Consider the following 57,671-nt stretch of genomic DNA (forward strand, 5'->3'; position numbering starts at 1 on the left):
TCGCACGGCAATGGTAAAAAGGTAATCTTACTATTAGAAGAGTTTAGCCTTTTGACAAGGTTGGCTACTTCTAAAATTGTATATTCTGTGGGGTTTCCTAAATTTATAATTTGACCTGTCGCCTGTTCAGATTTCATTGTTAAAAGAAGTGCAGAGACCATATCATCAACGTAGCAAAACGACCTCGTCTGGCTACCATCACCATAAACAGTAATATCTTCTCCTGAGATTGCTTGAGTTACAAAATTTGAAATCACTCTTCCATCATCATTCCGAAGTCCTGCTGAATAAGTATTAAAAAGACGTACAACTTTAGCCTGAATTTGATAGCGCTGAAAATATTCATAGCAATAGACCTCGCCTAAACGTTTTGATTCATCATAACAAGCCCTTGGTCCCCATGTATTTACGTTACCTCGATATGTCTCTGGCTGAGGATGTATTTCAGGATCTCCATATGCTTCGCTTGTACTTGTGTATAAAAATGAAGCTTTTTCTCTATATGCCAAATCAAGCATATTTTTTGTACCTATAGTGTTAGCGGCAATTGTTTCGAAAGGAGCTTCCTGATAGAATTTCGGGGAAGCCGGGGAAGCGAGATGAAAAATTTCCTCAATGGCAAAAAGTTCATCTAACTCTAATACCATTGGATCGGTAACATCGAATTTAAGAAAAGTATAATTTTCATGCCGAAGGAGCTCCATCACATTCTCTTCATGGCCTGTGGAAAAGTTATCAATTCCGATTACTTTATTTCCCCTGTCAATTAATTCTTGAGCTAGATGGGAACCCAGAAATCCCGCTGCTCCTGTTATAACTATCTTTTTCAATTTTCAGCCACCCTTTCATTAATAGAAAGTAAGATATCTGCCTGCAGCCATGTCTTAAAGAGGAATAAATATTCTTCCTGTATTTGTCACCACACCTTTTTGGAACACTCGTTTTAGATGAAATATACTAATCATTTCAAATACTGCGTTTATCAAGTGATTAGATTTAATGAAAAACTACTTCAGTTTTCAACTTTGTTCATAACCCTTCTGTATATAATTCTCAATAGAGAACGATGGGGTGCAATTATTTATATTTCGTGCAGGATGACTTCACCAATTTATTAATATCAATTTCTAAAGCTTCAGCAATTTTCAATACTATTCTCAGGCTAGGATTATTGACCTTACCTCGTTCCAATAGACTAAGATAAGCCTTTGAGACCCCTGATTTCCTCGAAAGAGAAGACAATGAAATTTGCCGATCCATACGTAATTTTTTTATCTTTTTCCAGTTCGCTAAATGACTCCCTTGATTGCTCATGCCATCGTCCTTCATCCTAAAATATCCATTCATAAATTTTTCAATGTCACATCAACATGAATTCCAAATGAGGTTCCGGCAGCTTTCACTTTTATATTCATTAATGGTAGTTCCTTCGTTATCTTTAGTTGTCTACCAAATAACTCCTTCAGACATGCTTTTAATGTACTTATTACGATGGTTAATGTCCTCCTCGTTGTAGTCCTTTGAGACTTGGATTACTCATTCTATAAAAATTGAATTAGCTCATTCTAATCTTCTAGCACCCGCTAAAAATCCACAACTGCACCAAATGTCTCATATTTCTTACTTTTTCTATCCCTAGTGGTTCCATAATAATGGGGCAGGACTCTCAATCTAATTTTCAGCTGATTTTTTGGTTATTCTTATTGTTAAATAGTGGCTTGTTCGACCATATCATAGATTCTTCCATACGTGTTTCTTCGGTCAAACCGTTCTTCGGCAAGACTTCTTGCGTTATTACCCATCTCTTTGCATAACATGCGGTCGTTATAAAGTTTCTTAATTAACTCTGCCAGCTGTTTATAATCACCTGGATTGTAATTAAATCCTATTTGGTATTCTTTAACTAATTGAACGAATTCTTTATTTAAACTGCTGTTCAGAACAGGGAGTCCGGCTGAAACAAAGTCAGCAATTTTATACGTAATGCTCTGCTGTGCTCCTTTTACAAGTGCATTGGCAGCAACTTCTGAGTTAGCAAGCAACGGCACAACCTCTTCATAAGTCATTTGACCTGTGAAATGAACTGGTGCATTTAACTTATTTGCTAATTCTTTAAACTTGTCTAATAAAGGACCAGCACCCGCAACTTTAAAAACAATATTATCTATCCCCTCATTCTTTAGGAGTGCCACACTTTTAATAACTGTATCAAGGTCATGACTATGTCCTACCATACCAACATACGTAATCCAGAATTCTTCAGGATCTTTTTTAATGCTTTGCTGCTTACATTGATCAAAGTAACCAAGATCAGTACCTAGATAAATGGGGGCATAATCTTTAGCCTTTTTATTTGCCATCTCTACTCGATTAACATAACTTTGTGAAAGACCAATCACATAATCAGCCATATTATAGATAGTGTTTGCATAAATGGTAAGAGGATATAGAACTGTATCAACCAACCTGTCTGGAAGTGTTACCACGCTCTTTATGGATTCAGGCCATGTATCAATCACATCGATCATAAATGGAATTCCATGTTTTTTAGCGTGCTTTCCCACAACACTTGTTGTATCCATCGGGGGATAGGTACAATACAAGACATCAGGATCTTTTTCAAGATTTTCTAAATACCCTTTTAATTGTTTGGATAGAAAGTTATGGCTCCTAATGCGATCAAAACCAATATTTTTTTTATAACCCGTTTCGTCAAGTAGAACGATGTCGTAAGGCAATTCTGCTGATAAGGCAGCAATTTTCTTTTTATCTCGAAAGTCCTTATCATAATGAAGAAAGTTGCTTGTAACCAAGGTGACATTATGCCCTCGATTTGCAAGATTTTCTGCTATATAAGGCGAACGGTGAAACCCCTTTTCTCCCGGGAGTACAGTATAGGGTGTAATAAGATAAACATTCTTTACTTGTGTCATGTCTTTGAGCCTCCAATTTTTTAAACAGTTATACTAAAACCGTCCTGTTTACCTTTTCATTCTCATCTTCTTGTACTGGATTTGTAATAGAAAGAAGTAATTCTCTTAATCCCTCCCCGTTCACACTGCTCAACTCATGAATATTATTCAAAATTTCTTCTGTATGAACTTCTATTGAACTTCCAACATATATTTTAGGGTGAATTTGTTCGTTCTGAATTTCATATTCGTTCAGTAACTCTTCATATAGTTTTTCTCCTGGTCGTATTCCTGTAAATTGGATCTCTATTTCATTTTCAGTTAACCCTGATAATTTAATAAGATTTTTAGCAAGGTCTAATATCTTGACAGGTTTGCCCATATCAAGCACGAAAATTTCTCCTCCTGTAGCCAGGGCAGCAGCCTGCAGAACAAGTTTGGATGCTTCAGGAATAGTCATAAAGTATCGTTGCATTTCAGGATGGGTAACGGTTACAGGACCGCCTTTTTTAACTTGTTCCTTAAATAGCGGAATAACACTTCCCCTGCTTCCGAGAACGTTACCAAACCGTACCGCGACAAAACGGGTAATGCTTTCATTGTTAAGTTCTTGTATAACCATTTCTGCTACTCTCTTAGTTGCCCCCATTACACTTGTAGGATTTACTGCCTTATCTGTTGAAATCATGACAAACGTCTCCACACCTGCAGATGAAGCAGCTTCAGCAACATTTTTAGTTCCAAAAATATTATTGTGCACTGCTTCAGCAGGATTTTTTTCCATAAGGGGAACATGTTTATGGGCTGCCGCATGAAACACCACCCCTGGGTTATAAATGTTCATAATTGAAAACATGCGATCCCTGTCTTTAATATCAGCAATCTCAGTTATTAGCTTAATGTCACCTTCGGCTAACGACTTTAGTTCTTTTTCTATTGAATAAATACTATTTTCACCATGACCAAGTAGTACAATGGTAGAAGGACTGAACTGAATTACCTGTCTACAAATCTCTGAACCTATAGATCCACCCGCTCCTGTTATCAGCACGACGCGGTTTGTAACCATACTTTCAATCGATTGAATGTCTAGGTTAATGGGCTTCCTCCCTAATAAATCATCTACTTCTACATCCTGAATATCATTAACCGACACCTTACCGGTCACAAGATCTTCAATCATAGGCAGCATTTGTGTCTTAACATTCGTTTTCTTGCATTCTCCATAAATCCGATTAAGTTCAATTTTATTTAGAGATGGGATTGCAATAATAATAGACTCTATCTTGTGTTGAACCACTATTTGCTGCAGAGAGTCTATTCCCCCTACCACAGGAATACACAATATATCCAAATACTGCTTTTGTTTGTCATCGTCGACAAAAGCAACCGGTTTTAAGTCACATTCACTGCTCTGATTGAGCTGTCTCGCTAATAATGTCCCAGCTGAACCAGCTCCGATAATCAATGTCCGTTTATCTCTTAACCTTTTCTTCTCTTTCTGTTTATCCCTGAGAATTCTCCAAGAGAATCTGGAGCCACTTATAAGGAAAAATTGCATCATCCAAATGAAGACAAAAAGCCTTAGGTATATTTCCTGAATCATAATGAATTGAAGCAATGCTGCTGTCAGAACAGAATAAGTCACTGCCTTCACTATAAGAATCATTTCTCCTGTACTGGCGAATTCCCACGCTCTTTTATACAAATTATATTTATGAGCAAAGATGTAATGGCTAATAACAAGTGCAGATGCAACGACTAATAGTGAGGTAGTAAAGACCTGGGATATAGGAAAAACCAAAAGTAGCGTCGAGTAAAATGAACATAGGACAATTAAGGAATCCAACAGAGATAAGGAGTAAAATCTCTTTTGAATACTCACCATAACCATTCTCCTTTCAAAATTAAACCATCCCATTCTTAATAGAGAACGATTTCTTATATTTACACGACCAATGGATTTGTCGAGCACTCTTTCTGCTTAAGAATAACCTTCTTAATTGTATTAATAACATGGTACTGTTCTTCCTTTGTCATATTTGTACCGGAGGGAAGACATAACCCGTTCTCGAATAATCTCTCAGCTACACTGCTTCCTTCGTGCACTTGAAAAATTGGAGCTTCATTAAACAAAGGCTGAAGGTGGAGAGGTTTCCACACTCGTCGGGCTTCTATATTTTCTTTCTCTAGAGCTTCAATCAATTTCAACGGTGTTGTTGAGGTTTTTGCTTGGTCAATCATTAGGGTCGTCAGCCACCGATTATGCCTACTATCTCTGTATTCTTTCATAAACGTAATCCCGTCCAAGCTCCCGAGCTCTTCTTCGTATCGAAAAAATATCTCTCGTTTCTTCTCTACTCGTTCCTCAATCGCCTGAAGTTGAGCAATGCCTATTCCAGCAAGGATATTGCTCAATTTGTAATTAAAACCCATCTCACTGTGCTGATAATGTGCTGCTTTATCCCGGGCTTGTGTAGATAAAAACCTGGCTTGTTCAATATCTTCTTTATTATTTGTGACAAGCATGCCACCACCAGAAGTTGTGATGATTTTGTTTCCATTAAATGAAAAGATCCCGAAGTCGCCAAAGCTTCCACTTTTTTTCCCTCTATACTCCGCACCAAGTGATTCAGCGGCATCTTCTATAATGGGGACTCCAAACTCATGACAAACCCTTATAATTTCGTCCATTTTCGCTGTTTGTCCATATAGATTTACAACTATCACAGCCTTTGGTAACGGGCCATCTTTCGCAGCATTTTGAAGTGCTTTTTCAAGTGAAACTGGACACATGTTCCATGTTTCAAATTCGGCATCAATAAAAACTGGCGTTGCCCCTTCATACAAGATTGGATTTGCACTCGCTACAAAAGTAAGGGTTGAACAAAAAATAACATCACCTTTTTTAACATTAAGCAAGCGCAGAGCCAAATGAATAGCAGCTGTTCCAGAACTCACTGCCAATGCATTATTTACCTTCACATAGTCTGCAAGATTGGCTTCAAATTGATCCACATTCGGTCCTAAAGGAGCAATCCAATTCGACGAGAAAGCTTTATTTATATATTCCTGTTCATTGCCCGTCATATGTGGCGGAGATAGATATATTCTTTTATTTAAGGATTTCAATTTTCTACCCTCCATTTAGAATAACAAGATATTTCATTCAGACTTGACCAGCTTTTTTCTTTCAACGTCCAAATCAGACAGGACTTCCCGTTGAACCTCTATCATCCCATCCCTTAGAAGAACTTTCTGGATAGTTTGCATTAATATATATAGGTCCATTCTTATAGACATTGTTTCTACATATTTAATATCAAGAGCCAATCTCTTTTCCCATCCCAAACAATTTCTTCCAGACACCTGCGCAAGACCTGTAATTCCAGGTCTCACCAAATGACGTTTATTTTCTTCTGGTGTATAGTAAGGCAAGTATTTTACGAGTAACGGTCTCGGTCCCACTAGACTCATATCTCCCTTTAATACATTCCATAGCTGAGGCAATTCATCCAGACTAGACATTCGAATGAATTTCCCAAATGCGGTAATGCGTTTGTCATCTGGCAAGTCATTCCCATCTCCATCCTTTGCGTTTCTCATAGATCGGAATTTATAAACGATGAAAGTCTCACAATGTTGTCCTACTCTTTTTTGTTTAAAAATGACCGGAGAACCAAGCGTTAACTTTACCAATAGCCCCACCGTTGCAATTAGTGGAGATAAAATAATGATGGTTGCCAAAGCTGCGAACAAGTCGCTAAGCCTCTTCATTTATACCCCTCCTCACATACACTTTAAATATTCACTTAAGGTACGATCAATCATTTTATTGTCGGAGAATTCATTCTCTACCTTTCTCCGCGCTGCTTGAACAATCTTTTTTGTCTTCTCACTATCAGAATGCATAGACATAATTTGGGAGCTAAAATCGTCTACAGAATGGTCAGTGATTAAAAAGCCGGTTTCCCCGTCTAAAATGGCTTCTTTAATACCTCCTCTGTTAATTGAAATGACAGGAGTACCAACAGCCATTGCTTCTAAAATCACCATTGGGAAAACTTCCAAGTGAGAAGTAAGTAGCAGCAGATCCATTCCTTTAATAAAGGACTCAGGCTGGTCAACGTTTCCTAACATGCTCACTTTGTGAGTAAGACCTAGTGTGGAAATCATATTTGAAATCCTGTCACTTTCCGGACCATCTCCAGCAATGTGAAACTTGACTGATGGAATTTCTTTAAGCTTATTTGCAATCTCAATGAAAAGTTGGTGATTTTTTTCTTCAGATAACCGGGCGAGAATTCCAATGTTAAACTGATCTTCCGTTTCTTTTTCATAGAAATGAAATTGCTTTAAGTCCACCCCGTTATAAATAACCTCAATTTTTTGCTGCTTCACTCCCAAAGAAACGAGTCTATCCTTTTCGAATTGACTCACTGCGATGATTCGATCGACGTATTTGTTCATTAAAAATGAAAATAAAGATGCTTTTGAGTCTAGAAGAGTAAGACTGTGTTTGGTATATACGATTTTTATATTCTTTCTTATCGTCTTTTTAATGAAAATAGCTATTAATGCCATCTTTAAACTGTTTGCATGAATAAGGTCTATTTTTTGTTTTACCACGATCCTTGTGATTTTCAATAAATTATTGAGATGGTTTTTCCGACTTATCTGCGCATAATTTCCTTTGCGCTTCAGCTTGTTAAACATTTCACCAGGTGCTGCTGCTGTATAAACCTGCAACTTTGGATGTTTCAGAGAATTCTCTAGTTTACAAAAGTAACTCTCAGCTCCCCCAGTTAATAATTTATCTGTCAGCATCAGAACCTTCATAATAACGAATCCCTTCCTTTCTTCTGAGAAATAATAGCAGGATGATTCAGATAAAATGGGTTAGATTGATGAGCCTTACCCAAATTCTTAATATCGATTTGTTTTTGCTCTATACGTAAAAAGGCAGATAGTATGGCTAGATATAGAAAGAACATATCATTAATTACAAAAGATAAAGAGAGCATCTGCAGCACAAATCCAATAAAAGTTAAATATAGAAAAGGTTCTTTCCTGTAGATAGCAACTTCGAACATTTGGAAGATTAACACCAACATAAATGTACAAAAGAAAATGATTCCTACTAGCCCTGATTCAGATAAAATATCAAGAAACGTGTTATGAACATATAGATCGTCTCCATAGAACCAGTTGTTGTAATCGCGATAATTAAAAGCACCTATTCCGTAAAATGTATTTGAGGAAAAAAAATCTAACGCCCGTCCCCATAACTCGAACCTTCCGCTACCTCCATCCCTACCAAAATCATCAATCCTTGATTCTAAAATTCCCATAAAGTCAAAATTCAGCTGAACGATCATGATATAAGAAAGGATAAAAAATGAGGCAATCATTCCCAAAACCATTTTTAACTGGACTAATGGGCGATTCATGAAGAAGTAAACAATAAAGATCAAACCCATCGCAAGTAACCCACCTCTTGAAAAAGTTAATAGAGTGGTTGTAATACAGAGCAATAGCCCTATCTTATTCACCCAGGATTTTGTGTGACATAAGAAATAAGTAAAAAAAATAGTATTATAAAAAATAAAGATATTAGGGTCCTGTACAGCTCCTATCAAGCGGGGATAATCCCTGTCAAACATCACTCCGTAAGAGATAATGCCATCACCACTCATAACAAAATCATTCTTTTTCAGACCAATGACATACAGGACAAGGCTTATGAGGTTGAAAGTGATCCCTGCATAGCCCAGAGATTCTTTAATCATGGTGTGCTTAGCTTTAGCAACAATGTCTTTTATAACGATATAACAGGATAAATACAATATAACTCCAAGCAATATCCTAAGACTTGAAATGGCGTAAAGAGAAAAGGCCCCTGAATACAGGTAGACAAAATAAAAGCAAAACATACATACTTCGAAAATTTGGAATTTCCAAAACCTAAAAGAGGAGAGATGAAACATGAGATATACTATGCAAAATATCATATAAGGCTTCAAAGCAAATCCTAAATAAACATTATATTTCCCCAGTGTCACGAGAAGAAAAAGAAAAAACAACAAAGTCCCTGATACCACGTTTTTTTCCTTCGCCTTATTATCCATGTTCCACCCCCTTAGATTTTAAATTCTTACGAGAAGGTAATTTCTTAACATAATTTAATAGTTTTCTGTTTAGTGGTCGGTCAAGTGCTACCATTATTAAAAGAAGGAGGTACCCTACAAATGTCGATAGACTCGGCAAATCTGAAAAAAGCCAGTTTAGGAATATGAAACAAGCTATAAAATAGGTAAGATAAGGGAACACGGCTTGCTGTAAGAGAGTCAGCCTTTGAGGTGTACAAACTAAATATCCGATAAAAAAAACCATCTCGAGCATAAGTCCTGCAAAAGCTGCGCCTATAATGCCGTATGAGTTACTTAAGGTGAAATAGAAAATAACACCAGACAATAGTGCAATCATTTCAACCCTTGTACGCCTGACCTGCATCGATTGAGTGGTCAAACCGTCCGCAAGAGAGATGTTGATCATCTGAAGAGCCAGCATCAGTGATAATATTTTTAATGGTTCAACTGCTTCTGCCCAGCTTCCACCAAATAGCAGGCGTATGATAAAATCAGACAAGAAAAATAAAGGAATTGCGATAGACATACCCATAAGTGCCATGATCTTCACTAACATTACATTATGATTCATGTGTTCTTTAAACTTGTTGTTATTAAAACATCGGTACATGACTGGAAAATACGCCCCTGCCACAACAAATGGAATTTGTTGTAATGCTTGAGGGATTCGATACGCTACAGCAAACAAACCTACCTCCCTTAAAGATACTGTTTGTTCGAGCACGATTGGTCCTAACTGCGGTGTCAAGACAAATAATAATCCAGCTATCGTAAATGGCCATAACTCTTTAAATAAACCCTTATGAAATTTGCTCTTATACTTAAAGTCCATATTTTTTCTTACCAGCAACAGAGCTAAGACCCCACCGGCTAAATAGGATACTCCGTATAGAAAGCTTATCTTAATAGGACTTATAGAGAGCGACATACCAATTAAAACGGCTATAACTAGGCAGATAGAGGTCGTAATGCGTATCAGTCCCGAATACTGCATTTTTTCTATTACCTGAAAGTAAGCGGTACCTATACTCTGCAAGGTTAAACCTGTGACCATGGGAATTAGTAAGTAGTAGGAAGTTTGTATCAGTTCCAACTGCTTTGGATAGAACGTGTGAATTAAAATAAATCCCAGAAATAGCGTTCCAATTAGAAAAGCAATCCTAAGTTTTAGATAGGACATAATTACAATTGGAATACTGTTTTTTTTAATTGAACTTTCCCTAACCACGATGCGACTCAGACCCGCATCTGTAAAGTAACCCATAATCATTGAGAATGCTAAAACCACGCTGAACAATCCGTAATAATAAGATTCTAAATAAGATGCAAGAGCGATTAATGCAACAGCATTTAATACACTTGCTAACACTGTACTGCAAAACAAATGAAGGATGTTTTTTCCGATCGAATTGCCTTTAATTGCTTTCATCTTACGTTCCACCTTATTTGCAGCTGTTTCTACGTTTTTTGGTAAATGACTCCCGCTACGTATTTTCCAAGTTTCATATAGTGTTCTGCAAGCTTTGTTATATCCTTCTTTTTGTCCTTCCTCTCTTTCACGAGAAAAATCACACCCTCACACGCTTTTGTAACAAAAGAAGGAGGATTTGACACCTGAGCAGAAGGCGCTTGAAAGAGCACAATATCATAAACCTTTTTCCACTTTAACAGTTCCTTTTCATAATTAGGCTCTAAACGTCTACCAATCACATCCTTTTTTGACCCTGCAGGAAGGAATGTGAAGCCTTCTATCATTGTTTCTTTATACATCTGCTGTGAAGGTCCATCAATTAGTAAATCCGAAAATCCATATAAAGAGTTGGTTCTGAACCATTCATGTAAAGAAGGATTTTCAAAGTTAGTATCCACCAGAAGCACCTTTTTCCCTCTGTTTGCGAGAAGACTCGCCAGTTTACAAGTTATTATTGCCCGGCTATCCTCTTTACCAGCATATGAGACCATCAGCATGACAGGCTCCTTAGCAATGCCTTCCTCAATTCTCATACAAAGAATGTCCATCTGCTCATCCAACTGATTTCCCCGTTTTTGTTTAGTTAGACTGCGCACTGATGTTTCCTCCATTTTCTTTTATTGGCTCACTTTTTCCACTCTGCCTTTTTACCTTTCTCAGATACTTCTTTTCATTAATTGTTATTTCACCTAAGACGGATAAACCTAAATCTGACTCTATCTCATGATAATTTCGTACTGTATCGTCAAAGTATTCTCGAAGCATGGCAAGTCCAATGCCTACAAGTAATCCAACTGCAAAACCTATTGCCAAATTGACTTGGATGCTTCCAACTTTTTCAAAGTCACTTTCAGCTTTGTTTAATACTTCGACGTCATTTACATTTAACAATTCATTCACCTGACGTACCGTAGTCTTTGCTATTGTTGTTGCAATAAGTGAGGCTTTTTCAGAATCCTCATTTCTAACAGAGATATTGATTATTTGAGAGTTTTGATTATTTTTAATTGCTATACTTTTGAGTAATTCTTCTTTATCAATTTCCATTGTCTGTTGAACCTGATCTAAGACAACCGAACTATTTATTAAATCCATAGTAGATGCCAGCATTCTGTTAACCCTTTGAGTATCTGCGACCGTCTCTTCATTTTTCAAAGAACCAATTAAAAGATATTCATTTGCTTCATAAGTAGGTTTTATAAAGAAAAGTGTAGCTACAGCCGATATTCCAAACATAATAACAGCAGTCAGCAAAATAGTTGCAAATCGATTTTTCATAACCAATATAAAGCTTTTTATATCCATAATTTCATCTCCCACACCCTCCGTTTCAGGAAATGTTATCCTTAAGTACTTTAAGTGTATTTAATAATATAGCAACAACAAAATTTCATTCCTACCTATCACTGTTCATTATAAAGAACGAGAGGGTAGATATGACTAATTATTACTTTTGTACCTTTGTTACTGACCTTGCAGGCGTACCTACAGCAGTATTATAATCAGATAAATCATTTATTACTGTTGATCCAGCACCTGCTACACACCATTTACCTACAGTTATACCAGGTACAATAACGGATCCTGCCCCGATTAGAGAGCCTTCTCCAACTTCAACATTTCCAGTAAGCGTTACGCCTGGTGCTACATGTACGAAACTTTCAATGCGGTTGTCATGCTCTACTATAGCTCCTGTGTTAATTATTGCGTGGTCTCCAACTGAGGTATCCGTGTTGACTACTGCTTTAGCCATAATGACAGTACCATTTCCAATACGTGCACTTGGACTGAGATTTGCGGTCTTATCGACGAGTGACAAGTAACGGTCTTTTGGCAACCTAAGTTTTGCCTCTATCCGCTTCCTTAACTTGTTATCTCCTATTGCAATTATAAAGTAACACCCCTTATTATCTATGAAGGATGAGATTGAGCTAAGTGGTCCTTTTATGATGCCCTTTACTTCTACTGTTTCTTGAAATCTATCATCTAAAATAGCTGAGATGGTCAAATCTGAGTAAGATGTAATAAGATCTTGAATTACCTTGCTATGTCCTCCATTACCGATGACAACAACTTTTCTCATTATTCTTCCACCTTTATAAAAGCATCCTTCTAAATTAATTCAACTCTTTTCTCTTGATAATCTTCAATAGTCTCTCCCAACCCAATGTCAAACCCAAAACTGGGGATCCATTGAAGGTTTTTTTGTGCCTTTTGATTGGATAAAAGACTATGTTGAATGTCTCCTTCTTTCTTTTTGAGCATTTTTGGAGAGATCTTTCTGTTACCTACATCTTCTAATGAATCTATTAAATCAATAATAGAGGTTCTTACGTTTGTCCCTATGTTAAATATATCTCTGTCTCCTTGATTTAAAGAGGCGATGTTAGCTTTCGCCACGTCTTTCACATATACAAAATCCCTTGTTTGCAAACCATCTCCAAAAACGGAAAGTGGTTTTTGATTCAAAAATTTCTCAATGAATATTGCTATAACTCCCGCTTCACCGTTAATATCCTGTCTTGGTCCAAAGACATTGGCATACCTTAAAATAGTATAATTTAATCCATATAGCTTTGAATATAATTGGATACACTTCTCTGCATGCAGCTTTGAAAGACCATAAAATGAAATGGGGTTAACTGTATGTTCTTCATTGATTGGTAAAAACTGCGGTTCTCCATATACTGCAGCAGATGACGCAAACACAAATTTCTTTACGTCATACTTTATGCAAGCATCTAACAAATTTAGTGTCCCCAAAATATTTTCATCAGCATCGTATAAAGGATTTTCTATCGACTTTGTTACCGATACCTGGGCCGCTTGATGAATAACAAAATCAGGCTTTTCCTCGCGAAAAATAGAATCCAGATCTCCTTTAATATCAGCTTGATAGAACACTACACCTTCTGGGATATTCTCTCTACAACCAGAAAGAAGGTTATCTATTATGACAGGTTCATAGTTTCCCTTCAGTAACTCCTCAACAATATGGGATCCAATAAACCCAGCTCCTCCAGTTACCAATACCTTCAACTGTGTCCACCCTTCCTTTTTTAGTGCTTAGGAGCGCCCTTTCGTTCATTATAAAGAACAAACAGGCGCAGTCTTTACCAATGCTATCTTTTCAGGTCACTACTTATAATAATGGTTTTCCAGTAAGGATCTTAGAGAGAACATTAATCAATATATTGATATTCTTTAGTACTTCGGACTTAGTTAAATCTAAATTGATGTTTGACTTAAGAAGACAGAAATTTCTCTTGGATATAATTTCATTTTAGGAAGAAATGTATCTCTAATTCTTAAGTAGGGATGATAGACTTTTTTTACTATTCCACCCTTGTCCCAAATATCTCACTATTGTTTTCAACGCTTCACGATTTCCTTATTGATCCACCTATTTTTATTCGTTTCATAGATTTCCTCCATTATTTTCCTTACATTATACTTCTGTTTCCAGTCTGGAAAATGATTTTTAAATTTGTCCAAGTCACTTATATACCAAATGTGATCCCCAGCTCTTGCATTCTCATCATAACTTGTCGAAAGTTTGTTACCGGATATTTCCTGAGAGGCGTTAATCGCTTCTACCATTGAGATATTCGACTCTCTGCCTCCTCCCAGATTATAGACTTCTCCTCCAGTTCGAGGCTTTTCAAAAAAAGCATCAAAAGCAGAGATTACATCTGTTGAGTGAATAACATCTCTTACTTGTTTACCTTTATAACCTATAATTGTATACGGCGTGTTGGTCATTACACATCTCATTAAATAATTTATAAAACCATGCAACTTAACACCGGATTGACGCGCCCCACTCAATACGCCCCCTCTAAAACAAGCAGTTTTCAAATTGAAGTACCTACCATATTCTTGTACAAGAATATCTGCAGATAATTTTGAAGCACCAAATAAAGAATGCATATTTTGGTCTACACTTAAGCTTTCAGGAATTCCATTTTGATAGTCATGTTCTGGGTCTATTTCCCATCTGGTTTCTCTCTCAACTAAAGGTAATTGATTGGGAGTATCTCCATAGACTTTATTTGTTGAAGTGAATAAAAAAACGGCTTCAGGGCTGTATTTCCTCATTGCTTCTAATAAATGTAAGGTTCCATTTGCATTAACAGTGAAATCCATAATAGGATCCTTTGCAGCCCAATCATGGGAGGGTTGTGCGGCAGTATGAATGATCAAGGAGATATCAGACTTGTATTTTTCAAATAGTTTATTTACCGCTTCGTTATTTCTAATATCAATATCGTGGTGTTCATAATATCGTTTAAATTTTTTGCTTAGTCGGTCTCTATTCCAAATCGTTGAACCTTCTTCTCCAAAGAATAGCTCTCTCATATTGTTATCAATACCAATTACCTTGTAGTTCTTCTCAGCATAGTATTCTACCGCTTCCGATCCTATTAATCCTGCCGCCCCTGTTATGATCACGATTGACATTTTAGTTCCCCCTTTAGGTTTACTACAATAATAGGATCACCACTTATATCAAGTGTGCTTCCTAACTCTTAATGTTCAATATAAAGAACAAAAAAGCTAAAGTCAAGGCATATTTACATCTACAGAGTACTATTATCTGTTGAATACTGATTAAATTCCACACAATCAGTTCTTAATAGAGAAAAATAATTTTCTTTAAGAATACACTATGAGACAATATATTTCAAAATATTGTAAATAATAAACTTATGAAACGTAGAATTTATCCTTCTTTACCAACAACAACCGTCAGTGTGAGTTAACTACAGGAGGTAGGCATATCTTGAGAAAAATTTGACCCTCCAGCCCATTTTTCCTGCATAAACACATTCAAAAGTAATAACGATGGAGCAGATAAATCATTTATATCCTCTTCATCATGAAATGCTATAAGATATATCTATTAAAAAAACAGGCATAGAGAAATGATAACTTCTCTGTGCCTGCTGGAAAATCATAACTATTTATTCACTTCTTTGCCAGACTATGAACAAACAGAATAGGAGGAGATCTAGCTAACTATCCCTGTATGCAAGCACTATCTCCTCCTACCTACTTTCATCTTCAATGTAATGGTATTCGCGAAGAATCTTAATAAGCTCCTTTATAGCTTCCTATCCCTTATCCCGTCAGGCATTTATTCCAATTTAAGAGAGAAGACGAAAGCAAACGTATCCTCGTTAAACAAACCAGAGTCTCTTAATGTTTTTAAGATAGCTTAGACTAGGTATTTTCTCTATGATGGTTTGTATGATTTTTAAAGAGTGTGTAGTAGAGAGGCACCCCCGTCCAATGAATGGACGGAGGTGCCTCTTGAAGGTTAAGACATAAAAGCACTAAAAACAGCTCTACAGAATTAATCCATAGAACTGTTTTTCATCCACTTAGCAAGTGTTGAATATCTGCTACTATCTTAAGTTTTTCTTAATTTCATTTTCCACGGAGTCGCTTACTGCTCCTGTCCCACCTAAAATTTCAACATAGTCATATTCCTTAGAACGGAAAGTTTGAAGAGTTTCCTCCATAATCTCGTCTGGACGAACAAGAAGAACTTCTGCATCTAATTTAGCTGCGAGGACTGATCCAGTCAATGCATCTGCAAAGCTTTCTCCGGTTGAGAAAAATACTGTATTACCTTCTGAAGGTAGACCATTAACTATAGATAGGTTCGTTCCATATCTATCCTCACCCATATACCTGGAGGGAGAAGGTAATGAATCAGAAACTGTTCTATATATGACACCTGTTCCCCCAACTACTATCGTTTCTTTTACTTCACTTAGTGAAGAACGAGTTGAAGGTGGTACCATGTTCTCTTTTGTTAATAGAATGGGGTAGCCGTTTTTAGATGCATAAGAAGCTATAGAAAGAGCATCTGGAAAATTAGAGCCATTCGCTATCACGGCAGCACCATTTTCAAAACCTATTTGATCGGCAATTTTTTTGGAAGTTTCATATCTATTACTTCCTGCAATTCTTTGTACAATTAAGCCCATATTAACCAAACTCTTATATACATCATTAGAAACTGCATTTTTTCCGCCTAGAATAACAGCCTTTTTTGCTTCTAACCGCATTATTTCTTCCTTCGTACCATTATTCAAACGATCACTAGAAGTTAGTAGAATGGGTGAGTTTAAGCTATATGCTAAAGGAGCACCTGATAAAGCATCTGGAAAATCATCAGAACGTGCTATAACTACTGTATCTGTATATTCCCATCCTGCCTTAGAAATTTCAATGGCTGTTTCATAACGATTCTCTCCAGATAATCTACCAAGCCCTTTAGTCTTCACACGTACAGTTAAAGCTTGTGAAGAGATATGTCCTACACTATCTTTAGTTTTAATTTTAAATATATAGGTAGTATATGGTTTAAGGTCATTAACGTCTACACTAGTTTGATTCCCCTGCACCCCGGCTAACTTTTGTCCATTTTTATAAACCAGGTACTTCTTCACAGTGTTATCATCGTTTGCTTTTGGCCATTCAAAGCTTACCGAATTTTCATCAAAAGATACAACTTTTATCTCATCTTCGCCTCCCCATTGGGGTGCTTCAAAGTCATAGAAAGGAGTATCATTATGGTCACCTTTTAAAATTGGCTGATATTCAATATAATCAGCTGAACTTAAGTCGTCATTTTTATCGTATATTGACGATTCAATAGTTTCGGTATCCAATGTGTTCCAGTAGTTTTCCCTGGCAATCATATTACCGTCATCATACCCATTTGGCAAAGTCAAAGTAATACCTTCATGACTTAGGAAGGTATTGTATTTAACTATAGTTTTTGACGAATCATAACTAGCCCAATTTTTTACAAAATAAGGATCATAATTATTTATCTGGTCATTGAATACATTGTTTTTAATATAAACGGTTGTATCATCACTAGTTCCGACACTGACCCCACCAGTGTTGTTAAAGATATTTCTCTCAATATGCACGTCGCTGGTAGGATACCATAGATAAATCATAGGTATATTAACTAAGGTGCTATTTGTTAAGTTTATAGAACCATAAGTGCTGCCACTTGTTGCAGGGTATACACTCCCACCTTTTATGTCAGCATAGGATATATTCATTTCAAAATTTTCATCGTAATCATTATCCCCAGGTTCTATATGAAGATTATCCACAAGTATTTTGCTATCAGGATTTCCTAATGCATTTAATATACCCCATACTTGCAGTGACTCTCCATCACCCTCTATAACTACTCCCGGTTCAATAGTCAAAGTAGCATCAGATGCTACCTGAACATTACCCTCGAACTTGTAAGGTGAATTTTCTAACGTCCAAATTGTATCTTCTTTAAGAATACCGTTTACCTTCGTACCGGTAGTCTCCGCCTCCACTTTACTCATAGTTGTAGAAATAAATGCTATTATAAATAATAACACCATCAACCACTTCCAACATTTCACAAAAACCACTCCATTTGATATATGAATTATGCAATAGACACCAGTAAATAATACCACTGATTTATATTCGATGCATTAGTACGAGGTACAATTATACTAGTTTAATATTATTTCAATTATAGATTAAACCTGTATTTAATAGAATATATAAATAAAAGAGGTGAAAAATTATGAAAACATACTTATATCTTTATAATAAGTTCTACGAAGGCCTTACACTTAATGTGTGTTTTAAAACAAAGCGAGAGGCTGCCATATGATTAGACTTTAAATAAGATTAATACATATATCTGCATTAGTTGTAAGTCGAATTTACTGTAGCACCCATCCACCATTTCCTTAAATTCATACAAAATATCAGGAGGTAGTACACGTTTTGTAGTTGCTTGCACAAGGTATGCGTATATTTTTAAATATCCAACATATATGTAGTTATACCTTAATTTAAAAAGCACTCCTGGATGGAGTGCTTTTTATTATTCCCTTCCTAAAGGTGCGACAGGAAGCCCCAATATGCTATTTACCTCTTTAATTAGAAAAGGCCCAAAATGCTTTGCAAGTCCTGAATGCTCAGAATAATCTCCAACATCCAAGCTATAGTCTATCCCTCTATCGTCCAATATGTTAGTAAAAGGTAATAGATGGTTCTTATAATGATGATCCCCTTTACCTATGTGAAGAGAAATTTTTGACTGCCCCTTAAAATTTAAGAAAAGCTCTCTATAATGATTATTCAACCGTTCTCTAGCGTCGCTATCATAACCACCAGTAATTAACCGAAGAACTACATATCTTGTGTAAGGTGATAGCTCATAAAGGTAGTCACCCACTTTTGTTTGCATGCCTCCAGCAATAATATGGCCATAATTATATTTCAAACCAAAATATACGGCTGCTGTACCGCCCTTACTTGAACCTGCAAGAATAATATTTTCAAGTGGAATTGAATTGCCGTTAGCTACTTGGGAAATTATTGATATTACACTAGATTCATAATCTAATTTACTTTCAGCCCCTAGATAATAACAAGGGTGTCCATCATAATTATCAAGAATAAATAATCTATGACAATCAGTATCTTCAAGCTGTCTTACGTAGTTGTAATAGGCAGGCTCTCCATGTTCTTCTTTCCCATTAAAACCTGAAAAAGTAACAATTAGATGGTTAGATTCTGTCTCGGGTGCCCAATAAAAGTATTTCACTTCAGTAGAACCCTTATGTATGTATTGGTTTTTAAAAATAAAATTTGATAAAGACAATCTTCATTCCCCTTTTTATTCAATTTGACTCTTTACAATAGTAAATACTTATCATTTTGTTCATCTAGTGCTCCCCTAATATAGCCTAGTTTTAAGCAAATGAATAGTCAAGAAAATACGGAAGATATCTTTAATATATCTTGTGAAATTGCAATATTCACTTTTTCAAATCAAATTCCATTGGTAAGATAACCAACATCTTTAGAAAATCATATCACTTCACTAAAAATAACGTTGTTTCTAAACTAGTGTATTACGTAATGCTTATGTTTATTTTGTGTGAGTCAAGTTCTGAGATGTAAAGAAGGAACCACTGAGGTTCGATAGCCTACAGTGGTTCCTTCTTTATTATTTATTAACTCAAATTAACCGAGTAACCGCAAGGAAGAGGATGCCCCACACTGGAATAGACAACAACGATCCATTTATTAACCCTGTTAAAAAATCTCCTTCTTTCAACAACATTATTAGCACTCCCCTTTCATGTCCACATGTATTGTAAGCGTTTCATAAGTGTATGTTATCACTCTCTTCCCGAAAAATATGTTGAGAAAACAATGAGATATGTTTTTTAATTTGTCGTTTAGAGGTTCATTTTAGATTAAACACTCTATATTAAAAAATATAGTAAATTAATCTAGTGTTAACAGAACTATAATATCTATACTTTATACTAATTTCAAAACTCCTATGACTTACCAATTTAGTATATTTTGTTTATTTAATTTATGGTACAATTAAACCTGTTATTAGAAAAAAAGAGGTGAATAAATGGTTTACAATGAACCGATATTCCTAGAACCAAACTATAAGGAACGAATTTGGGGCGGAACAAAACTTAAAGAAATTTTCAATTATCCTATACCTTCAAACCAGACTGGAGAAGCTTGGTGTATATCCGGTCATTCTAATGGTCCCAGCCTAATAAAAAATGGTCCCTTGAAGGGTCTGTCATTAGCTGAAGCATGGAATCATCATCGTGAACTCTTTGCTCATGAAAAAGGAGAAGAATTTCCTCTATTAATAAAAATATTAGATTCGAAGAAAGATTTATCTGTTCAAGTACATCCAGATGATACTTATGCAAGAGAAGTTGAAGGAGAAAATTATGGTAAGACAGAATGCTGGTACATAATAGATTGCGAAGAAGATTCAGAAATCATCTTTGGTCATCATGCTGAAGATGCTGAAGAGTTAGCATTCATGGCTAACAATGGTGAGTGGAATAATTTATTAAGAAGAGTTAAAGTCAAACCTGGTGATTTTTATTATGTTCCTAGTGGAACCATTCATGCGATTGGATCAGGAATACAAATTCTTGAAACACAACAGAGCTCTGACATTACTTACCGTGTTTATGATTATGACAGAGTCGGCCAAGATGGAAAAAAACGTGAACTCCACTTGGAACAATCTCTTGAAGTTACGAATACCCCTCATGAGGACCCTGAATTGAGTAGTATTCGTAACCACTACAATAGCTTAAATGAAGAGCAACTTATTGAAGAAGAATATTTCAGTGTATATAAATGGGATCTGGATGGTGTATGCAAAGATTTATCTTTAAATTCTTATCTACTTATTAGTGTGATTGAGGGTAACGGAGAAGTTGCTACTAAAGAAGGACCCTATAAGTTCAAAAAAGGTGATCATTTCATCGTCCCTGCTACTGTTACTACATTTGACTTACTTGGAAATGCTTCATTAATTGTTTCAAATTCTAATCAAAACATAGAACAAAGGAGTCATGCTCATGTGGAAGAAAGAGTTCGATCGTTGGAAACAATATAAAGGATTAAATGATGACTTGGCCTCTCAATTAGAAGAACTAAGTGATCAAGAAGAACTGCTGGAAGATGCGTTTTATAAAAACCTAGAATTTGGAACTGGAGGCTTACGTGGAAAGTTAGGTCCTGGGACAAATCGAATGAACGTCTACACAATCCGTAAGGCTTCAGAAGGACTGGCGCAATACATAAATCAACAAGGTCTTACTAATCAAGGAATCGCTATTGCCTATGATTCTCGGTATAAATCAAAAGAATTTGCAGTAGAAACAGCGCGTGTGCTCGGATATCACGGCATTCCTTCATACGTATTTACTTCATTAAGACCAACACCTGAACTTTCTTTTGCTGTTCGTCAATTAAACGCTGCAGCTGGTATTGTCATCACGGCAAGCCATAACCCACCAGAATATAATGGGTTTAAGGTCTACAATGAAGATGGAGGTCAAGTCCCACCTAAGCAAGCCAAAGACATCATCACCTTTGTCAATCAAGTTGAGGATGAACTTCAGGTGAATGTTGCTAGTCAGGAAGACTTAGAAAATAAAAACCTTCTACGATGGATTGATGAAGAAATAGATAATAGTTATCTAAAAGAGCTAAGAAACGTTACTGTACAACCAGAATTGAACAAAGATATTTCGATCGTGTTCTCACCCTTACACGGAACAGCTCGTTCTCTAGTTGAAAAAGGCTTAAAACAAAGTGGTTTTTCTTCTGTTCATATAGTAGAAGAGCAGGCAACACCAGACCCTGAATTTTCTACGGTTTCTTCTCCTAACCCAGAAGAGCATCAAGCCTTTGAGGTTTCCATTGAACATGGTAAGTCCATAGGTGCTGATTTACTAATGGCTACCGATCCAGATGCTGACCGTCTTGGAATAGCTGTCCCAGATGAGTCAGGAGAATACAAAGTACTGACTGGTAATCAGACAGGAGCACTTATGCTTGATTACCTTCTCAGTCAAAGTGAAAACCTTCCAGAAAATGGTCTGCTAATTAAAACAATCGTTACATCTGAATTCGGTGGTGTCATTGCGAATGCTTATAATATCCAATCAATAGATACTTTAACAGGCTTTAAGTTCATAGGTGAGAAAATCCGTGAGTTTGAGCAAACTGGAGAATATCAGTTTTTGTTTGGCTATGAAGAAAGTTATGGTTACCTCGTAAAAGACTTTGCTCGGGATAAAGATGCCATACAGGCTGCCATACTTGCTGCAGAAGTAGGTGCCTACTGGAAGAACCAAGGGAAAACACTCCTTGATGCTCTTAATAATCTATATGAAAAGTATGGCTATTTCCTTGAGGAACTTCAGTCGATGAAATTAGAAGGAAAATCAGGGGCGGACACCATCCAAAATATCATGAATGATTTTCGTAATGCAGATATGAAAGAAGCTGGTGGTAAAAAAGTGATTGCTGTTGAAGATTACGAAACATCAGTCCGTTATCTTGCTCAAGAAAATAAAAATGTATCTATCGATTTACCCTCATCAAATGTATTAAAATTCATTTTAGAAGATGACTGTTGGTTCTGCCTCCGTCCATCCGGCACAGAACCAAAAATTAAATTTTATTATGGCGTAAAGTCCCGGTCCCATAATGAAAGTAAAGAGATATTATCTGCTATAAAAGGTACCGTTAATGACCGATTACATGTATTAATCTAAAAGAGTAGAGCAAGGTCAAAAGATTGACCTTGCTCTTTACTATAAATAAAAAAGACCATCTTCAAGATGGCCTTTTGGAGCTATATTCCTCTATTATATCGTGAACATTTCGAATTTCCTTATCTGACATTTGCAAGTAATAGATTCCATCAATTTTTGTACCAGTACCGGTCATTTGATAGGTCACCATACTATCTGCAGCACTTCTGTAATTTAGTAATATGTTCTTCATTGTACTAAAATTCATGTTCGTTTTAACATTATTACCAAGGACATCCATTACATTTCCAATTTTGTTAACTGAACCAATAGTTGCTCCTTTATCAATGATTGCTTGAATAACCTTTCTCTGCCGTTCATTCCGACCAAAATCACCATTAGGATCTTGATATCTCATTCTAACAAACCCCATAGTCTGAGGACCATTTAATTTAATATTCCCTTTACTATACTGATACCCCTTTTTATAGTAGCCTGTATCTTTCCATTGCAGTTCATTATTAACAGTAATTCCACCTACAGCGTTTACCATCTCAGATAAACCTTCCATATTCATCCTTACGTAATAATCCATTTCTACATTTAACAAGTTCTCTACCGTTTGAATAGACATTTCAGTCCCGCCGAATGCATAAGCATGGTTGATTTTATCCATTCTACCCGCTTGAGGGTCATCTCCGACCATTTTTGTTCGAGTGTCTCTTGGAATACTTATCAACTGACTACGATTATTATTCGGATCAATTGACAAAACCATTAAAGCATCCGACCGTCCACGGTCACCTGCACGCTTATCTACCCCTAACAATAAAATGTTTAGGGGGTCATTTTCTTTAAGCTTCTTTTTGGTTACCTCGTGATTTATTGAATTGACTTCTTGATGCATTTTCTTATCCACGGTGTTTTTAGCTCCATTATAAACGGCATAAGAATAAACACATCCAACCACAGTCATTATCAATAATAACAAAAGGGATACCTTTAACCATCTTCTATTTTTCTTTTGATATCTCTTTCCTCTCTTCATTAGATTCTATTTCACCTCTTTTTATTATGTTCATTCAATAGAAATCTTTACTCTAAAGTTGTAGTTTTTTAAATCCCATTTACTAATGTCACATTTAACTTAGTTTAATTGATATAAAATGAGCTTTAGTTAAATAACTAAAGCTCATAGATTCCTAATCTTCATAAGATACATAATAACACCAAATTTAAATATAGAAGTAGAAGGTCTATATCCAATTATAAAGTCTCTAGAATATTTCTTGCGACTATATATATATCATTCTGGCTGTTATATAGCTTTTGTTCTTGTAATGTGTTCAATAATTTTGAATCTATTTTCAAACTTTTTATTTCTTCCCAAGATAATAACATAAGATGATTATTATCTCTTAAATATTTTACAGTGTTATTATCCTCAGACATGTTATTCCTATCTAGTATTACTAATGGTTTGTTGTTAATTACTGCTTCACTTACTGTACTCCATCCTGCCTTAGATATTACTACATCCGCTGCACAGATGTAATTTTGAGATTCTGTGTAATTTTCAGGGATCTTATACACATTCGGAAGATCTAAGTTAAGGTTACTTGAAACTAGAAATATACAATCCTTATTATCCCATATTTCAAATGACTGTATGTCTTCTATACTTACTTTCATACCTAAACCAAAATAAACAATAGTTTTGGTTCTACTTGGATTCACTTTTTCTATTATTCTTTGTACTTCATTAAATTCTGAGGGCCTAGCTAACCATTTAAAATTATATTTTCCATGTGCTCCCCATAATGGTTCAAAATTTCCAGATAACGAATAGTAAAAATTCATATGTTCATAAGCCTTTTTGAAAACATGGAGGTATTCGTCACGAACTAATGAGTGATAAGCAGTATACCAAGTGAAGTTAGATATCCCAATACTAGGAATATTACATTTGTGAGCAGGAATAAAGGGAATGGGACTTATATCAGAAATTACTAAGTCTACGTCATTTTCTTTTAAAAAATTCAGTTCATCTTGTAACCGTAAATCCCAGTCCTTAATAAATCTTAAGTACTCCTCCTCTTGAGCATAGGAGTCTGGAAACATACTGTTGTGGTTTAGTTTGTAACCGATATCCGTCTCCACTTCACGATACTCTAATTGATCACTCTGTAAAGATGTTCTCAAAAAATCTATTGCAAATGAATGACATACAATAATCTTCAAATCTGATTTACTAAATTTAATTATTTCTCTTATGACTGCTATACTTCTTGTAGCATGTCCATATCCATAATCTGATATATAGTACACGATCTTCTTCATTATGAAGTTTATAGAATTACACTAGATTTAGATTGTTTAAATTGCGCTATAACATCTTCCCAGTCAAAATGAATTCTAATTACATCACCTTCACTAATACCTTTACCTGTTTGTACTTCAATAAATTCCAATTCAGATATTGCTTTCACTCCATGTTTTTTACCAGATGGTAGATGAACAACATCTCCAGCTTTCACACGTCTGATTTGATCATCTATTACAAGTTCTCCCTCGCCTTTTACAATAGTCCAAACTTCTTCTCTTAAATTATGGTAGTGATAAGTCGAGTTCTTCCCTTTTTCAATACATATTCTCTTCGTAACCATTTCTTCTTCGTTATCATAACTAGAGTAATCCAATACTCGGGACCAACCCCATATTCTTTCTTCATACATAGGTCTCTGATTAAACCCTTTAATAAATTCTTTGATTTTAGGACTGGACTCTTTATTACTTACTAATATTCCATCAGGACTTGCAGCAACTACTAAATTATTTAATCCTAAAACTGTTACTGGAATATCTAATTCATTTATAAGATGAGTATTTTGTGATTCCTCACAAATAACACCCTTCCCTACTTTGTTAGTAGCCATTTCTTCTGTTAAAGTGTTCCACGTCCCTAAGTCTTTCCAATATCCATCATAAGGAAGAGCCACTATACTCTCGGCCTTTTCTACAACTTCATAATCAAAACTAATTTTAGGTAATTCTTTATATGATTCATTTAACGTGTTGTAGTCTATTGGCATGTTTTTTTCTTTCATCAAGTCAAATAAATAGCCTAATCTAAAAGCAAAAACCCCACAATTCCATAGAGCATTATTTCCAATGAGTTTTTTAGCTTCCTCTTCAGTTGGTTTTTCTGTGAAATGATTGACCTCTACATAATTGTCATGCCGTTTACTAGGAACTATGTAACCATATTTAGAAGAAGGATATGTAGGTTCAACACCTATTAAAGCTAAATCAGCTTTAGTCTGATTAATCACTTCCTCCAGATTTTTTACTTTTTCAAAAAATTCATTTTCAACAAATGGATCTACAGGAAGAACCACAATCATTTCATCTTCAGAAGTAGATTCAAAAGAATTAATGTACGAAGCTGCTAATGCTATAGCAGGGAAGGTATCTCTTCTTTCGGGTTCAGTTACTACAGGAACATCTATACCCAATTGATTATGAATCATTTCTTTTTGTACTTTTGAAGTTGCAATAGTTGTAGATTTATCTAATCCAGCTGTTTTAATCTGCTCCCAAACTCTTTGAACCATTGATTGTTTATTTCCTGAACTATCCTGTAGCATCTTCAAAAATTGCTTAGATCTTGTATCATTAGATAAAGGCCAAAGTCTTTTACCAGACCCACCTGATAACAAAATTAACTTCATAATTCGCCTCCATTTATGTTAATTAGAATGAGTTTATTATCCTATATACTTAAAATGTTAAAATTTACATGAAAATTATCATTATAATTGCATTCAAATTCTACCTCCATCAAGTGGAGATGATATTCTAAATAAGTTTTATTGGCACATTCATAAGTTAATTATTTAAATAGGATCAAACTTAGAATTATTTTTATTCTCTTTGTAATTAGTGAATATTTTTTTATTACTATAAGAAATATTTATATCTTTCTTTGAATAACTATAGATCAGCAAATAAATAAAAGGGAAACAAGTTAATTTATGTCTAAAGTATGAACCATAATCAGGTTCAAATATTCCTTGTGCAATTGTAAAAGCCCATACTACTAATGCACAAATGTAAACCTCAAAATTAGTTTTTCTGAGTTTTAAACCTTTAAACATCAATAATGTAACTATTAATTGAAAAATAACAAAAGGTAAATATTTAAAGGATGTAAGCAAATTAAAAGGGAATAACAACCTAATAAATATTGTAATCCTATTAGAAATAAATCCAATAAATGAAGAATCATTAAACCATAGATGAATCCACGAATCTGTAATGCTAATAATACTAGTAGCTCTTGCTTTGTATAACAACTGGAATGCAGGAGTATCAAATAAAAACAGTGCAATAGTTAATAAACTACAATATCCTATAATTATTACCTTCCGATTACCTTTTGCTAGTAGATGTAAAGTAAATATACCCATAAATAAAACAAAATAATATCTACCAATAACGAATCCGTAGATAGTAAACATTAGTATGATAATAAACAAAAACGTTTTGTGTTTTCTTCCAATTAATAGGTATACACATATCATAGATATATAAAAAGGAATAATTTCTTTTGTAGGTACTGCGTAAAATGAAGCAAATAAGATAAATAATACTGATAGAGGGATTAGAGTTACTAGGTTTATTTTTACAGGTTTAAATTTCCACATTAATCCTATAGGCAACATAAACAGAAAATAGTAAACAATATTTGTAAAGTGAAAAGGTGCATCTATAGAAAATGCGTATCTAGAAACATCAACCCCCATAGTTTTTATGAAATTAGTAATGGGTAGAGTTAACAAATTTGAGGATTCAAAAGAACCTGCATCAAGACTTGGCGTGGAATTCATTAATGTATAACTATCTATATAAAATTTGTGATGGTTTATATAAGGATTAATAAACATAAAAGCTAAGCCACCAAGTGAAAGTAACATGAAAAATAAAATGCTATTAATATGTTCTTTTGTCAATTTACTCCACCTGCTTTACTACTATTTCTGTCCTTGAATTTGTAAGTAAGAGTTTTTTTATAATAATAAATCACTATATTCCGTATCAATTTTCTTTACCATTTGCGAGCTTGTAAACTTCTCTGTAAAGATATCATACCCTTTGGACCCTAACTCTCTGCACTTAGACTTTTCTAAGTTTTCCATTATACCAGCTAAAGCACCCTTTTCTAAGTTAAATATATATCCAATATCATTGGTACCAACTATTTCAGGCAATGCACCTCTATTACTTACAATTAAAGCACATGAGTGTTTCAATGCTTCTATAGATACAATTCCAAATCCTTCCCATCTAGAAGGGACAACAACTACATCAGCCTGTTTATAATATAAATTCAATAAGTTGTTACTAACCCACCCATATTCATAGACATCAGATGGAATGTCCACACGAGATGACCCTAGAACATAATCACCAATTAAGTGCAATCTAATATTGGAAGTGGTTAATGTTTTATACTCCTCAATTAGGTAATCAATCCCTTTTTGAAAATCAAACCTTCCAACAAATAGAATGTTTATATAACTCTTTGAAAAATTTTCTAAGTCTCGAGTGACCGGAGGGGGACTTACCTCACAATTACTTTGTACTGATATTCCATTATATACAACTACACTCTTTCCTTTCCCAATACCATATTTTAATGATTGTGTTTGTTCATAATGAGAAATGTTTATTATTCTATCAGTAACTTTGCTTAGTAGTCTTTCAGTTTCTTTATACAGTAATTTCTTGAATTTACCAGTTTCCATTAAAAAGGACCATCCATGAGAACAATATAGTATTTTGTAATTATTAGTTTTCTTAAACAAGGCTAAAACGCGTACAAAAATACCAGGAAAAGTTGAGTGAAGATGAATTACGTCAGGCTTAAATGCTATAATTTGCTTGTGGATATACATTATAGCTTTGACTATATATTTTAGATTTCTTTTATGGTAAGGATAACTAGCAATATTTTTTGTATAGTCTAGATTTTTTATTTGCTCCTCAGGTAATACCACTCTAACATTTTCATATCCATATGCTTTGCATTGATGACTTAGTAATTCATTTAAATGCGTTGCCACTCCGCCCTTAATATTCTCACATACGTGTAGGATTTTCATAGTTAATATACTCCAATATTTTTATCTTTATTCATTCATCTTATGGTGGTTTTTTTCAGGGATTCCCAATTCACCCCTAGCAATTCACTTAATTTAAACAAAACCATTTTCAAAGAAGAAATACATAAAACCAACATAATATACCTTAACTTAACATTATTATAAATGCTTATTTTTATATTTTCTTTTTCCTTATTTATAATATCTTTACTAGATACTCCCCCATCTAAATATTTAACGATATATTTATTAATGGTTATAATTCTATAATCATTTTGAAAAATATTTAGTAATAACTGTCTATCTGCCTTGATTTTATAATTAGTGTCAAAAAGAAAGCGTTTTTGTAGTTCGGTTTTTATAACATAACCTTGGTGACAACCATATGTTTCATAATTTACAATATTAAGGTGCTTATACTTCCCGATAACTTCTCCGTCGTAATTAGCAACCTTAAATAACAAAGTGTCAGGAGACTGATTCTTTATTATTTCATTCTCTATTTCATTTAAAACTGAGCTTGAATTTAAAAGATCCCCACTGTTTAAAAAGATAATATATTCCCCATTGCTAACTTTAGTAGCCTTGTTCATTGCATCATATATTCCATTGTCTTTTTCAGATATATATACATCGAAATTTTTCTTGTACTTATCCAGTATATCGAGTGTTCCATCAGTGGATTTACCATCAATGAGAATATATTCGTAATTTTTATTTTTTTGTGCTAAAACACTTTCAATAGTCTTTTCAATATTCCCTACATCGTTATATACGACAGTGACTATAGTAAAAAGTTTTTTTCTCATCCACCGACCACCTTGTAGACATCATTTACTTCTATTGCATTTTGAGAAGATGTATATTTGTTAAATGCCTTTATATAATTTTCATCTACTTCTTTATTAGTATAACCCTTTTCATATGCTTCAATGGCATTCTCAAGTACATTTGCTAAAGCTTCATAATCGTTTTTATCGTAAAAATATGCATTCTTTGTACTTACTAATTCTAAAAATGCAGCACAATTAGAAACCACTAAAGACATTTTAGAAAACATTGCTTCAACTAACGTCCTTCCAAAAGCTTCATTCAGAGAAGGAATCAAAGCTATAGAACACTTTTCTCTATATGGATTCAAATTATTAACGTAACCTAAAAACTCTACGGTATCTTCTAATTGATATAACTCAACTAACTTTTTGAGTTCATAAAAAGCTTCGCCTTCTCCAGCTATAAAAATTCTTATTCTTTTTTTATATTTCTTAGAGAGAAGGTTTATAGCTTCGATAGCATGGAAGTGTCCCTTTTGCTCACTTATATAGCCTGATAGTAAAATACCAATCCTATTTTCATTTTTATTTTTAGAAGATGTAATGTCTGCGGAGTCTATCCCATTGTATATTGTTTTCATCTTTCCTATATCAAAACAGTGTTTATATTTTTCGTTAATTGCATTGGAAATACTAATGATTTTATCAGCATTATTCATTACATTAATTGATTTTTCTTTGTTTATAAACTCTAAGTTATAATCCTCTTCTAAAAATTCCCTAATATGCCATATATGTTTGCTATTGTTAGCAGACGCTATTATAGCCCCCATATTAGTACATGAAGAATTTGAATGAATAATATCATACTTCTTAGCCCTAAACTTTAATTTAACACCTATACTTGATACTAATAAAAAAAACTTTCTAAGCGCTAGTTTTAAATTTTTTTCGTTAGAACTCTTAACCCAATTACAGTAAGGAAAGATAGTATACGGTATTTCCATTTCTTTTAGATGTGTCTCTAATTCGCCTTTCTTTGGAAGTAAAACTTCTACCTTATTACTTAGTCCTTGCAAGTGACTTATCAATTTTAACATAGACTTATTAGCCCCATACATACTACTATAGTGAGTTACGAAAAGTATCTTTTTCATTTTGCTCAACTTTCTCTATATTTTTTTTAAGTAATTCTATAGATCTTCTTTTACCATCTAAGACTAGTTGATTTACTTTAGAATAATCTATTTCTTTTTCAGATTTAATATTTGTATCTTCATACATGATGTTAAATCGATCAAGTATATCATAAACTTTATTAGTCTTATTATCTCTTACTAAGAACTTAAATTGTTTGCTGAAGTTAAGTGAAAATAAAACGCCATGATAAAAGTTTGTATATACTTTTACCGCATGCTTTATTAAGCTTAAAAAATCAAATGGATCAGCATCTATAAAGTTAATATCTGCAACTTTATTAAAATAGCCAACTGAGACTATCTTAAATTTATTTTTACTTTCTCTAATGACTTCTTCTTCTTCCTGGGTTAATTCTCCATATATTAACACATAATCACTATTAATTATCCTTTTTTTTGCAGAAGGGTATGAAATTAAAAAGGTCGGATCCAATACTAAATTAGAGTTAGTATAACATTCTTTTTCTAATAAATTTATTGTGTTTTTATCCCTGGCAAGAATAACCAAAAACTCTTTAAGGAGGTTAGAAATTTCATGTGCCTTCTCTCCAAAAGAATTAAGACTTCCTACACTCGCGGCATAACTTAATTTAGGTACATTAGAAAAATTCAGAAAATATGATTTATCAAACCCTCTAATTGAATCAATATTCCAAATCTCATCACTACCTGTAATGAGCAGGTCATACTTCACATTGGATAGGTGTGTGTTACTACTATACCTCTTCTTTGAAATAGAAATATTCTCTTCCATAAATTTATTCATCTTCAACACTTTTTTTCTATTATTTAGCAATTGTTTATTTAGATAGTTAGCACGCAAGTAAGTAACTACGGCTTTTTTGGGTCTATAGTCTATTATTTCAGCATTAAAACCTTCATCATTAAGAAATTTTGATAATGCATATGCTTGTAGAGTAGCACCGAAATTTGTAGTGTGATGGTACGTAATTATTCCTATTTTCATCTAAACCTTAACTCCTTATATATTTCTTCCGTGCCCAAACGGTTTGACTTAGCTATATTAATTTTGTCTGGCAAGTTACCAACTGAGATCATAAGAATAATGTTTTCATATTCAGGAATATTCAAATGTTTCTTAATTTCTAGGTCTCTTTTTGCTGTAGTTGACCAATTTAAAGGACAAGCCCCAAGCATTTCTTCATGTAAGCCATATAACAAAGACATAGTAAAGATTCCGCCATCTATAAATGATTGATTTCTTTCGTTTCTTCCATTAAAAGATCTAATATCTGAGGTTACAACCAATAAACAATTTGCAGAGCTACCAAACCCTCTATTACCACTTTGGTAACTTAAAGCTTTTTTAATAATTTCTTTTTCAAAAGTATAGTAAACTCTCGATGATTGTCTATTACAAACTGATGGTGACTTTTGAGCAACCTTCACTGCATTTTTAATCTTTTGAGGATTTATTGGTGTGTCTGAATAATGTCTAACACTATGTCGACTTTGAGAGAAAACAGAAAACCGATCTTTACTTTTTTCTTCAATCTCTTCTCTTGTATACTCTATTATTCCACCTATACTATCTTTTTTCATTTGAAACTTATCTAATTTAGGAATAAGCCAATCGACATTATACTCTTTTACTAGATGATAATCCACATAAGATTGTAATGTAGCTACGGCTGATTTATATTCCGTACAGTTTTTTTCGTAGTTATATTTATCAAATTTCTCCAAGTTACTAAGGAGTTGATTTATTACTCCTACTCCATAACCTAACCTTGTCTTTGGTAGTGTCATTCCTTTTTCAACGACGTGATATTGTGCGGTAATTCTAGCTTTTAATTGTGCTTCTCTTTTTTCTGATAGATTTAATCCTGAGTATTTCTTGAACCTCTTGAAGTCGTAAAAATAATCAGACATTAACTGGATTTTTTTCAATCTAGTCTTAACGCTATTTGGAATAAGTGATTTTATCAATTCTTGAGCACCTTCTTACTTAATAGTTCAACCAACTTGTATGGTGACTTAGACATCATTTTAAAAGCAATTTGTGTATCCTTAAAGAATAGATTTAATATATAATAAGAAAAACAATATGATATTACAGTGGCAGTTGCTGCACCTACCCCTCCATATAATGGGATTAAAAAGAGGTTAAAGATTATATTTAAAATAGCTCCACCTAAATGAGATAATAATGAAAGCTTTAACAACCCTTCTGCAATAAACCACTTACTTCTAATTGCTCCCCAAAAAGAAAAAATCAGTCCAAATACATGGATTTGTAATATAGATTTAGCTTCACGATATTCTTCCCCTAAAATTAACGGTATTACAGATGAACCTAGCAATATAATAGGGATAATTATAATTGATAAACCAAAAATAACCGTGTACAGTTGTTGCATATTATAGTTGAACTTTCTTTTGTCATTTTGAGATTGAATTATCTTAGGAAAATAAGCTACAGCTATTGCTTGGGGGATAAATATCCACATTTCTGAAATTTTTGATGCTAACGCATAATTACCAACTGCTGAATTACCAGCAATGAATTGAACCATTACTTGATCAATTCTTAAATATATAACTGAACCTAATATTGAAATTGCTAATGGCCAAGATTCTGCCAATAACCTTTTCGCAATATTCAACCTAAATTTCAATGCCCTTAATCTTCCATTTATCTTTCTATAGGTTATAAGATATTTCATATACATTACTATATATTCAAAAATAAACACACATGATATAATCAGTAAACTTTCCGTTATTGTAAGAATGACGATTTTAAATATTACAAAAAGTAAAGTGTTCTTAATTCGTATCCTACTTATTTCTCTAATCCTTTTCTCAGCCTGGAAATATAGATCTATCACTTCTAAGCTTTGAAATACTACTAATAATCCAATAACGAAATAGTATATGATAGGGCCACTATCGTTATAAATAAACCCAAACAATATTATTGATATATATGATACTAATGACATAAAGAATACTATTGCTAGAGTTGTACCTATTAATTCGTTTCTTTTGTCAGGGTATTTGACTAGTTCCCTGGTTGTTATCCCCATTGTCCCAAGGGTTGATATTCCTTGCATAATTAAAACTAACGACATGATAAAATTATATTGTCCGAATTCTTCCGCTCCAACAGCACGTGCAAAATATAAGAACACTAGAATGTTTAGGGACATTCTAATTAACTTATCAAGCATTAGCCAAGTTGCATTATTATTGCTTTTATCTTTCAAGAAAGAAAGTAACTTGCCTTTATTCATCCTTCTTAAATTCAGCCTTTACCATCTTCCTAACTAATTCTTCAAATGAAGTAGTTCTAGGGTTCCATCCTAACAATTCTTTTGCTTTACTTGGATCGCCTAGTAATTGTTCAACTTCCGCAGGACGGAAAAAGTTTTGATTTACTTCTACTAATGTTTTTCCATTTTCACGATTTATACCTTTTTCATAAATACCTTCTCCGTGCCATTCTAAATCAATTCCCGCGTGCTTAAATGCTAACGTAGCAAACTCTCTTACAGTATGCATTTCTCCCGTTGCAATAACAAAATCTTCCGGAATGTCATGCTGTAACATTAACCACATACACTCCACATAGTCTTTCGCATATCCCCAATCCCTCTTTGCATCAAGGTTTCCAAGATATAATTTATCCTGTTTGCCTTTAGCGATCCTAGAAGCAGCTAGTGTTATTTTCCTTGTAACAAAAGTTTCCCCACGCCGTTCCGACTCGTGGTTAAATAAAATACCATTGACGGCGAACATCCCATAAGATTCTCTATAGTTTTTTGTAATCCAAAAACCGTATATTTTTGCTACGCCATAAGGAGATCTTGGGTAGAATGGCGTTGTTTCTTTTTGAGGAACCTCTTGCACTTTTCCGTATAACTCCGAAGTTGAAGCTTGATAAACCCTTGTCTTTTCCCCTAATCCTAATATCCTTACCGCTTCTAGAATTCTAAGAGTTCCCATCCCATCTACATCTGCAACATATTCAGGTGTATCAAAGGACACTTTAACGTGAGACATAGCTGCCAAGTTATATATTTCATCTGGTTGAATTTCACCTATCAGTCTAATTACATTTGATGTATCTGTTAAATCACCATAGTGAATATGAAAGTTTTGACTAGATTTTAATTCTTCAACATACAAGTGTTCTATTCTTTCCGTATTAAATGAAGAGCTTCTTCGAACAATACCATGTACCTCATAACCTTTTTCTAATAGTAATTCTGCCAAAAATGATCCATCTTGTCCTGTAACCCCTGTGATTAATGCTGTTTTCATAGTATCCTCCTGCTATTTGCTTTCTATTTTTGTCTCTATATTATTTAAATACCATTTGTAAGCTTCCTTAATGCCGTCCTCAAGTGTGGTTTGAGCTTCCCAACCCAAATCATTAAGTTTAGTGACATCCACCAATTTTCTAGGTGTTCCATCTGGTTTTAATGTATTAAAAGTAATCTGTCCATCAAAACCAACAATATCTTTAATAGTAGCCGCTAAATCTCTTATAGATATATCGTGACCCACGCCAATATTAACAATTTCATTTCCAGAATAGTTCTGCATAAGGAATATAGTTGCATCTGCTAAGTCATCAGAGTAAAGAAATTCTCTCTTTGGAGTTCCTGTTCCCCATATCTCAACACTTGGTTTGTTTTCACTTTTTGCTTCATGAAACTTCCTAATTAACGCGGGGAGAACATGGGATGTCTTTAAATCGAAATTGTCATTCTCACCATATAGATTCGTCGGCATAGCTGATATGTAATCTGTTCCATATTGTCTATTGTAGGATTGACACATTTTAATTCCAGCAATCTTAGCGATAGCATACGGTTCGTTAGTTGGTTCTAGTTCTCCAGTTAATAAATGTTCTTCCTTCATCGGTTGGGGAGCATGCTTAGGATAGATACAAGTACTCCCTAAGAACAGTAGTTTTTTAACGTTGTTGCGATAAGATGCATCTATTACGTTTGTTTGAATAAGGATGTTATCTCTTATGAAATCTGCCGGAAACTCATTATTCGCTACTATTCCTCCTACTTTTGCTGCTGCAAGAAATACATAATCTATGTTTTCATTTTCAAAAAAATCCTTAACAGCATCGCGATCAGTGAGGTCTAACTCCTTACTGGTTTTATAGACTAAGTTCGTATAGCCTTCTCTCTTCAACTTCCTTAAGATAGCTGAGCCTACTAGACCTCTATGGCCCGCTACATATATTCTTGAATTAAAATCCATAACAGTCTTCCACCTTTCTAATAAGCATCCTTAGAACCAAATAAAACAAGAACGGTCTTAAAAATTAACTTCATATCTAAGTAGATGCTTCTTTCATTAATATACTTCAAGTCCAATTTCACCCAATCATCAAAACCTATACTACTTCTCCCACTAACCTGCCAATAACAAGTTAATCCCGGTGTAACAGTTAATCTTTGCTTCTCGTAATTGTTATACTGTTCAACTTCATTTGGTAAAGGAGGTCTTGGCCCGACTAAACTCATATCGCCTTTAAACACATTAAAAAGTTGGGGTAATTCATCAATACTTGTCCTTCTAATGAATTTTCCTACTTTAGTTATTCTAGGATCTTCTTTAATTTTAAAGACAGGACCATTAGCTTCATTTTGTTTCATAAGTTCAGCTTTCAGCTCTTCTGCATTTGAAACCATAGAGCGAAATTTATACATTCTAAATGTTTGACCATCTTTACCCACGCGAACTTGATTAAAGAATACAGGGCCTTTGACATCTTCAATTTTGATAAGTATACCTATCAATATAAATAATGGAGATAAAGCTATAATACCTAACGTCGCCCCTACTATATCCAGCAGCCTTTTTATTATCAAGTATAGGGCGCTATCCTTATTATCCATTTGGCTGGGATCTATTTGACTAGTGGTCTTTTTGGTATTCATTTGAGCCACGAAGTTCACCTACCTTCATTAAATTAGTTAAGAACCCCACTAAGCTCCTCAGATACTACAGGACGGCCAACAGAATGATATTCCACCTTATGTTTCCGCATCTCATCTAAGGCAAAGCAATTCCTACCGTCTATAACCAACGGGTAATTCATTGTAGAAAAGAGGCTCAAATCTATACTCTTTATATCATTCCATTCTGTGAGGATTAAAGTGGCATCACTTCCCTCTACCGCTTCTTTTATATTATCGGAGTACGTAATTTCGGAGCTAAGAATATGTTTAGCGTTCTTAACTGCTATAGGATCATATGCTGTTACTTCTGCACCTTCTTCTATTAAACGATTCGTAACTACAATCGACGCAGCTTCACGCATATCATCCGTATTCGGTTTAAAAGCTAACCCTAATACTGAGATCTTTTTCCCTTTTATGTCAGGCATTCTTTCTAGTAACTTATCAATAATTAAACCTTGTTGCTTTTTATTGACATTTACTACACCTTTTAGCAGTTCAAAGTCATAGTGAACGTTACCGGCAATCTGTATAAGTGCTTTGGTATCTTTAGGAAAACAAGAGCCTCCATACCCTATTCCAGCCTGCAAAAATTGATCACCTATACGCTTGTCCAATCCCATACCTTTTGCAACATCTTCAACATTAGCATTCAGACGATCACAAATATTAGAGATTTCATTTATAAAGCTGATTTTCGTTGCAAGAAATGCATTTGATGCGTACTTAATCATTTCAGCACTCTTTACATCCGTTCTAAATACAGGTACGCCAAATGGTCGATTGATTTCTTCAAGGGTATCTCCAGCTTCTTTACTTTCTGTACCTATAACGATACGATCTCCATTGAAAGAGTCATAGATTGCCGATCCTTCTTTTAAAAACTCAGGATTAGAAACCACGCTGACCTTTACATCATTTCTCAAGTTTTTATGTAGGATTTCTTTTATTATAGTATTAGTACCTACTGGGACTGTACTTTTCGTAACCACAATGGTATCTTTTTCGATATTTGTAGCAATATCAAGTGCAACTTGTTTCACAAAATTCAAATTTGCTGAACCATCTTTATTCTCAGGAGTTCCAACGGCAATGTATATTACTTGAGCATTATTAAACCCTTCTGTATGATTCGTTGTAAAATAGAGACGACTTTCTTCTATATTCTTACTCATCATTTCACTAAGCCCTGGTTCATAGATTGGGGATATACCTTTTTGCATTTTCTCTACTTTTTCCAAATCAATATCTATACAAGTAACGGTGTGTCCTATTTCAGAAAGACTCACGCCGGTAACTAAACCGACGTAACCTGTTCCAACTACAGCTATCTTCAAGTGATTACCTCCAATGATGCTTAGTTCTTAACTTTTTGACGTATTAGTGAGTGCATAAGCTCTTCTACATCAGCACCTATTTCTTCATTTTTCAAAGCAAACTCAATCGTGGTTTTAATGAAGCCAAACTTCTCGCCTACATCATATCTCTTACCTTCAAAGTCATAAGCAAACACTTTTTGTAATTCGTTCAATTCTTGAATCGCGTCGGTCAATTGTATTTCACCGCCAGCTCCTGTTTTTTGTTGATCAAGAAAACCAAAAATTTCTGGATTTAATACATACCTGCCCATTATAGCTAAGTTTGAAGGGGCTGTTCCCTGTTTCGGTTTCTCTACAAAATTGCTGACCTGGTACCGGCGTCCTTCACTCGCGCTTGGATCTACAATTCCGTAACGGTGTGTATGATTGTCTTCTACTTGTTGAACTCCAATAACAGATGAACCCGTCTCCTCATACTGGTCAATCAGCTGTTTTAAGCATGGTGTCTCCCCTTCAACAATGTCATCACCTAGAAGTACCGCAAAAGGTTCATTTCCAATAAAGTTTCTCGCAGACCAAACGGCATGACCAAGCCCTTTTGGTTCTTTTTGTCTTATGTAGTGAATATCAACGTTGGATGTTTCGTTTACTTTATCAAGCAGTTCAAACTTTTCTTTTTTCATTAAGTTATCTTCCAGCTCGAAGTTATTATCGAAATGATCTTCAATTGCTCGCTTCCCTTTACCAGTAACAATTATAATGTCTTCAATGCCTGATTCAATGGCTTCCTCTACTATGTATTGAATGGTTGGTTTGTCAACAATCGGCAACATTTCTTTAGGCATTGCCTTTGTCGCTGGTAGGAAACGTGTCCCAAGCCCAGCAGCTGGAATTATGGCTTTTTTTACTTTTTTCATTAGTTACTCCCCTTTAATTTTATTAAATAAGTTTATATTTCACTAATATGGTATTAGTAAATTTCTATCTTCAGATACTTGTACACTTTCACTTTAATTTGATGATTTAAGCTAGAATAAGTCTGCTATTCAACTATCGCTATACTCAACCGTCTTTTTAAATTCATATAAAATGGGGTAAATACAGCTTGAATTGTGAGGGAATTTATTGCTCTTAATTTCCAATTAGAATAGATGGTCTTCATACTCTTACCCAACATCATCCATCTTGAACATGGGTACCAAAAATAACCATGGCTAATATAGGTTAATGTACCTCCCCCAGATAAGAAAATGTATAAAGTCTCTAGATAAAATGGAGAAGGCACAATAAAGAAGGACATCATTTCCCAACCATGCTCAGAGAACTAAAAATATGAAACTATTAGTTTTGTAACGTTTTTGTAACAAAACTTATTGTAACAGTTTCTATTGGCAGATTGAAGGGTTTGGTAGCATTATTTTACAAAGATTTATAAAAACTTTTTATCATTTAGCCGTATCCGCTTACATAGTGTTAAACTTTATAAAAAAATGAAGCAACCATAGACCATGACCACGACTATAGTTACTCCATTTTAACTACTCAACGGCTAAAAAGACCAAAGATTTTCGACTTTTTCACATGTTCCGGCGGATTAGCCTGTAACACTCTATTATCGACTACATCTTCTGCATTCTCTGAAAGCATATAGACCATATCAAGACCATAATTTTCACGTACCTCTCCATAGGCATCTGATAGACAAAAGCCTCTTGTTTTTGTGTTATGAGCATCCGATGCTATCAAATGAGCGAGATTAGCTTCTATTAACTGTTCGGAAAACTTTTTAATCTTCTTCCCAAAGTGACCACAGACACTCCCCGCTGTCAACTGAACGTAAGCTCCTTTTTTCACAAAGGAATACAATAGATCCGGATTTTCTATGATCTGCTTATTCCGTTCCGGATGGACGATAATCGGCTTGTAGCCTGCTACCTGAATATCAAAGAAAAGCTGGGTAGCAAAGCGTGGAACTGAACTCGACGGGAATTCAACAAGCACATAATTCGTGTTCGTATTAATAGGAAGAACTTCGTTTTCTTCCAGCCCCTGAACGAGTTCCCCATACACTCGTGTTTCCTGTCCAGGTAATACCTCGAGGTCAATGCCCCGCTCCTGAAAAGTTCGGTTCAATTCGGCTACCTGAATGGCAATGTTGTTTTTAAAGTTATCAAACACGCCGTTCTTATGGTGGGGTGTAGCGACGATGGTCTTAATTCCATCCGCGACAGCTGCTTCTGCCATCCTTATACTTTCTTCAATGGTTTGGGCGCCATCATCGACCCCAGGCAAAATATGACTGTGTATATCAATCAAAAGTCTGACTCCCCTCTTTATTAATCTTAATCCTATCCCTATATATTTCTCTTTATCTATCCGAAAATTTAATACTAAAAGAGATTATACCAATTTCATACAAAATATTGAACCCTTTTAGCTATATTTCTTTTAAAATTCCTAGCATTTTTCAATATTTTCACATAGGGTTTGTCTAATATTGAAAAATTACGACAAAAAAGAGAGCCGGAGGCTCTCTTTTTTATATTACTGTCCATAATAATAATAATAGTTGCTGGACTTAACGTCCTGATCATTTAAGACGACACCCAGGAGATTCGCCTGGGACTGCTCTAATTGTTCTTTAGCTTTCAGCGCTGACTCTTTTTCTGTCTGTTTACTTCGCACAACTAAAAGTACTCCATCGACAAAATTAGCAAGCACCTGAGAATCGGTCACTGCGTGAACAGGTGGTGTATCGAAGATAATCATATCATAGGTTTTCTTAGCTTCCTCGATAAATTCTTTCATCTTATTAGAACCTAACAGTTCAGAAGGATTCGGTGGAATCGGACCACACGTGATCACATCTAGTTTGTTCAACTCGGTGGGATTAGCAATCTCTGCTACTTTTTGAGCACCAATTAAATAATTGCTTAACCCTATTGTATTCGGTACTCGGAACGTATAATGAATCGTCGGTTTTCTTAAATCCGCATCCACAAGCAGCGTCTTCTTTCCTTGCTGAGCAAAGACTATGGCTGTGTTGGCTGTCGTAACCGACTTACCTTCTGATGGATTGGCTGAAGTAACTAGCATCGTTTCTAAATCTGTATCAACAGAAGTAAATTGTAAATTCGTTCGAACTGTTCGGAATTGCTCAGCAATTGGTGACTTTGGATTGTCTTTGGTGACTAAGTTCTTTGCTCTTGTGTTAACGGTTTTCTTTTTACGTGCCAACGGATTCACCTCTTACTTCTGCTACACGGGACTTATTTTTTTTTGTTCGTCCTACGCTTGCGGTATCATCAGCTGTAATGGTAGAAATCACACCCAGAACAGGAAGGCCAAGCGTTTGATCAATATCTTCTTCTGACTTAATCGAGTTGTCCATGTACTCAAGTAAGAAGGCAAGTCCAACACCCATCATAAGACCCACTACCAAGGCAATCGCAATATTGAGGGCCGTATTCGGGCTCACAGGAGCCGGGTTCGGTCCAACATTTGCTTCTGTTAGAACACTGATGTTGTCGACCCCGTTCATGACCTGCGGAACCTCTTGTTTAAATACTTCTACAGTTGTGTTAGCAATATCAGCAGCCATTATTGCATTGGAGTCTGTAGCTATAACGTTCACAACCTGGGATTCGTTGGCGTTCGACACTTGCAGTTTATTGGCAAGCGCTCCTGCAGTGATATCAAGATTTAATTCACTTGCGACTTGATCTAGTATTCTTGGACTTTCAATGATGACATTATATGTATTAATAAGTTCAACGTTTGTCCGAATGTCATTGATGTCATAGGCGGCGTTCTGTTGTTCACTCTGCGTCTGGTTGACGATAAATTGTGACGATGCTTCATAGGTCGGAGTAACTAAAAATATCGTATATGCTGCACTGATTGCAGCGAACCCAACAGCGAGAGCAATGATGAGCCAAATTTTCTTCTTGATGACCTCGAAAATTTCTTTCAAGGAAATGGTTTCTTCCATTAATAAACCTCCAATAATTGTCGAATTTACAGATAGGAACATTATAGCATACTCTTTTTAACTATAAGAGGGATGATCGCAAAATTTTCAATTGATTAACATTCTATAACTATTCCTTCCCATCTCTATCAATCGGCAAAAAGGTTATACATATAAACCATAAACTTTAAATTAATACCTAAGAACTAGATTTTTTTCGACACTAGCAAATAAACCATCAACATTCCCCTCAATTCGTCACAAACCATGTATAATAGGACTACATTCATATATTGATAGAAAGGTGTGTATCTATGAGCAAAAGGTATATCTTGCTTGCAATTGCAGTTCTGTTAACTGCAGGCGGGATCATTACATTTACAATGAGCGCTGCAAAAGCTGATACAATCGACGAACTATACAAGGAAGCAGATCAGGCTTTTGAAGACGAAAATTATGAAGAGAGTGTTCAACTCTATCAAAATGTGCTTGATAAGGATGGAGGCTATAAGGATGCAAGATTAAAGTTAGGAAAATCTTACATAGCTATTGAAGAGTATGAATCCGCTATTAAAGCATTAAATGACGGGATATATGAAAACCCGAAAGATGGAGCATTATATATTTTGCTTTCTGAAATTCACCTTTCACAAAACGATGTGGAGGAAGCTTACAACATATTAGATAAAGGGCTGAACTATAGTGATGAGGACTCAGTCACCTCAGCTATGAAGGAACTGGAATCTAATATATACGTGGATACGGACCGCCAGCTGGTTCAAGAAGGTTTTGAACGTAAAGTATCTCTAGTATGGGAAGATAATAAAGGGAAAAAACATACTCTTGATGCGGAATGGAATGTAGAAGACGATTCGATAGGTACATTAACCCCTGTAGAAAAACAGAAGAACCAATGGATGTTCTCAGCTAAAAAAACGGGCAGAACCCCAATTCATGTATCTTGGGATTCTTATCGCGAAACTATCGAATTTAAAGTGGAAAATCATGTGCTTGATGAAGTGAAACTGACACCTAAAGAATTTGAGCCTCTTAAAATAGATGAATCTGTCACCGTTTCTTACCAAGCAATGGATGAAGCAGGAGAAGAAATGGAGATTAAACCAGTGTGGTCTTCTTCCAGTGAATTGTTCTCCATAAAAGTAATGGAGGATCAATCCATTGAAATTACTGGGAAGGAAGATGGTACAGACAGTTTAACACTTCTTTATTTAGATTATAAAGATACTTTCCCTATCACCATCGGAGAAGAAACTGAAGAAGAAGAAAAGGAAGCTTTTAAAACAGATACGATAGGCAATGGTTCCATCTCCATCTTCCCTCCTAAAGAAAGCTTTGAAATTGGGGAGGACATTACCATCGAAGCCTTTCCAGATGAGGGATGGGAGTTTATCGGTTGGGAAGGGGATCTGAAAGAAACGAAGAATCCTCTGAACTTAACCGTAGAAGAAGAAATGAAAGTAATTGCCTATTTCGAGCCTATCCAACACCGTTTATCTTTGTCTATAACAGGAGAAGGAAATATCATTCGAGATTCGTTAAACTCCTTATATAATGATGGAGACGTTTTATCCTTGAGAGCAAGAGCGAAAGACGGGTGGGAGTTTGTCCGCTGGGAGGGAGATCAAAGTGGAAGTGATCGCAACATCTCTATCGAAATGAACGATGACAAATCTGTTCGGGCTGTATTTGAGAAAATAGAAGTTGAAAAAGAACCAGTACAGGAAGATCAGCCTGATCCAGAACCACCGGAAGAAGATGACCCTCCTGTTCCTGAGCCAACACCAGAACCAAAGCCGGAACCGGAGCCAGAACCTGAACCCACTCTCTTCAATTTATCTACTGGGGTCACCGGCAAGGGGAGTATAACCAAAAGTCAATCTGGTTCAGAGTTTAAAGCAGGGACTAAAGTAAATCTTACAGCTACAGCCAACAAAGGCTGGGTCTTTACAGGATGGAGTGGAAGTGTAACACAGTCTTCTTCTTCTATTACCATTACGATGAACGCAAACAAAAACGTACAGGCGAATTTTGAAAAGAAACCAGAACCAAAACCAAAAACCTACAGCCTTTCCACATCGGTTGAAGGTGAAGGAAGCATAATCACTTCAAAAACAACAGCTCCTAAGGGAGAAATCATTACGGTAGAAGCTTTCCCTGCAGAAGGCTGGGAATTTTCCGGTTGGAGTGGTGACCTACAAGGTTCTAATCGAATTACGTCTTTGACTATGAATAATAATAAAAATATTACAGCTGTATTCACTAAAGTTTCTGAATAGCAAAAAGAGCGGGCTCAGCGGCCCGCTCTTTCTTATTAATCCTGCTCTAATACATCCGCAATTCTTTTACTAGCTAAACCGTCTCCATAAGGATTACTGGCCTGACTCATCTTCTTATATTCTTCTTCATTCTCAAGAAGGAGCCTAAAGTTCTGATAGATATTTTGCTCATCTGTGCCTACGAGTTTTAGGGTTCCTGCGGCAACGCCTTCCGGACGCTCAGTTGTGTCACGCATCACGAGCACCGGCTTGCCCAAACTAGGCGCTTCTTCTTGAATTCCTCCGCTGTCTGTCAAAATCATATAAGATCTTGATAAGAAATTGTGGAAATCAAGCACTTCTAGTGGTTCAATAATTCTCACACGATCATGATCACCTAAGATATCGTTAGCTGCTTCTCTGACAACAGGGTTCATATGGATGGGATAAATCACTTTAATATCCTCATTCTCATCTACAATGCGCTTAATCGCCTTGAACATATTTCTCATAGGTTCACCAAGGTTCTCACGCCTATGGGCAGTTATCATAATCAAACGACTGTCAGACGCCCACTCAACCTGTTCATGAGTATAATCGGCTCTTACCGTCGTATGAAGCGCATCAATGGCTGTGTTTCCAGTTACAAAGACACTGGCTTCCTCTTTTTTCTCTTCAAGAAGATTTCCCTTAGACATCTCTGTTGGTGCAAAATTGTACTTCGCTACCAGACCTACCGCCTGTCTGTTAAACTCCTCAGGGTAAGGGGAATAGATATCATATGTTCTTAGTCCAGCCTCTACGTGCCCTACCGGGATTTGAAGGTAGAAGCACGCTAAAGAAGTAACAAACGTAGTTGAAGTGTCTCCATGGACTAATACAACATCCGGTTTTACTTCCTCTAAAACGGCTTTCATTTTATCCAGAATGTTTGTCGTTACATCAAACAGCGTTTGCTTATCCTTCATAATGGATAAATTGTAATCCGGCTCTACTTCAAATGCATCTAATACTTGCTGAAGCATTTCTTTATGCTGACCAGTGACACATACGGTTGTTTCTATGTTTTTTCTCGTTTTTAGTTCTTTCACTAATGGACACATTTTAATAGCTTCCGGTCTTGTGCCAAAGACGACCATAACTTTTTTCATTTTTGTACTCCTGCTCTAATATGTATTTATTTAAACCTATTTCCCCACAATAGATGCGACTGCTTTTATAAATGCCTCATAATATCTCTCTTCATAATGAAATGGAGATAATCCCCACTTATGGTTGATGTCTCCGTGATAGTCGCCATCTAATTGAATAGTTTTTACAATCCCAGGTAAGTTTCTTTCAATAAAAGAATAGAACCTTTCTAAACGTTTATTGTTTAATGTGATCTTATCCTGGTCGGGAAATTCTACAATATTCCCTTCGTTATCTATGTACGTTTTCATCCAATAGGCTTTATGTAAGATAACGGAACTAGGCGCTCTTACGGCTTTTAATTGGTGCAGAAAACTTAACGCAGACTGCTCCCATAACTCAAAATAATTCTTAGTATCTCCACTTTTATTAAATTCAAATATACCAGGGAGATTAGAATTCCTAAATTCATCCGATAACGTAATATAGGAGTCTTTATATGAAGCAACATCATATCTTTCATCAATAAAATCAATGATTAAATAATCTGAAGTAGAGGTTTCTATATATTTATTAAAGATTTTATTTAAATCATTATATACTGTCCTCTTTTGGAAGTTAGAATCCAGTTCTATTCCATCTACTTTTATAAACATGGGCGCAGAGTATATACTAATTAAGGATGATCTGGCAAAGTAATTGATTATAGAATAATCCGACTTTGCTTTCGTTAACTCAAAAGCATCCCTTGTCACACAACTACCTAGAATATCAAAGTTAACCATTCGTCTGTCACCTTTTCAACTTTTTATTTAAGTGAGGTTAAATAAGCAGAGTCTCAAAAAGCACTCTGCTTATTTTATCTGAATTGGAGATCGGTATTACTCACTGTTCAACTTAAATGTCAGTGTTTTCTTTTCTTCGTCTAGAAAGATATCATAATCCGCAGTTGTGAAGTAATACAGCTCTTTGTCACTAGATAACAATAATGAATCTTGTGTTAAGCTGCTGATTATATCAGCACTGAGATTAACATTAAGTAACTTTATCGTTTCAGCTTTCTTATTTTCATTGAAAGCATAACTTATACCGTCATCAGGAAATTCAAAAACTACTCGACTAAGTTCATCCTTTTCCTTACTTCTTTCAAATCCATCAAAACTAGATTCCAGTTCATCCATATCTTTGTTCATAAAAGCAAAAAAGTACTCATAGGAGGAAGCAAAAGTATCTGGAAAAGCTGGCTCAAGATCTCCCAGTGTCAAATCTTTAACACCTTCTTCATTGAGACCTATTTGAATGGATTTAGAGTTTAAATAATACTCATTATCGTTATATACAACTAAGTAGGTATCATCAATTCTCTTTTTCACAAAAACAGACGTAGCAAAAGGAAGTTCAGTAGATAGTTGGTTTAAATCACCGTCATCATAGAGAGAGGCAGTTCGCTCTACCACATATCCACGTTCAGATATGACTTCATCAGACGACGTCTTCTCATCATTAGGAGTACCTTTTGAAATGCTCTCAGATGGTTTCTCTTCCGCTTTCAATAATGGAATACCACTCTTTAAGTAATCACCTGGATTTTCCACGAACATCAATGCACCGCTGCCTATTAAAAGTATCAACATAGATAAGATCTGTAAATAAGTACGAATTCTAAATGGTCCTTTTGTCTTCCCATGGAGAGGGTCTGGACTGAATGGATCTATCTTCATTTGTTCAGTTAATTTATTTTGCTTAAAGTCTCTCTTTTCATTCTTGTCTAACTTGTTAAACCAATCAATATATTTTGTATACGCTTGAGATACAGTTTCTTTATCATCAAACATTTCCAATTGTCCATGACTCATCCATATTATGCGGTCAGATATAGATTTCACTTGAGCTAATGAATGGCTAATGAAAAAGATGGTCTTACCCTCAGCTTTAAATTCCTTGAATTTATCTACACACTTTTGGTGAAATGTTGAGTCTCCAACAGACAGTGCTTCATCTATTATAAGAATATCCGGCTTAATATGAACAGATATAGCAAAACCCAGTCTCGCTTTCATACCACTGGAGTAGCTCTTAATTGGTTGATCAATGAATTCCCCAATATCGGCAAATTCTACGATAGCCGGGGTCACTTCTTTTATCTCACTTTTGCTTAAACCATGCATCAAGCACTTTAACTCTATATTTTCATAACCCGTTAAATGATTGTTAAGACCTGCAGATATCGCTACTAATGTCGGTTCACCATTTATTTCTACACTCCCTCGTGTGGGAGGGATAACTTGGGCTAATAAATTCGACAATGTTGATTTTCCTGATCCATTTGTTCCTATTATTCCAACAGCTTCTCCTTCAAATACTTCAAAGGAAACATTTGAAACAGCATTGAATGTCTTTGTGGGCTTTTTAAAAGCAAATATATCTAACAATTGATCAGACTTCTTCTTAAAAAGACTGTATTGTTTTGACACATTTGTAAACTTTACAACTCGCTTCATAAAAGTATAAGCCTCCAAATTACAGATAATCTACAAATTTATTTTTGAAATTCTCGTGGAGGATAGCCCCTATTACGAGTACAAGAAATGTGAATAACCAAAAATACAAGGTATAGGTCCAGTCTTCAAAAAACCAGGACCTTCCAAGAAATGTATCCCGAAACCCAATAATGATATAGGCTAGTGGGTTTAACTTTATAATAGTCTGCACTTTTTCAGGGAATGTGTTTATAGTCCAAAAAATTGGAGTCAGAAAGAACATCATCCTCATGACAGACTGAACCATCAATTGGTAGTCACGGATAATTGCTGACACAGTCGAGGAAAACAATGTAATTCCGTAAATTAATACTAATAAACTGAAAATATAATAGGGAAGCTGGATTAAATACCAGCCCCCGCTAATCCCATACACGACTAAGACTATAGTCAGTAGAACCATCATAAACAAGAAATTCACTAAATTACCCAGGATTGTTATCGATGGTAGAATGCTTACCGGAAATTTCATTTTAGAAACTAAATTCACTTTGGTATACACACTGTTTGACCCTTGAGTAATACTTGGACTTATAAAAAACCAGGGAATCATCCCAATTAATAGATAAACGATAAATGGAATATCTCCTGTAGTACTACCTTGCCTTAACCCAAGACCAAAAATAAACCAATAAACGCTTATTTGGATCAAAGGGTTGATGAATTGCCAAAGGATCCCCAGATAATGCATCTGATACTGCCCTTTAATATCGTACATTGCTAAACGAAAGATTAAAGGGAAGTTAACAATTTGTTCCTTGAAAATCCTTAAAACAGGTGTCATGCCATAACCGGTACTTTCTTAGTGAATTTATGAAGGTTTCCAAAGCTCATATAGTTTACAGATTCATGAGCATTCGTAACAACATTCTTCGTATCAAACACCTGTAAATGATTCATAATTTCCAGCTGGGACCAATCAAGCTCTTTAAATTCATTATGATCTGTCAAAATAAGAATGAGATCTGAACCATTCACTGCTTGAGCCATGTCTTTTTCTACGAAGCTCTTTTCCACATGTGGATCAAATGCACGAACTTCAAAGTTACTTTGTTCATTCAACATTTCATAGATTTCCATCGCTGGGCTTTCTCTTATATCATCTACATTCCCTTTATACGATAATCCAAAAATTGTTACCGTTCTACCATCTACATTCTTCATTAGTTTATGGACATTTCCTACAACAAACTCAGGCATCGAGACATTCACTTCACGAGCTTGGTTTATCAGCTTCGCTTGTTCAGGAGCACTTGAAACCACGAAGTATGGGTCTACAGCTAAGCAATGGCCGCCTACTCCTGGTCCAGGAGTATGTAGGTTTACACGTGGGTGTTTATTTGCCATCTCGATAACGTCAAGAGCATTAATTTCCAATTCATCACAAACTTGGGTCAATTCGTTAGCGAGGGCAATGTTAACATCACGATACGTATTTTCCATTAGCTTGGACATTTCAGCCGTTTTGGCCTGGGTTTTAATAATTTCTCCCTGCACGAACGTTTCATATACTTTAGCTCCTGCTTCTGTACACTGCTCTGTCATACCGCCTACAATTCTATTGTTATAGATAAGTTCATGCATGATCTGGCCCGGCAGTACACGCTCTGGACAATGTACTAGGAAAATATCCTCCCCAATAGTAAACCCAGCCTGTTCAATCAAAGGCTTCACGTGATCATCCATCGTTCTCGGACCTATAGTCGACTCTACGATTAGCACATTGCCTTTATTAAGGTAAGGAATTGTATTTTCAATAGCAGCCTTTACATAAGTTAAATCACATGACTTGTATTTATCATTATTGTTAGGAGTAGGTACCGCGATAATGAAGGCATCTGATTCTTCAGGCGTTAAGGATGCTCTAAAATTCCCTGTTTCTACTACTTCAGTCAAGGCTTCCTGCAAGCCAGGCTCTTCAATATGAATTTTACCTGCATTTAATGAATCAATAACAGAAGTGTTCACGTCTACCCCTACAACTTCTACTCCATACTTTGCAAACATAACCGATGTTGGTAAACCAATATACCCTAATCCTACAGTTGTTATTTTCATAAATAATGACCTCCATATAATACTCTTCTATATATTAATTTTTTAAGTTAAAAGAGTTTATCAATACTCTATCCTTCTATTAAAGAGTGATAGGAGTTTTGTAATCTGATGTATAAGAATGTGATGCTGCATTTCGTAAAAGCTCCGCTTCGTCAACGTGCCATGTATGACTAGATGTATTGGCTCTTCTAAACAAGCAGAAGTTAAACTTATCATTCGAGTAAGTGAGATACCCTTCTTCTTTAGCTCTCTTTAATAAATCAGAATCCTCTCCCCGGCTTCTATCCGCAAAACCACCTAAATGATCAATTAATCTTCGAGTGAAAACTAAGGTAGCTCCAGACACAAAGTCAGAGTAGCTTTCTTCTCCGCCTCCCATTGTTTTCACAATAAGCATCTTTTGACTTTCAAGATATACATAGTGTGCACTCTTACCTACAACATCAGCATTGGAGTATTCCATAGAGTGAAGCATATCCAGCAAATAATTAGGGGCATAATAATCATCATCATCAAATTTTGCGATGACTTCTCCCGAAGAATGGTCAATAGCTTCATTCAGGCAATTACCTAGTGACACTGATTCGTCCACCTGTAAAACCTTCACATCCTGCTGTAAGTCTTTAAAATGTTTTTTCCATTTTTGAATGTTCATATCATCTTTATTTAATACAATGACGACTTCAAAATTCTTATAGGTTTGGCTCTGTATGTTCACATACAAGTTATCCAAAAACTCTTCCCGCTGCGTGGCAGATATAATTGAAACCTTAGGCTCAGATAATAAGTTCTTTTCTATTCCAACAGCATCACATATTTCTTGAAGCCTGTTTTTATATGTGTGATTCTCTTGAACAAAACGGAATCCTTCTTTTTCAATCTTCTCTCTTAGAATATCATTTTGGGTATACATTCTAAGAAGACGTTCTGTACTTTGTTGTGAATCTGATACAGGAACTAAGCTCCCAAACATCTCTTCAACACCTAAGGATGGCCCTGACATAACCATCGTTCTGGATGAAAGTAGCTCAAAAACTCGTCTTGCGAACATATATTTGCTGTCTTGGACAGAGTTTACATTTAAAAAGATATCAAAATTCTTATAAGCTTCTACCATCTGATTGTAATTCAGATTTCCTACGATGCTCTTTCTGTATTCTTCCGGCCATTGATTATTTGGAACGTCTTTAGGATCCATACCATGATAACGATCAAATATATGAGTCCCATATTTCAGGGATGGCTTAATAATGTTGTTAATATCTTTTTTTCTAAGTTCATGTTTGTTGTTATAGTATGATCCAGCAAAAGCAATTTTCCCAAGCTCGTTCTTATTCTTGTAAATCGGATTATGAATCTGCGGTTGAGCTGCAAACGCAAGCACATGTACATTATCATTGTTGGTATAAGCTTTATAATTTTCGATATTATTCTCATCTGCTGTAAAGATATGATCGAAATAAGAAGAGGCTTGTTTAAAGAAATCAAAGTTCTCTACACCTTCTTTATCCCAGAATAGTGTCAAGATCCCTTGATCCTTACAGAAGTCGGTAAGTTCCTTTAAAGCCGTTCTATGTTTGTTCACATGAATATTGGCAATTTCATATGTCCATTCGCCTTGATTACCTCTCCAACATGATTCAACTAATAGAAAATCGGGTTTGAAGTTTAACAATTCCTCTTTCCAATTCTCTTTGGAGATGGCTTTAAGATCACAATCATATCTGAAACACTCATGGCTAAATTCGTCTAAAATAGAAGCTACTTTTAAATCTTTTGATTTCACCTGTCTATTATACTTCAACTCTTCTACTGCTAGTTTGAAATCTCTTAGAGTTCCTTTTTTAGGCTTATGATCTGAAGAGTTGTCTACTGTATGACTCGTTAATTTATTATCCTGTTCGATCTTCATTTCATCGATCTGGAACGTACCAACACCTTCTAATCTTATAGCTACACGGTAAGAATGCGCTTCTTTAGGCACATCTACACGTATTGGCTTTTCAAGATAAGCAAACTCCAGTGTCTTTATCTTGCTTTCATCATTATAGAAGGACAAGAAAGTCGTAGGCTGAACTTTTTGTGAGAATTTAAAGCGGGTAGACAAAATCAGTTGGTTACCTACTATGTTCTTCTCTTCAGGTGGTTTATTGAAGTTTATGTTCTCTTCAAATAGAGAAAGGTATAACTTTTGGTGATTAAGCTTCATCTCTTGTTTAGAAAACCTAAAATCAATCGTTGTTGAAGCGTTGAAAAAGAAATCTGAAAAACCATGGACCTCAACTTTGGGCATGTTATTTAAGTTGTCAGCATATAATCTCTGCTTTCTAATATCTTCAAGTTGATCATTTAAGTAGTTTTGCAAGTTAGCCATTACCATACTTTTTTACTTCTCCTTTTCCAGTTCCAAACAATAAACCGCCCAAGCTTAGAACTCTTCATGTTCTCATATCTTTTTTCAATATATTGTCTCTCGGTCTCGATGCTTTTACATAAATGTACTAACTCTTCTTTTTCGTCTAGAGTACGATTCAATTGTTCACGCAATATCGTGTTTTCCTTCACGTAGTCCTTAATAGTTTGTAGTTCATTTGATTTCAACCATCTTCACTCCTTTTTGATAGGTTTGTTGATATGCATCTAAAAGGGAGATTTTCTCTTCCTCCCAATTGTAATTTAATTTTGAAGTATGACAGTTTGCAGCCATTTGCTGATGAAGCTCAGGGTTATTTAATAAATGATTTACACCCTCAGCAATTGACTTATGGTCATGAGAATCAACACATATGCCGATTTCTTCATTCTCTACAACTTTCTGAATTTCTGGAAAGCTGCAAGCTACAACCGGAACACCGCTCATCATGTACTCAAATAATTTATTTGAGGAGGCTGAGTAATGGTTGAAACAGACATTGTTCAATACCTGGAAACCAATATAACCATTACTGGTATATCTCGGCAGTTCATTTAAAGGTACTTTAGGGATGAATTTCACCTTTTCCTCAAGCCCCATTTCCTTCACCTGTTTCTCCAGTTGGGGTTTTATCTTTCCATCACCAACAAAGACTAGTGTTCCTTCATTGAATAAAGGAGCTGCCTGTACAAGATTCTCCAATCCTCTTCCGGTTTGGATGCCTCCTTGGTAAAGCAGTATCTTTTCATCTTTAGGGAGGCCTAATATCTCATGCAATGGAGCTTTTTCCAAATGTTGTTTACCTTTCTGTTTAAATGGGTAATTATGAACCACAGACGGGTAAAAACCATAGAGATCATCGTTATATTGAGCACGAGTATGGTTTTCCACTATCATGGAATCGATTCTAGTAATTAAGAACTTCTCTAGTTTTCCATGATAGGCACTTTCATAACCAGTTCGACTTGTTTGTACTTCGTGTGAATCATAAATTAGTTTTTTCTTATTTAAACGTAGCTTAGAGCAAATGTATCCTTGCGGCAAAGTATTAAGGTCATTCGAATGGTATATAGAATACTTTTTCTGGTAGCCTCTTAAGATCATTCGCAAAATAATGCTTCCTCTTATCCAGGCCACTCTTACTTTCGTTTTTAATAGAGTAAAAGCTAGTATTGATAAAGCACCTACAATAACTGGACTCGCGTACATACATAAGAGCCATAGAACAAATGCCAAGGCCCCGATAACTTTATTTTTCATAAAGAAACGGTAAGCTTTCTGCATCAGTTGCAGCATGACAGGATATCTACGCACACGAAAAACCCTGAAGTTTTCGTTTCTCTCCTCATACATAGGAAGCTCCGTATCTTTAGGGTCGTGAATACATATAAGATCAACTTTGTAATCTTTTTCAGATAAAGCTGTACATTCCCGTAATACCCTGGCGTCATTTGTGAAATGATTCCAGACAAACATACAAACATTTTTATTCATTATAGTTCAACCTTACGTAGTTTATTTGTAATCCTCTTCTCCTGCTTTTCCATGATCCCAATTAAGGAATGGATGTTTTCTTCCCACATGAAGTTCCTTCTCACGTATTGCTGGGCATTTTTACTTAAACGTTTTTGTAACAAGGGATCTTCTAAAAGTCGGTCAATATAACTTACTAAGTCATCTGCGTGCTTTGTATCAGAAACGAAACCCGCTTCATTTTCCTTAATTACATTCTTAGCCAGTCCATCTACGGAACCTATAATAGGAACACCACAAGTCATATAATCAATGATTTTTCCAGGCAGGACTGTCTTGAATACATCTTTATCTACTAGAGTAACAATTCCAACTTGATGTTCAGAAATTAACTCAAAGCACTCTGCTCGGGTTGCAGGGTGTACAAAGGTGACATTGTTCAGCTTTCTTGCTTTAATTTCTTCTTTCAGATGCTGGCTATGATACCCATATCCCATAATGGTCAACTCAACATTACGGTTCTTAAGCTTTTCAGCTAATAGAAGAAGAATTTCATTATCCTGAGCCAACCCTAGATTTCCAGCGTATATGGCTTTAAACGTTTTTGAGTTATACGTAGGCTTAGATATTTCATGAAACCTTGCACCATTCGGAACATAAGTAATTTTGTCCTCTGTTCCTTCCTGTTCATTTTTGATATGCTCAATAAACCCCTGACTGTTGACGACAATCTCATCCGCTCTTCTATATAACATTTTTTCAATCTTCCGGAAAAACCCTATAATTAAGGGGTAGTTAAACACACCTACACCTTTTAACGAATCCGGCCATAAATCTCTTATCTCAAGTATTAACTTCGCTTTAAACCTAAACTTAGCTATTAGTCCAACAACAGCGACAAAAATAGGCGGAGACGTAGTGTACACATACTCGTACTTCTCTCTTCTCCCTAAGACAATCCCAATCATTTTTATAGCCATCTCTAAGTAATATACTAAACGATTCATGAAACTACGTGAGTACTTACGATTTTGTATTTTCACTCTCGTTACGTCGGTCGTTTCATTTAATTGTTGATCATCCCAAAAAGAGGGATCATCATAAAAATTGCGATTTGGATATGTAGGATCGGTGGTCAATACATCAATCTCGTAGCCTTCTTTTTTGAGCATGAGATAGATGTTTTTCATTCTGTTCCCAGCGCTCCCAATCTCAGGATAAAAATTTTGTGATATAAGCAATATTTTTTTAGTCATAATCCCTCTTTCCATAAATATACAATGATATAGTTATAGATTATGTATATTTACTGACTAAAGATCTATAAATCCTAAAGCATCCTCCAAATTACCCAGGCCATAAAAAAACCCAACTATTGAAAAGTAGGGAATAAAGCGGCTCATGATTTTTTCATAGGTAATTCTATGAATCTAGGTGTTAATTTCGATTTCAATACTGGCTATTATAACAGTATTTAGTCCTAAATTGAAGTATTTATGATGTTTTTTTACAATTTTTGTTGTATTTTGACGAAAGTTTAAGAAGTTATAATTCTTCTTTGATGCTTTCTTTATGATGATGGATAGTCCGCGTGAGAAGCATCATAAAAATTAACGTGAATGCTTAAATGAGTTCCAGCATATATTTAGGAATTTTAAAACTGTGTAATAATAAAAGCGCAAGCACCATATTCGGCCCTTACGCGTTCATTTACAGTGTAAAATGGCACTATCTTCGCCAATATTCTCTTCTCAGTCGTGAGTCTTTTATGATTCTAAGAGTATTGAGGAGGTTCAAGGTGAGTGACATAGGTCCCGGCAATTAAATCATGGATCGAGCGTTTGTCTTTCCGCATGCCGACCATAAACGCACTGACGATCAGTCCGATACCAAAAGTGAGGCCATACACAACTGCAGCTCCCACTTCCCGTGCCGCCATTCTTCCAAAACCCACGTCTGATCCGTCCTTTTGTACAATCCGCACGCCTGCTGCTCTTTTTCCTAACGTGTACCCAAACCAAAAGGCAGGCAGGAGTATAGCATAAATAATGCGGAGCAGATTGACTGGATTGTCCACCCCCGTCCTCATATCACCATAAATCAAATAAGTAAGAGGTAGGATAACAATAGATACCGCAATCCCGTCTACAATCCCTGCGAACAATCTGACCCAGAACCCTGCTGGCTGCTTCCCTTCCATATACAAATCTCCTTTCATTCTACAATTTCTATACCACAAAATGGTAAGGATACACTTAGCGATCCTCCACACAGTATATGTGCCAGATTTTCAAAGTGAATTTACAACATCACTTTTATAGCGAAAGGCCATAACCCTTCACTATCTACATACATACATTTATAGATAGGTCCGTTGTGCTGGGTTATGAATGGGGTGGATAGGAAATGATGAGACTCCCGCGGGAGAAGGAGCTAGGCGAGGCCCCACAGGGAGTGCTAACGACCGAGGAGACTTGCCAGTTCCCCCGCAGGAAAGCGAGTTATTTCCTATCCACCCGCCCCCGATTATAGTAACGGAGCTACTAAGCGTTAGAGACTATATAATAAAAAAGGTCAGCAACCATTTAAAGGTGCTGACCTTTTTCAATGTCTATTACACGTTCATCCAGTCTGTGTGGAACGTTCCTTCTTTATCAATACGCTGATACGTATGCGCACCAAAGTAATCACGCTGCGCCTGCAGTAGGTTTGCCGGCAGCTTCGCTGTGCGGTAGCTATCGTAGTAAGCTAAAGCACTGGAGAACGCTGGTACAGGAATGCCGTTTTGGATCGCAAGTCCAAGTGTTTCACGCAGTTCTTTCTGGTATGTTGTTGCGATATCCGTGAAGTACGGATCAAGAAGAAGGTTGGATAGGTTCTCATCACGATCATACGCTTCTTTGATCTTCGCAAGGAACTGCGCACGGATGATACAGCCACCGCGGAAGTTCATCGCGATGTCGCCGTACTGAAGATCCCAGCCTTTTTCTTCACTCATGGACTGCATTTGAGCAAATCCTTGAGCGTAGGAGCAGATCTTACTCATATACAACGCTTTACGGATCGATTCGATTGCTTCTTCTTTGTTGCCTGTAAATTTCACTTCTGGACCGGTCAAGTGTTGGCTTGCTTTTACGCGCTCTTCTTTCATCGCAGAGATGAAACGGGAGAATACAGACTCTGTGATGATTGGAAGCGGTACGCCAAGGTCAAGAGCACTCTTACTCGTCCATTTTCCTGTTCCTTTTTGACCCGCTGTATCAAGAATCACTTCAACAAGCGGCTTGCCTGTTTCTTCGTCGACTTTTGTGAAGATGTCAGCTGTAATTTCGATCAGGTAGCTGTCTAGTTCGCCTTCGTTCCACTCTTTGAAGACTTCGTGAAGTTCCTGCGCGGAAAGACCAAGGACATGCTTCATAATGAAGTACGCTTCACAGATCAGCTGCATGTCGCCGTATTCGATGCCGTTGTGCACCATTTTCACGTAGTGACCAGCACCGCCGCGGCCCATGTAGGCAGCACATGCCGTTCCTTCAACCTTCGCTGCCATCGCATCAAAGATTGGTTTGACTTCGTTATACGCTTCGATTGGTCCGCCAGGCATGATGGAAGGTCCTTTACGCGCACCTTCTTCACCGCCGGAGAAACCTGTACCGATAAAGTGGATGCCTTTTTCTTCTAAGTAAGCCGCACGGCGCTCGGTATCTTCGTAATACGTGTTTCCGCCGTCAATCAGCATGTCAC

The 57,671-nt window shown here is 35.7% G+C and carries 47 protein-coding genes (2 of these 47 cut by a window edge); 3 read left to right on the forward strand and 44 right to left on the reverse strand.

Annotation, left to right across the window (positions count from 1 at the left end):
• The 16 genes from LC036_RS08610 to LC036_RS08685 all read right to left on the reverse strand — a co-directional run.
• Positions 1-830 carry the 5' portion of an NAD-dependent epimerase/dehydratase family protein gene (locus tag LC036_RS08610; protein WP_226581070.1) on the reverse strand. 151 nt of this gene lie to the left of the window's left edge, so the window shows 830 of its 981 coding nt (coding positions 1-830); its start codon is at positions 828-830; the stop codon falls past the left edge of the window.
• A 247-nt stretch (positions 831-1,077) separates the two neighbouring features.
• Positions 1,078-1,347, reverse strand: a complete 270-nt coding sequence (locus tag LC036_RS18625) for a helix-turn-helix domain-containing protein (RefSeq protein ID WP_413229860.1) — start codon at positions 1,345-1,347, stop codon at positions 1,078-1,080.
• A gap of 359 nt (positions 1,348-1,706) precedes the next feature.
• Positions 1,707-2,933 carry a glycosyltransferase family 4 protein gene (locus LC036_RS08620; protein ID WP_226581073.1) on the reverse strand — a complete coding sequence of 409 codons (1,227 nt, stop codon included), beginning with the start codon at positions 2,931-2,933 and terminating at the stop codon, positions 1,707-1,709.
• Between the two features lie 28 nt (positions 2,934-2,961).
• Positions 2,962-4,797 carry a polysaccharide biosynthesis protein gene (locus LC036_RS08625; protein ID WP_226582475.1) on the reverse strand — a complete coding sequence of 612 codons (1,836 nt, stop codon included), beginning with the start codon at positions 4,795-4,797 and terminating at the stop codon, positions 2,962-2,964.
• A 62-nt stretch (positions 4,798-4,859) separates the two neighbouring features.
• Positions 4,860-6,002, reverse strand: a complete 1,143-nt coding sequence (locus LC036_RS08630) for a DegT/DnrJ/EryC1/StrS family aminotransferase (protein WP_226582478.1) — start codon at positions 6,000-6,002, stop codon at positions 4,860-4,862.
• A 75-nt stretch (positions 6,003-6,077) separates the two neighbouring features.
• Positions 6,078-6,689, reverse strand: coding sequence for a sugar transferase (locus LC036_RS08635; protein WP_226581075.1), 612 nt, complete (start codon positions 6,687-6,689; stop codon positions 6,078-6,080).
• A 12-nt stretch (positions 6,690-6,701) separates the two neighbouring features.
• Positions 6,702-7,751: a glycosyltransferase family 4 protein gene (locus LC036_RS08640; RefSeq protein ID WP_226581078.1), complete on the reverse strand. Its 1,050-nt coding sequence runs from the start codon at positions 7,749-7,751 to the stop codon at positions 6,702-6,704.
• Entirely contained in the window at positions 7,748-9,040 is a 1,293-nt protein-coding gene (locus LC036_RS08645; RefSeq protein ID WP_226581081.1) for an O-antigen ligase family protein, read from the reverse strand. The genes LC036_RS08640 and LC036_RS08645 overlap by 4 nt, the downstream gene beginning before the upstream one ends.
• Entirely contained in the window at positions 9,033-10,490 is a 1,458-nt protein-coding gene (locus LC036_RS08650) for an oligosaccharide flippase family protein (RefSeq protein WP_226581083.1), read from the reverse strand. Before LC036_RS08650 ends, LC036_RS08645 begins: the two co-directional genes overlap by 8 nt.
• Positions 10,491-10,519: 29 nt before the next feature.
• Positions 10,520-11,143: a hypothetical protein gene (locus LC036_RS08655; protein ID WP_226581086.1), complete on the reverse strand. Its 624-nt coding sequence runs from the start codon at positions 11,141-11,143 to the stop codon at positions 10,520-10,522.
• Complete coding sequence (locus tag LC036_RS08660; RefSeq protein WP_226581088.1) at positions 11,112-11,852, reverse strand: YveK family protein; 741 nt, start codon at positions 11,850-11,852, stop codon at positions 11,112-11,114. The genes LC036_RS08655 and LC036_RS08660 overlap by 32 nt, the downstream gene beginning before the upstream one ends.
• A gap of 127 nt (positions 11,853-11,979) precedes the next feature.
• Positions 11,980-12,615 carry an acetyltransferase gene (locus LC036_RS08665; RefSeq protein WP_226581091.1) on the reverse strand — a complete coding sequence of 212 codons (636 nt, stop codon included), beginning with the start codon at positions 12,613-12,615 and terminating at the stop codon, positions 11,980-11,982.
• Positions 12,616-12,644: 29 nt separating this feature from the next.
• Entirely contained in the window at positions 12,645-13,571 is a 927-nt protein-coding gene (locus LC036_RS08670) for an NAD-dependent epimerase/dehydratase family protein (protein ID WP_226581094.1), read from the reverse strand.
• Between the two features lie 333 nt (positions 13,572-13,904).
• The gene (locus LC036_RS08675; protein WP_226581097.1) at positions 13,905-14,993 is read right to left on the reverse strand and encodes an NAD-dependent epimerase/dehydratase family protein; all 1,089 of its coding nucleotides are present in this window, start codon (positions 14,991-14,993) and stop codon (positions 13,905-13,907) included.
• A gap of 947 nt (positions 14,994-15,940) precedes the next feature.
• The gene (locus tag LC036_RS08680) at positions 15,941-17,941 is read right to left on the reverse strand and encodes a cell wall-binding repeat-containing protein (RefSeq protein ID WP_226581099.1); all 2,001 of its coding nucleotides are present in this window, start codon (positions 17,939-17,941) and stop codon (positions 15,941-15,943) included.
• 497 nt (positions 17,942-18,438) lie between these two features.
• On the reverse strand, positions 18,439-19,221 hold the full coding sequence (locus LC036_RS08685) for an accessory Sec system protein Asp2 (protein WP_226581101.1): 783 nt from the start codon (positions 19,219-19,221) through the stop codon (positions 18,439-18,441).
• Between the two features lie 771 nt (positions 19,222-19,992).
• Between LC036_RS08685 and manA the strand changes: the two genes are divergently transcribed.
• Positions 19,993-21,012, forward strand: coding sequence for a mannose-6-phosphate isomerase, class I (gene manA / locus LC036_RS08690; RefSeq protein WP_226581103.1), 1,020 nt, complete (start codon positions 19,993-19,995; stop codon positions 21,010-21,012).
• The gene (locus LC036_RS08695) at positions 20,975-22,681 is read left to right on the forward strand and encodes a phospho-sugar mutase (RefSeq protein ID WP_319004447.1); all 1,707 of its coding nucleotides are present in this window, start codon (positions 20,975-20,977) and stop codon (positions 22,679-22,681) included. Before manA ends, LC036_RS08695 begins: the two co-directional genes overlap by 38 nt.
• A gap of 61 nt (positions 22,682-22,742) precedes the next feature.
• On the opposite strand, the gene LC036_RS08700 is transcribed toward LC036_RS08695, so the two are convergent.
• From LC036_RS08700 to LC036_RS08785, 18 genes are all read right to left on the reverse strand, one after another.
• Complete coding sequence (locus LC036_RS08700) at positions 22,743-23,708, reverse strand: LCP family protein (RefSeq protein WP_226581107.1); 966 nt, start codon at positions 23,706-23,708, stop codon at positions 22,743-22,745.
• 218 nt (positions 23,709-23,926) lie between these two features.
• Positions 23,927-25,000, reverse strand: a complete 1,074-nt coding sequence (locus LC036_RS08705; protein ID WP_226581110.1) for a glycosyltransferase family protein — start codon at positions 24,998-25,000, stop codon at positions 23,927-23,929.
• 8 nt (positions 25,001-25,008) lie between these two features.
• Complete coding sequence (locus tag LC036_RS08710; RefSeq protein WP_226581113.1) at positions 25,009-26,391, reverse strand: sugar phosphate nucleotidyltransferase; 1,383 nt, start codon at positions 26,389-26,391, stop codon at positions 25,009-25,011.
• A gap of 165 nt (positions 26,392-26,556) precedes the next feature.
• Complete coding sequence (locus LC036_RS08715; RefSeq protein ID WP_226581116.1) at positions 26,557-27,672, reverse strand: hypothetical protein; 1,116 nt, start codon at positions 27,670-27,672, stop codon at positions 26,557-26,559.
• A 57-nt stretch (positions 27,673-27,729) separates the two neighbouring features.
• Positions 27,730-28,824 carry a glycosyltransferase gene (locus tag LC036_RS08720; RefSeq protein WP_226581118.1) on the reverse strand — a complete coding sequence of 365 codons (1,095 nt, stop codon included), beginning with the start codon at positions 28,822-28,824 and terminating at the stop codon, positions 27,730-27,732.
• A gap of 35 nt (positions 28,825-28,859) precedes the next feature.
• Positions 28,860-29,633 carry a glycosyltransferase family 2 protein gene (locus LC036_RS08725; RefSeq protein ID WP_226581120.1) on the reverse strand — a complete coding sequence of 258 codons (774 nt, stop codon included), beginning with the start codon at positions 29,631-29,633 and terminating at the stop codon, positions 28,860-28,862.
• The gene (locus LC036_RS08730) at positions 29,630-30,754 is read right to left on the reverse strand and encodes a glycosyltransferase family 4 protein (protein WP_226581122.1); all 1,125 of its coding nucleotides are present in this window, start codon (positions 30,752-30,754) and stop codon (positions 29,630-29,632) included. Before LC036_RS08730 ends, LC036_RS08725 begins: the two co-directional genes overlap by 4 nt.
• Positions 30,723-31,763: a polysaccharide pyruvyl transferase family protein gene (locus LC036_RS08735; protein ID WP_226581125.1), complete on the reverse strand. Its 1,041-nt coding sequence runs from the start codon at positions 31,761-31,763 to the stop codon at positions 30,723-30,725. The genes LC036_RS08730 and LC036_RS08735 overlap by 32 nt, the downstream gene beginning before the upstream one ends.
• Positions 31,760-32,689 carry a nitroreductase family protein gene (locus LC036_RS08740; RefSeq protein WP_226581128.1) on the reverse strand — a complete coding sequence of 310 codons (930 nt, stop codon included), beginning with the start codon at positions 32,687-32,689 and terminating at the stop codon, positions 31,760-31,762. Before LC036_RS08740 ends, LC036_RS08735 begins: the two co-directional genes overlap by 4 nt.
• Before the next feature lie 53 nt (positions 32,690-32,742).
• Entirely contained in the window at positions 32,743-34,053 is a 1,311-nt protein-coding gene (locus LC036_RS08745; RefSeq protein WP_226581132.1) for a flippase, read from the reverse strand.
• Positions 34,046-35,083 (reverse strand): GDP-mannose 4,6-dehydratase, encoded by a 1,038-nt coding sequence (gmd, locus tag LC036_RS08750; protein WP_226581135.1) that lies wholly within the window; start codon positions 35,081-35,083, stop codon positions 34,046-34,048. Before gmd ends, LC036_RS08745 begins: the two co-directional genes overlap by 8 nt.
• Before the next feature lie 12 nt (positions 35,084-35,095).
• A complete protein-coding gene (gene fcl, locus LC036_RS08755; protein ID WP_226581137.1) occupies positions 35,096-36,043 on the reverse strand; it encodes a GDP-L-fucose synthase in 948 nt (315 codons plus the stop codon).
• Positions 36,044-36,060: 17 nt separating this feature from the next.
• Positions 36,061-36,684, reverse strand: coding sequence for a sugar transferase (locus LC036_RS08760; protein WP_226582481.1), 624 nt, complete (start codon positions 36,682-36,684; stop codon positions 36,061-36,063).
• A gap of 74 nt (positions 36,685-36,758) precedes the next feature.
• A complete protein-coding gene (locus tag LC036_RS08765; RefSeq protein ID WP_226581140.1) occupies positions 36,759-38,084 on the reverse strand; it encodes a UDP-glucose dehydrogenase family protein in 1,326 nt (441 codons plus the stop codon).
• Between the two features lie 20 nt (positions 38,085-38,104).
• Positions 38,105-38,983 (reverse strand): UTP--glucose-1-phosphate uridylyltransferase GalU, encoded by an 879-nt coding sequence (gene galU / locus LC036_RS08770; RefSeq protein ID WP_226581143.1) that lies wholly within the window; start codon positions 38,981-38,983, stop codon positions 38,105-38,107.
• A 625-nt stretch (positions 38,984-39,608) separates the two neighbouring features.
• Positions 39,609-40,382, reverse strand: a complete 774-nt coding sequence (locus LC036_RS08775) for a tyrosine-protein phosphatase (protein WP_226581145.1) — start codon at positions 40,380-40,382, stop codon at positions 39,609-39,611.
• A 228-nt stretch (positions 40,383-40,610) separates the two neighbouring features.
• On the reverse strand, positions 40,611-41,303 hold the full coding sequence (locus LC036_RS08780) for a CpsD/CapB family tyrosine-protein kinase (protein WP_226581147.1): 693 nt from the start codon (positions 41,301-41,303) through the stop codon (positions 40,611-40,613).
• The gene (locus LC036_RS08785; RefSeq protein ID WP_226581149.1) at positions 41,293-42,057 is read right to left on the reverse strand and encodes a YveK family protein; all 765 of its coding nucleotides are present in this window, start codon (positions 42,055-42,057) and stop codon (positions 41,293-41,295) included. Before LC036_RS08785 ends, LC036_RS08780 begins: the two co-directional genes overlap by 11 nt.
• Before the next feature lie 293 nt (positions 42,058-42,350).
• On the opposite strand from LC036_RS08785, the gene LC036_RS08790 reads away from it, so the two are divergent.
• The gene (locus LC036_RS08790; RefSeq protein WP_226581151.1) at positions 42,351-44,333 is read left to right on the forward strand and encodes an InlB B-repeat-containing protein; all 1,983 of its coding nucleotides are present in this window, start codon (positions 42,351-42,353) and stop codon (positions 44,331-44,333) included.
• A 35-nt stretch (positions 44,334-44,368) separates the two neighbouring features.
• Here the strand turns inward: LC036_RS08790 and wecB are convergent, their stop codons facing one another.
• From wecB to gndA, 10 genes are all read right to left on the reverse strand, one after another.
• Positions 44,369-45,463 (reverse strand): non-hydrolyzing UDP-N-acetylglucosamine 2-epimerase, encoded by a 1,095-nt coding sequence (wecB, locus tag LC036_RS08795; RefSeq protein WP_226581154.1) that lies wholly within the window; start codon positions 45,461-45,463, stop codon positions 44,369-44,371.
• A 36-nt stretch (positions 45,464-45,499) separates the two neighbouring features.
• Positions 45,500-46,228 (reverse strand): DUF6270 domain-containing protein, encoded by a 729-nt coding sequence (locus tag LC036_RS08800; RefSeq protein ID WP_226581157.1) that lies wholly within the window; start codon positions 46,226-46,228, stop codon positions 45,500-45,502.
• Between the two features lie 96 nt (positions 46,229-46,324).
• Entirely contained in the window at positions 46,325-47,944 is a 1,620-nt protein-coding gene (locus tag LC036_RS08805) for an ATP-binding cassette domain-containing protein (RefSeq protein ID WP_226581160.1), read from the reverse strand.
• 19 nt (positions 47,945-47,963) lie between these two features.
• Positions 47,964-48,767, reverse strand: coding sequence for an ABC transporter permease (locus LC036_RS08810; protein ID WP_226581163.1), 804 nt, complete (start codon positions 48,765-48,767; stop codon positions 47,964-47,966).
• A complete protein-coding gene (locus LC036_RS08815) occupies positions 48,764-50,041 on the reverse strand; it encodes a nucleotide sugar dehydrogenase (protein ID WP_226581167.1) in 1,278 nt (425 codons plus the stop codon). The genes LC036_RS08810 and LC036_RS08815 overlap by 4 nt, the downstream gene beginning before the upstream one ends.
• 79 nt (positions 50,042-50,120) lie before the next feature.
• A complete protein-coding gene (locus LC036_RS08820) occupies positions 50,121-52,415 on the reverse strand; it encodes a glycosyltransferase (RefSeq protein ID WP_226581171.1) in 2,295 nt (764 codons plus the stop codon).
• 213 nt (positions 52,416-52,628) lie between these two features.
• Positions 52,629-53,951 (reverse strand): glycosyltransferase, encoded by a 1,323-nt coding sequence (locus LC036_RS08825; RefSeq protein ID WP_226582482.1) that lies wholly within the window; start codon positions 53,949-53,951, stop codon positions 52,629-52,631.
• Positions 53,948-55,198 (reverse strand): glycosyltransferase family 4 protein, encoded by a 1,251-nt coding sequence (locus LC036_RS08830; RefSeq protein ID WP_319004448.1) that lies wholly within the window; start codon positions 55,196-55,198, stop codon positions 53,948-53,950. The genes LC036_RS08825 and LC036_RS08830 overlap by 4 nt, the downstream gene beginning before the upstream one ends.
• A 503-nt stretch (positions 55,199-55,701) precedes the next feature.
• Positions 55,702-56,127 (reverse strand): RDD family protein, encoded by a 426-nt coding sequence (locus LC036_RS08835; RefSeq protein WP_226581177.1) that lies wholly within the window; start codon positions 56,125-56,127, stop codon positions 55,702-55,704.
• Positions 56,128-56,541: 414 nt separating this feature from the next.
• Positions 56,542-57,671 carry the 3' portion of an NADP-dependent phosphogluconate dehydrogenase gene (gene gndA, locus LC036_RS08840; RefSeq protein WP_226581179.1) on the reverse strand. The gene runs 283 nt beyond the window's last position, so only the last 1,130 of its 1,413 coding nucleotides appear in the window; its start codon lies beyond the right edge, outside the window; the stop codon is at positions 56,542-56,544.

This window comes from Halobacillus litoralis (assembly GCF_020524025.1).
Lineage (GTDB): Bacteria > Bacillota > Bacilli > Bacillales > Halobacillaceae > Halobacillus > Halobacillus litoralis_D.

Excerpts from the sequence above, each read along its gene's own strand:
- LC036_RS18625 (WP_413229860.1), bottom strand. The coding sequence starts at position 1,347 with ATGAATGGATATTTTAGGATGAAGGACGATGGCATGAGCAATCAAGGG.
- LC036_RS08740 (WP_226581128.1), bottom strand. The coding sequence starts at position 32,689 with ATGTCTGATTATTTTTACGACTTCAAGAGGTTCAAGAAATACTCAGGA.
- manA (WP_226581103.1), top strand. The coding sequence starts at position 19,993 with ATGGTTTACAATGAACCGATATTCCTAGAACCAAACTATAAGGAACGA.
- LC036_RS08820 (WP_226581171.1), bottom strand. The coding sequence starts at position 52,415 with ATGGCTAACTTGCAAAACTACTTAAATGATCAACTTGAAGATATTAGA.
- LC036_RS08760 (WP_226582481.1), bottom strand. The coding sequence starts at position 36,684 with ATGGATAATAAGGATAGCGCCCTATACTTGATAATAAAAAGGCTGCTG.
- LC036_RS08790 (WP_226581151.1), top strand. The coding sequence starts at position 42,351 with ATGAGCAAAAGGTATATCTTGCTTGCAATTGCAGTTCTGTTAACTGCA.
- LC036_RS08695 (WP_319004447.1), top strand. The coding sequence starts at position 20,975 with ATGTGGAAGAAAGAGTTCGATCGTTGGAAACAATATAAAGGATTAAAT.
- LC036_RS08815 (WP_226581167.1), bottom strand. The coding sequence starts at position 50,041 with ATGAAAATAACAACTGTAGGATTAGGGTATATTGGTTTACCAACATCG.
- galU (WP_226581143.1), bottom strand. The coding sequence starts at position 38,983 with ATGAAAAAAGTAAAAAAAGCCATAATTCCAGCTGCTGGGCTTGGGACA.
- LC036_RS08735 (WP_226581125.1), bottom strand. The coding sequence starts at position 31,763 with ATGAAAATAGGAATAATTACGTACCATCACACTACAAATTTCGGTGCT.
- LC036_RS08665 (WP_226581091.1), bottom strand. The coding sequence starts at position 12,615 with ATGAGAAAAGTTGTTGTCATCGGTAATGGAGGACATAGCAAGGTAATT.
- gmd (WP_226581135.1), bottom strand. The coding sequence starts at position 35,083 with ATGAAAACAGCATTAATCACAGGGGTTACAGGACAAGATGGATCATTT.
- LC036_RS08730 (WP_226581122.1), bottom strand. The coding sequence starts at position 30,754 with ATGAAAAAGATACTTTTCGTAACTCACTATAGTAGTATGTATGGGGCT.
- LC036_RS08650 (WP_226581083.1), bottom strand. The coding sequence starts at position 10,490 with ATGAAAGCAATTAAAGGCAATTCGATCGGAAAAAACATCCTTCATTTG.
- LC036_RS08785 (WP_226581149.1), bottom strand. The coding sequence starts at position 42,057 with ATGGAAGAAACCATTTCCTTGAAAGAAATTTTCGAGGTCATCAAGAAG.
- LC036_RS08675 (WP_226581097.1), bottom strand. The coding sequence starts at position 14,993 with ATGTCAATCGTGATCATAACAGGGGCGGCAGGATTAATAGGATCGGAA.
- LC036_RS08680 (WP_226581099.1), bottom strand. The coding sequence starts at position 17,941 with ATGGTGTTATTATTTATAATAGCATTTATTTCTACAACTATGAGTAAA.
- LC036_RS08805 (WP_226581160.1), bottom strand. The coding sequence starts at position 47,944 with ATGAAGCGAGTTGTAAAGTTTACAAATGTGTCAAAACAATACAGTCTT.
- LC036_RS08645 (WP_226581081.1), bottom strand. The coding sequence starts at position 9,040 with ATGGATAATAAGGCGAAGGAAAAAAACGTGGTATCAGGGACTTTGTTG.
- LC036_RS08705 (WP_226581110.1), bottom strand. The coding sequence starts at position 25,000 with ATGAAGAAGATCGTGTACTATATATCAGATTATGGATATGGACATGCT.
- wecB (WP_226581154.1), bottom strand. The coding sequence starts at position 45,463 with ATGAAAAAAGTTATGGTCGTCTTTGGCACAAGACCGGAAGCTATTAAA.
- LC036_RS08640 (WP_226581078.1), bottom strand. The coding sequence starts at position 7,751 with ATGAAGGTTCTGATGCTGACAGATAAATTATTAACTGGGGGAGCTGAG.
- LC036_RS08635 (WP_226581075.1), bottom strand. The coding sequence starts at position 6,689 with ATGAAGAGGCTTAGCGACTTGTTCGCAGCTTTGGCAACCATCATTATT.
- LC036_RS08710 (WP_226581113.1), bottom strand. The coding sequence starts at position 26,391 with ATGAAGTTAATTTTGTTATCAGGTGGGTCTGGTAAAAGACTTTGGCCT.
- LC036_RS08725 (WP_226581120.1), bottom strand. The coding sequence starts at position 29,633 with ATGAGAAAAAAACTTTTTACTATAGTCACTGTCGTATATAACGATGTA.
- LC036_RS08720 (WP_226581118.1), bottom strand. The coding sequence starts at position 28,824 with ATGAAAATCCTACACGTATGTGAGAATATTAAGGGCGGAGTGGCAACG.
- LC036_RS08620 (WP_226581073.1), bottom strand. The coding sequence starts at position 2,933 with ATGACACAAGTAAAGAATGTTTATCTTATTACACCCTATACTGTACTC.
- LC036_RS08835 (WP_226581177.1), bottom strand. The coding sequence starts at position 56,127 with ATGGAAGGGAAGCAGCCAGCAGGGTTCTGGGTCAGATTGTTCGCAGGG.
- LC036_RS08630 (WP_226582478.1), bottom strand. The coding sequence starts at position 6,002 with ATGACGGGCAATGAACAGGAATATATAAATAAAGCTTTCTCGTCGAAT.
- LC036_RS08655 (WP_226581086.1), bottom strand. The coding sequence starts at position 11,143 with ATGGAGGAAACATCAGTGCGCAGTCTAACTAAACAAAAACGGGGAAAT.
- LC036_RS08800 (WP_226581157.1), bottom strand. The coding sequence starts at position 46,228 with ATGGTTAACTTTGATATTCTAGGTAGTTGTGTGACAAGGGATGCTTTT.
- LC036_RS08830 (WP_319004448.1), bottom strand. The coding sequence starts at position 55,198 with ATGGAAAGAGGGATTATGACTAAAAAAATATTGCTTATATCACAAAAT.
- LC036_RS08700 (WP_226581107.1), bottom strand. The coding sequence starts at position 23,708 with ATGAAGAGAGGAAAGAGATATCAAAAGAAAAATAGAAGATGGTTAAAG.
- LC036_RS08810 (WP_226581163.1), bottom strand. The coding sequence starts at position 48,767 with ATGACACCTGTTTTAAGGATTTTCAAGGAACAAATTGTTAACTTCCCT.
- fcl (WP_226581137.1), bottom strand. The coding sequence starts at position 36,043 with ATGGATTTTAATTCAAGAATATATGTAGCGGGCCATAGAGGTCTAGTA.
- LC036_RS08745 (WP_226581132.1), bottom strand. The coding sequence starts at position 34,053 with ATGAATAAAGGCAAGTTACTTTCTTTCTTGAAAGATAAAAGCAATAAT.